This is a genomic window from Streptomyces sp. NPDC088810 (assembly GCF_044750305.1).
Lineage (GTDB): Bacteria > Actinomycetota > Actinomycetes > Streptomycetales > Streptomycetaceae > Streptomyces.
This window is the reverse complement of the sequence record NZ_JBIVJQ010000003.1, coordinates 248766-306436: the sequence shown is the minus strand read 5'-3', so window position 1 is coordinate 306436 and position 57671 is coordinate 248766. Positions and strand designations below refer to the sequence as shown.

The window sequence follows — 57671 nt, the reverse complement described above, 5'->3', positions numbered from 1 at the left end:
GTCGGAGAGCGCGTGCAGCACGGCCTCCAGGCGGATCTGCTCCCGGTCCGGGTGCGGCAGCGCGCGGCCGGTGGTGGCGGTGTCGGTCACGGCGGCTGCCCCCTCGTCACGGAATCCTCGTCTCCCACATTGTACGAGAGGCATCGTAGTTTGACATCTCTCGTAGTACGAGGAGTACCGTACGAAGCCACCAGCGGTCCGTGACGAATGGAGTCCGACGTGAGTGCGCTCTTCGAGCCCATCACCCTGCGCGAAGTGACCATCCCGAACCGGGTGTGGATGCCCCCGATGTGCCAGTACTCGGCCGAGCCGGAGGGCCCGCTCGCCGGCGCCCCGCACGACTGGCACTTCGCGCACTACGCGGCGCGGGCCGCCGGCGGCACCGGGCTGATCGTGGTGGAGGCCACCGCGGTCTCGCCCGAGGGCCGGATCTCCCCGTACGACCTCGGGCTGTGGAACGACACCCAGGTGGAGGCCTTCCGCCGGATCACCCGCTTCCTCACCGCGCAGGGCACCGTGCCGGCGGTCCAGCTCGCGCACGCCGGCCGCAAGGCGTCCACCGACCGGCCGTGGAAGGGCGGCGCCCCCGTCGGGCCGGAGGCGCACGGCTGGCAACCGCTCGCCCCGAGCGCGCTGTCGTTCGACGAGCGCCACCCGGTCCCCACCGAGCTGACCGTCGAGCAGATCGGCGAGATCGTCGGCCAGTTCGCCGCCGCCGCCTGCCGGGCGCGTGCCGCGGGCTTCGAGATCGTCGAGATCCACGGCGCCCACGGCTATCTGATCCACGAGTTCCTCTCCCCGCACTCCAACCACCGCACCGACGCCTACGGCGGCTCGTACGAGAACCGGGCCCGGTTCGCCCTCCAGGTCGTGGACGCCGTACGGGAGGTGTGGCCGGCGGACCAGCCGGTGTTCTTCCGCGTCTCGGCCACCGACTGGCTCGAGGACGGCGGCTGGACCCCGGAGGACACCGTCCGCCTCGCCCACGACCTGCACGCCCACGGCGTCGACCTGCTCGACGTCTCCACCGGCGGCAACGCCCCCGGCGTCACCATCCCGGCCGAGCCGGGCTACCAGGTGCCGTTCGCCGCCCGGGTGAAGGCCGAGACCCCGCTGCCCGTCGCCGCCGTGGGGCTGATCACCGAGACCGGGCAGGCCCGGAAGATCCTGGCGAACGGCGAGGCCGACGCGGTGCTCCTCGGCCGGGAGCTGCTGCGCAACCCGTCCTGGGCCCGGCACGCCGCCCGCGAACTGGGCGCGGAGATCCGGGTGCCGGACCAGTACCACCGCTCGGTCTGAGCCGGTCCGGCGCCGACGGGCACGGTGTCGGTCACGTCGGCAGGAGGCGGGTGACGGTTCGTTCCAGGCGGGGCAGGCTGCGCTGGCCCGCCAGGGCGAGCGCGATCGCGGCCACGACGCCGGCCCAGGCGACCGGGCCGAGCGGGGTGCAGCCGAACACCCTGCTGATGCCCGGGGTCTGGACCATGGCCACCAGGGCCAGCGCGGAGCCCAGCGAGGTGACCTGCACCAGACGGCTGTCCCGCCGGTCGAGCAGGGTCTGCACGAGCTGGGTGCCGACCACCCCGCACAGCGCCATGGTGCTGGAGCGGCGGGCGGTGCCCGGCGTGAAGCGGCCGATCAGCCAGGCCGTGAGCGCGCCCAGGCAGGTGGTCAGGGCCCGGTGCCGGATCTGCCGCAGCAGCGGGTCGCCCAGCACCCCGGCCGCCTCCTCCACGTGCCCCAGGTCCGCCTCGCCCTCCTTCTCCGTCACGGCCACCGCCATCGACGGGAACAGGTCGGTGAAGAGGTTCACCATGAGCATCTGCCGGGTGGACAGCGGTGCCCGCCCGGACAGCAGCGTGCCGAGGATGCCGAACCCGACCTCGCCCGCGTTGCCGCCGATCAGGATGGCGATCGCGTCGGCCACGCTGTGCCACAGCGCGCGGCCCTCACCGACCGCGTCGATCAGCACCGTCAGGTCGTCGTCGGTCAGCACGATGTCCGCGGCGTTGCGCGCGGCGGCCGAGCCCCGGGCGTTGATGCCGACGCCGATGTCGGCGGCCCGGATGGCCGCGGCGTCGTTGGCTCCGTCCCCGACCATGCCGACCACCCGGCCCGCGTCCCGCAGCGCCTCCACGACCTGGAGCTTCTGCTCGGGCGCCACCCGGGCCACCACGCCCGCGTCACGCAGCATCCGGGCCCGGGTCGCGCGGTCCGCCGCGGCCAGCTCGTCGCCGGTGACCACCACGGTGTCCTCGGGCCAGCCCAGGTCGGCGGCGATCGACCGCGCGGTCTGCGGGTGGTCGCCGGTGAGCATGACCGGCCGTACGCCCGCCCCGTTCAGCCCGTTCACCAGTGCCGTCGAGGTCTCGCGCGCTACGTCGGACAGTGCCAGCAGGCCGGTGAACTCCAGGCCGGCCAGCGGCCGTTCGAGGGCGTCCGTCTCCTGCTCGTCCGCGCCGAGCCGGCGTTCGGCCACCGCCAGCACCCGCAGGCCGTCCCCGGCCAGCGCGTGCGCGGACTCCGAGGCCCGGGCCGACAGCCCGGCGCAGGCGGGCAGCACGGTTTCCGGGGCGCCCTTGACCACCAGCACGGGCGGCCCGTCGCCGCTGCGGCCGACGGCGGCGGCGTACCCGCGCGCGGCCTCGAACGGCAGGTCGGCGAGCTGGGTCCAGTCCGGGTCGGGCGGCGCCGCAGCCAGCACGGCCTCGTCCGTTGCGTGCACCGGCCGGTCGGAGCCGCCGTTCAGCCGCGGGCAGGCCCGCGCGGCGGCCCGGACGGTCTGCTCGGAGCCGGTGTCGGCCACCGCGCGGACCGTGCCCTCGGCGTCGGAGGTGCGTACCAGCCGCAGCCGGTTCTCGGTGAGCGTGCCGGTCTTGTCGAAGCAGATGGTGTCCATGCGGCCCAGCGCCTCCAGCGTGCGCGGGGTGCGGACCAGGACACCGCCCCGGCTCAGCCGGCGGGCGGCCGCCAGCTGCGCCACCGTCGCCACCAGCGGCAGCCCCTCCGGGACGGCCGCCACGGCCACCGCCACCCCGCCGCTGACCGCCTCGCGGATCGGGGTGCCGCGCAGCAGCGCCAGGCCCGTCACCGCGGCGCCGCCCGCGAGGGTCAGCGGGAGCGCCTTGCGGGTGAGTTCCTGGAGCCGGGCCTGCACGCCGCCGGCCGGGGGCGTGCGGGCGGCGAGGTGGACGGCACGGGCGGCCTCGGTGCGGTCGCCGGTGTCGACCACGATGGCCCGGGCCTCGCCCGCCACCACGGTCGTGCCCTCGAAGAGCATGCAGCTGCGGTCGGCGACCGCGGCGTGCGGGGTGGGGTCCGTCTGCTTCTCCACCGGCAGCGACTCGCCGGTCAGGGCGGACTCGTCCACCTCCAGGCCCTCCTGCCACAGCAGCCGGGCGTCGGCGGGCACCACGTCGTCCGTCTTGAGCTGGATGACGTCGCCCGGCCGGAGCTGGCCCGCCTCCACGGTGGTGGTGCCGCCGGCCGGGGCCTCGGCCTCCGGCGGCACCAGGCGCGCCTTCTGCTGCTGTTCCGCGACCAGCCCGGACAGCGCGCGCTCGGCCCGCAGCCGCTGGACGCCGCCGACCAGGGCGTTCAGATCGAGGGCGCCCACGACGAGCAGCGCGTCCACGACGGAGCCGAGGATCGCCGACGCCGCCGAGCCGACCGCCAGGACCGGGGTGAGCGGGTCCTGGAGTTCCTCGCGGACGGCGCGGCCGAGCCGGTAGGACCAGCGGGCGGGTGCGGCGGCCGGGTGCCGGGTGACGGTCCGGGCCGCCTGGCGCATCCGGGCGGTCAGCGCGTTGCCGGTGTCGGGGGCGGGTTCGTGGGCCAGCCGGTCCCGGGCCTGGTCCGGGTCCAGCTCGTGCCAGTGCACCCGGGGGCGGGGGTGCGGGGCGCGGGCCGCCGCCACGCCGAGCGCGGCCCCGGCCCCGGACAGCAGGGCCGTTGCGGCGCCGATGTCGACGGGCGCGTGCCGGAGCCCCGGCAGGACGGACCTGCGGCCGCCTCCGCCGCTGGACTCGCCGATGGCGACGAGCAGTCCGGACAGCGCGGCACCGGAGCGGGCCAGCGTCTGGGCCCGGCGGCCGACCCTGCGGGCGGCCGGGATCGCGGTGAGCACCCGCCACAGGTCGGGCAGGCCGTGCAGGGCGAGGATGTCGGCGCCCCACACCACCGCGCCGTCCCGGTCGGTCAGCGCGACCGCGACGTCGGCGGCCCGCAGCGCGGCCAGGACGTCGTGCTCGTCGGCAGCACGCACCCGGGCGGCCACCAGTACGGCGCCCTCGTCGCCGCGCGCCTCGTACACCACGTCGTCCAGTGGCCGGCGTGCGTCGACGACCTGGTCGGCGAGACCGGTGAAGTCCTCCAGCGCCGGATCGTCCACGAGCACGACCCGGAGCCCGGCCCGGCGGGCCGCGTCCAGCACCGGCTCGGCCCAGGCGTCGGCCTCGCCGTCCTCGGTGCGCAGCGCGCTCGGGTGCAGGACGACCGTGCCGGCCATCTCCAGCTCGCGCAGCCGCTCCGGGTCGCGGACCAGGACGCCCGTGCGGGCCAGGGCGGCGCTGAGCACGGCGTGGAAGGCGGCGGGACCGTAGCGGGCCGCCTTCGGGGAGCCGGCCAGCACCGCCTCCGCCGCCTCGGCACCGTCGTGTTTGACCAGCAGGGTGGCCGCGGCGCCCAGGAGGCTGCCGGCGGAGGCGTGGCCCGCGTACTCCTGGGCCGGGGAGACGCGCAGCGGCGGGCGCGGCGGGCTGTCCGGGTCGGCGCCGAGGCTGACCCGGCCGGGCGCGCACAGCCGGTCGTGCAGCGTTTCGAAGGCGGCCGAGCGGGCCAGCGTCTCGGCCACCTGGCAGCCGCGCAGGGCTCCGTCGAGCACGAGGGAGGTGGGGGTCTGGCCGGCGCCGTGCACGGCAGCGTTCGCGCAGGCCAGCACGAGGTCCATGCGGGCGTCGCCGAGCCGGGAGCGCAGCCAGTCGCGGAAGCGCGGGTTCTCCCGCAGCAGGGTCACGACCGCGGTCAGCAGGCGGGGCGAGGGCGGCAGCCGCAGCCAGTACGCGGTCAGGGCGACGGCGATGCCGATGCCGTCGGCGGCGAGCGTGGCCGCCGCCGCGCGCACCCCGGCCGGGTCGGCCGGATGCGTGGTCTCCTCGACGTCGCCGGCCGCCAGGACCAGCCCGTGCCGTTCGGCGAGACCGGCCGCGTGCTCCAGGACCCGGTCGGCGGCCTCCTCACCGGTCGCGGTCACCACCAGGCGGGCGAGGCCCTGGTCCCAGTAGGCGACGAGCACCTCGGGGTGGTCCGCCAGCGCCTCGGCCATCCGGCGCGCCAGGTGCGCCGTACCGCCGGCGAGCCGCGCGTGGTCCGGTTCCAGGGGCCGCACCGCCAGGTGGGCGCGGGCGCCGGACCGCCAGTGGTCACCGGCGCCGGGCAGCGCGTTGCGGGCCACCCGCGCCACCCGCGCGGCGGCGTCCGCGCCGCGCACGCCGGCGCGCGCTGTTCCGGCGGCCGCACCGGCGGCCAGTCCGACCGCCGGTGCCGCCGCCCGCGCGAGCAGGCGTGGGGCCGCGGGAATCAGGCGGGCGGCGGCCGCCGGCGCCGTCAGGAGACCGAGCACCATGACCTCCCTCAGAGTGTGGTGCGGTCGGGCCGCGCGGTCGGCCCGAGGGGACCGTGGGACGTCCTGGCCGCCGACGCCTGGACGCCGTGGGCCGCGTCCGGCGGACCGGCTGTCCCGGTGTGCCCGGAACGGCCCGGGGCGGGGCTGCCCGGGGACGTCGTGGTCCCGGCGTCCGCCCGGCCGTGCCCGTGGCCCCCGCCGCCGGACCTGAGGGCGGCGGTGCCGAGGTCGTGGGCGGGTTCGGGCTGTTGCGCGCCCGCGTCCCCGGCCTCCGTCGGCCGGGGCTGGGTGAGCCAGGCCACCGCCGCGCCGGTGAGCGCCACGGGCCACTCGACCACGCCCGCGGCACCGAGCAGCCCGGCCCCCGCGTACACCGCCATGCGCCGGCCACGGGGCGAGACCGCGCCGACCTTGTCCAGTGTTTCCTCCGCGGCCCTGGTCACCGTTCCGGCGCCGGGCACCCTGCGCAGTACCGAGGCAGCGCCGCGCAGGGGCGCCGTGAGGGCCGACGACTTCTGCTCAGCCATGACTCTCCTCGGGTGAGATCGTCTTGCGTGCCCCCCCACTGAGTGCCCGTGACCGTGCTGGTCATCCCCTCTTTTCTCAACGAGCTCCGCTTCTTTCCAGGGAACGCCACGGATCCTGTCGGCGCTACCCCGCCCCGTGCGCAACCCTGCTGGAGACGTGGCTTCACGAGGTGTGCCGGAACAGCCCCTCGGGCACGGCCGCGGCGAGGACGCGGTACCCCTCGGGATTCAGGTGCAGCCAGTCCCCGGCGTGCAGCGCGGGCAGCAGCCGGCCGGGGGCGGGGTCCCGTACCGCCCGGTCGAAGTCGATCACCGCGTCGAAGTGGCCGGGGGTGCGGATCCAGGTGTTGACGCGTTGCCTGCCGGCCTCCCGCTCCTTCGCCGGGTCGTCGTACAGGGTGCTGCCGCCGAACGGGGTGAGGGTCGCGCCGTAGACCCGGATGCCCTGGGCGTGGGCGCGGACGACGATCTGCCGGTACCCGGCGATCAGGTCGTCGGTCACCGCGCGCTGCGCTCCGGGGGTGGCGTCGGCGGTGCCGATGTCGTTGACGCCCTCGAAGACGATCAGCCAGGCCACTGCGCTGCGGGAGAGGACGTCCCGGTCGAGGCGGGCGAGCACATTGGGGCCAAGCCCGTCGTTGAGGACGCGGTTGCCGCCGGCCGCCTGGTTGAGGACGGCGATGCCCGAGGTGGCCGGGCGGCTGTGCAGGCGGTCGTAGAACCGGTCGGGCCAGCGGTCGTTGCCGTTGGTGGTGGAGCCGCGTCCGTCGGTGAGCGAGTCGCCGACGACGGCCACCGCCCGGCTGCGGCCGGGCGCGAGCACCTCGACGTCGCTCAGCAGGTACCAGTGGTCGACGGCGGTCGCGCCGGGGAGGTCCGCGTCGCGCGTGTGGTCGCCGTGCACGAGGTACGACGTGGTGCGCGAGCCGGGGTGGGAGGTGAGCGCGAGCGAGGCCTGGCCGCGCGCGGTGTACGCCGTCACGGTCAGCTCGGATCCGGCGCGCAGCCCGAAGTCCAGCGGGTCGGAGACCATCTGCGCGCCGACCGGGACGGTCACGGCGTCCCGGCCCGCGAAGGTGACCCGGCGCAGGCTCCCCGGCTCGACCGCGCTGACGCCGGCCCTGCCGTCGCGGGGCAGGGCCACGGTGACGGCGGTGAGCGGCAGCGGGGTGTCGCCGTAGGCGTTGGAGAAGCGCAGCCGGATGCGGGGGCCGCCGGCGGTGACGCGCACGGTCTGCCGCAGGGTGGTGTCCACGAGCACCGATTTCTCACCGGTGTACGGCGCGGGCGGCAGGTTGGCGGGTTCGGTCAGCTGGGGCATGCCGGTCCAGGTGTTCACCCAGTGCCGGCCGGGGCCGGCCGCGGCGGTGGCGGGTGCCGTCCTGGTGACCAGCGCCGTGAGGGCGGAGGCCGTCACGACGAGGGCGAGGACGAGGACGCAGGTGCTGAGCAGGGTGGCGAACGGCGTTCTGCTGGACGGCTTCACGGAGTCCTTTCCGGGATGCGGGGCGGGGTCGGTGCGCAGGCGCGGCCGACGGGCGCGGGCCGGCGCCGGTGTGGCCGGCAGTCCGGCCCGGCAGGGTGCGCGCCGGACCCATCAGGGCGGTCCGGCGCGCATCCCGGGTCGTCAACCGGCCGTGCACGCACTGCCGTTGAGGCTGAACGCGGCCGGTGCCGCGCTGTTGCCGGTGTGCGTGGCCTGGTAGCCGATGGTGACGCTCGCGCCGGGCGCGATGGTGGCGTTGTACGCGACGTTGGTCGCCGTCACCGCGCCGGAGCTGCCGGTGTAGCCGGCGTTCCAGCCGTTGGTGAGGGTCTGCCCGGCCGGCAGGGTGAAGCCGAGTTTCCAGCCGTTCACCGCGGTCGTACCGGTGTTGGTGACGGTCACGGAGGCGGTCAGACCGGTGCTCCAGGTGCTGACTGCGGCCGTCACCTTGCAGGCGGCGGTGGGCGGTTGCGGTGGGGTGCCGCCGCCGTCGAGGCCGAAGAAGGCCAGCGCCCGGGAGGCCATGCCCCAGCTGTAGAGGTTGTGGCCGACGCCCTGCAGGCTGATCGCCTCGACGGGTGCCCGGTCACCGGTGGCGCCGTAGCGCGTGCGGGTCCAGCCGGAGACGGGCGTGTCCGTCGCGGCGGGAGTCTGGCCGACGCCGTGCACGTTGGTCCACTGCTTGACCTCCTCCCCGAAGTTCGGGTAGCGCAGGGTGTCGTCCTCGGTGCCGTGCCACAACTGCATCCGCGGGCGCGGACCGGTGTAGCCGGGGTAGGCGGCGCGCACCAGGTCGCCCCACTGCTGGGGGGTGCGGATGACGGTGCCGCCGGAGCAGGCGCTGTTCCACTCGGAGCCGTCGGTGGTGGCGAAGCAGCCGAAGGGGACACCGGAGAAGGCGGCGCCCGCGGCGAAGACGTCGGGGTAGTCGCCGAGCAGGACGTTGGTCATCATCGCGCCGGAGGAGATGCCGGTGACGAAGACCCGTCCGGTGTCGGCGGCGTAGGTGCGGGTGGCCCAGTCGACCATGGACCGGATGCCGACCGGGTCGCTGCCGCCGCCGCGGCGGAGCGCCTGCGGGGAGGAGACGTCGAAGCACTTGCTGGAGCGGGTCACCGACGGGTACACGACGACGAACCCGTGCTGGTCGGCGAGCGAGGACCATTCGGTGCCGGAGTACATCGCGGAGGCGGAGCCGCCGCACCAGTGCACGGCCACGACGACCGCCGGGTGTGCGGTGACGCCGGCCGGGACGTAGACGTACATCTGCAGGTTGCTGGGGTTGGCGCCGAAGCCGGTGACCTCCGTGAGGGTGGCCGTGGGGACGGCCTGCGTCCGGGCCGAGGCCGGGGGCGCGCCGAGTGCCAGTGCCGCGAGGAGCGGCAGCAGTCCACCCAGCAGGGCCACAAGTGCCTTGCGGAGGGCGGTTCTCGAGCGGTGCGGTGTGGGGGGCACGTCACCTGTCCCTTCTGATCGCGGCTCGTGCGGGGGCGTGCTGCGTGCGCATCGTGCGGGGAACCACCCGGCATCGTGGCATGGACACGCGACCCATGGAAGCGCTCCCACAGCACTTCTCCCGGCGCGAAAGAGCCTGCGCGACAGGTTGACTAGAAAGCGCTTGCATCCTACGGTCCGTTCATCAGCGTGACCGGTCGGCACGGAAACGGGCCATGTCGACCGCCGAACCCCCAAAGCTGCGTTCTTGGTGTCGTATGTGATTCATGTACATGACCTGCCCCCACACAGAACGGACGCACCCGCATGCACCTCCGAAGAGTTTCCGGCACGACCGCCACGGCCGTTGCGCTGGCGACCGCCGCTCTGGTCGCCCTGCCCCAGCCGGCCGGCGCGGCCGACCCGGCTCCGGTCGGCTTCGGCGCCGGAACGACCGGCGGCGGCAGCGCCCCGGCGGTGACCGTCTCCACCCTGGACGCCTTCAAAGCGGCCGTGACCGGCAGTTCGGCGAAGGTGGTGAAGGTGAGCGGCCTGATCAAGCTGAGCGGTCAGGTCGACGTCGGCTCCAACACCACCGTCCTGGGCGTCGGTTCGTCCTCCGGCTTCACCGGTGGCGGACTGCGCCTGAAGAAGGTCGGCAACGTCGTCCTGCGCAACCTCACCATCAGCAAGGCCGTCAAGACGGACGCCATCACCGTCCAGACCGCCACGCAGGTGTGGATCGACCACAATTCCCTGTCCTCCGACCGCGACCACGGCAAAGACCACTACGACGGCCTGGTCGACATCAGCCACGGCTCCGATCACGTCACGGTGTCCTGGAACGTCTTCAAGGACCACTACAAGGGCTCACTGGTCGGCCACAGCGACAAGAACGCGGCCGAGGACACCGGGCACCTGCGGGTGACGTACCACCACAACTGGTTCGACCACGTCAACTCGCGCATCCCGAGCCTGCGTTTCGGCACCGGGCACTTCTACGACAACTACGTCGTCGGCGCCGAGACCGCCGTGCACTCCCGCATGGGCGCGCGGATGCTCGTCGAGAACAACGTCTTCCGCGACACCCGGGTCGCCGTCACCACCATCCGGGACAGCGACGTCGACGGATACGCCGTCCTGCGCGGCAACGACCTCGGCGGAGCCGCCACCGAGGTCTCGCAGGCCGGCGGCTTCACCACCCCGCCGTACGGCTACACAGCCGAACCCGCCTCCGGTGTCGTCGCCTCGGTGACGTCGGGCGCAGGCGCCGGAAAGATCTGACCTCCACTCGGAAGAAGGCATTCGGGACATGACCTCATCGGCAACCTCGCGCGGTCTGCTGGGCGGCCTGGCCACCCTCGGACTCACGCTTGGCATGATCATGACATCGGCACCGGCGGACGCGGCCACCTGGCCGGCCCCGAACGGCAGCCAGCCGGTCTCCTCCACCATTTCCGTGTCCGGCACCAAGGACTACGGGATGAAGCGGCTCTACGGCAGCGGCGACCTCGGCAGCGACAGCCAGGACGAGGATCAGGGCCCCCTCCTGGAACTCGCCCCCGGCGCGGTCCTCAAGAACGTCATCATCGGCTCGCCCGCCGCGGACGGCATCCACTGCCTGGGCAGCTGCACGCTGCAGAACGTCTGGTGGGAGGACGTCGGCGAGGACGCGGCCACCTTCCTCGGCTCCTCGTCGTCCAACGTCTACACCGTCAGCGGCGGCGGGGCGAAGGAGGCCAGTGACAAGGTGTTCCAGTTCAACGGCGCCGGCACGCTGAACGTCTCCGGCTTCGCCGTGAAGAACTTCGGCACCTTCGCCCGCTCCTGCGGCAACTGCAAGACGCAGTACAAGCGGACGATCAACCTCAGCGGCATCGAGGCGACCTACAAGGGCAGCAAGCTCGTCGGCATCAACACCAACTACGGCGACAGCGCGACCCTGCGGAACATCACCATCGTCGGGGACACCAGCAAGAAGATCATTCCCTGCCAGAAGTACATCGGCAACAACACCGGCAAGGAACCGACCACCAACGGCTCCACACCGGACGGGACGTACTGCAAGTACTCCGGCTCGGACATCACCTACAGGTGAGCCGGGCGGGCCGGGCCGCGAGGGCGGCCCGGCCCCTGGTCACGCCCCGGCCGTCCGCCGGCGCCACCGCCCGGACAGGACGAGGTGGGCGACCACGCCGAACACCAGGCCCCAGAAGGCGGAGCCGATGCCGAACAGGGTGACGCCGGAGGCGGTGGCCAGGAACGTGATCAGCGCGGCCTCGCGGTCCTTCTCCTCCTTGACCGCGCCGGTGATGCCGCCGGCCAGCGCCCCGAACAGGGCGACGCCGGCGATGGCGGCGACCAGCTCCTTCGGCAGCCCGGCGAAGAAGGCCACCAGTGTGGAGCCGAAGGCACCGATCAGCAGGTAGAAGGCGCCGCACGAGACACCGGCCACGTAGCGCCGCCGCGGGTCGGGGTGCGACTCCGGGCCGGTGCAGATCGCCGCTGTGATCGCGGCCAGGTTGATCGCGTGCGACCCGAAGGGGGCGAGCGCGGTGGAGACCAGCCCGGTGGTGCCGATCAGCAGACGGTCCTGGGGCCGGTATCCGGAGGCGGTGAGCACCGCCATGCCGGGGGCGTTCTGCGAGGCCAGGGTGGCCAGGATCATCGGCACCGCGATGCCGACGAGCGAGGCGACGGAGAACGCCGGCGAGGTCAGCACCGGCCGCGCCAGCTCGATCGTGTCGACGTGGACGTGCAGCCGGGAGGTGGCCGCGCTGCCGACGACCCCCACGGCGAGCGCGATCAGCACCGCGTACCGCGGCAGCAGCCGCTTGGCCACGAGGTAGGCCACCAGCACGGATCCGGCGATCACCGGCGCCGTCTTCAGCGAGGTGAACACATGGGTGCCGAAGCTGAACAGGATGCCCGCCAGCATGGCCGAGACCACCGCCGCCGGCACCTGGCGTATCAGCCACCCGAACACCCCGGTGAGCCCGATCAGCGTGATGACGGCACCGGTGATGAGGAACGCGCCGATGGCCTCGGCGTAGGAGTACGCGCCGAGGCTGGTGACCAGGAGCGCCGCGCCCGGCGTCGACCAGGCGGTGATGACCGGCATCCGGGTGCGCAGGCTCAGCCCGATGCAGGTGAGGCCGCTGCCGATGGAGATGGCCCATACCCAGGAACTGGTCTGCGCGGTGTCGAGGTGTCCGGCCGAAGCCGCGGCGAGCACGATGACCAGCGGTCCCGAGTAGGACACGACGACGGCCACGAGGCCCGCGAGTACGGCGGACAGGGACGCGTCGCGCAGCAGCCGGGGCGGGGGCGCCGGCTCGGACTCTCCGGCCGGAGCCGGTTCTCCGGCCGGAGCCCGCTCTCTGGCCGGGTCGGGTTCTCCGGCCGGTTCCGGCCCCCCGGGCCGCTCCGGTGCGGAGCGGCCGGCGGCGGAGGGCGGCGCGGCGGTGTGCGCCGCGCCCGGCGTGGTGTCTGTCTCGGGGGACTCGGGGCTCAACGGTCTTCCTTCGCGGCCCGTTCCAGGGCCTGTTCCAGGTCGGCGACGAGATCGGCCGGGCTCTCCAGGCCGATCGAGAGGCGGACCATGTCCTTGGGTGCGGTGCTGTCCGGCCCCTCGAAGGTATAGCGGTGTTCGATGAGACTTTCCACGCCGCCCAACGAAGTGGCGCGGATGAAGAGTTGGCAGTTCTGGGCGACGCGCAGCGAGCGCTGCCAGTCACCGGCGACATGCAGCGAGAGCATGCCGCTGAAACCCCCGGTCATCTGGCGGGCCGCGATCGCGTGCCCGGGGTCGGTGGGCAGGCCCGGATAGGCGACCCGGCCCACCAGCGGGTGCTCGGCGAAGTGTTCGGCGAGGGCGAGGGCGGTGGCCGATATCTGCCGCATGCGCGGGAACAGCGTGCGGATGCCGCGCATCAGCAGGTACGTCTCCAGCGGGCCGAGCAGCGGGCCGGTCAGCCTGCGGTGCAGCAGGAGCCGCTCCCAGACGGTCTCCCGGGCCTCGGTGCGCTCCGGCGCCAGCACGAGGAAGCCGGCGACGACATCGGTGTGCCCGTTGAGGTACTTGGTGCCCGAGTGCATGATCAGGTCGGCGCCGAGCTCGAACGGGCGGCTGTGCACCGGAGTGGGCACCGTGTTGTCGACGCCGAGCAGCGCACCGGCGCGGTGGGCGATCTCGCCGACGGCCGCCACATCGGTGACCGTCCAGGTCGGGTTGGCCGGGCTCTCCACCCACACCAGGGCGGTGGGGGCGGCGGAGACGGCCGCGGCCACGGCGTCCAGGTCGTCCATGGGCACCTGGACGACCTCCAGGCCGCGCTGCGGCCCGAACTCCGTCAGCCACTTGGTCAGCCCGAAGTACATGGTCCTCGGCACGACGACCCGGGAACCGCCGGGCAGCACCTGGAAGACCGCGGTGGCCGCCGCCATGCCGGAGGAGAACACCAGGGCCCGGGAGCCGCCCTCCAGCCCCGCGACCACGTGCTCCACCTGCTCGTAGCCGGGGCTGCCCTGGTCCCGCAGGTACGCCAGGCCGCCGGGCAGCCGGTACTCGGCGTCCCGTGCGTAGGTCGCGGCGAGGCTGACGGGCGGCGGTACGGCTCCCGTCGCCGGGCCCCGCCAGCCGTCGCCCTGCGCGGCCCGGGTCTCCGGCCGGTACTCCGTCGTCCAGGGCGTGAACTTCTCGCTGTTGGTCATCGCATCCTCGTGATCACGGACGGAAGGGAGGTGCTCAGGGCGAGTTCCGCGTCCATCAGTGCGCGGGACGGCACGCCCGGAGAGGGGACGTAGTGGTTGTAGTAGCTCGAGCCCTCGGTGTGCGGGCCGAGGAAGAACAGCCGCGGCTGGGGCTTCCCGGCATGGTCGACGCCCCGGCCCTCGCGGGTGACGTCCAGGCCGTGCGCGGGGCCGCCGCGGGAGCCGAGGGTGCGGACGCGGCCGGCGCCGACGAGCCTGCCGAGGAGGGATCCGGGCACGCGGTCGGGGGCGGGCTCGCGGACGTGCGCGTGCACCACGTGGTCGACCTCGACGGACGCGGGCCGTCGCAGGGCGGTGGACTCGAGGATCCAGGGGCCCTGCCCCGCCGGGGCGACGACCTTGGGCCGCGGGCCGGGACCCAGCTGGACGACGCCGGCCTGCACGAGGGACAGCAGCTCGGCCGAACGGTCCAGCTGGGGGCCGATGACCAGCCGGTTGACGGTGGCGGTGAACTCGCCGAAGAACCCGGCGAGGGACGCGTCGTCGAGGCCGGGCGCGTCCACGACCGTGCGCAGGACGTCACGGTGGTCCCGCAGGACCTCCAGGGCCTCCTTCAGGGGGCTGACGCCGAGTCCGGCCCGGGCCTCGGCCAGGTCCGCCGCCACCTCGCCGGTGAACCAGCGGGCGTACGCGTCGTGGTCGTCCCACTGCCGCCCGGCCGGGGCCGGGGAGAGGATGCCGCCCAGCGGGCTCGGCCCCCGGCGGGCGCGGCACTCCGCCAGCAGCGCCTCGTACCCGGCCTGCCGGACGCGTTCGGCGAACTCGCGGCCCGCGGCCGCCGCGTCACCGCATTCGCGGGCCCGCAGCGTGCGGTGGTAGGCCAGTTCCATCTCCGCCTCGATCAGCGGCAGCACGTCCTCACGGAAGTGCAGACGGCCGTCGGCACGCCGTCGGCGCAGTCGTGCGACACCGTCGCTCGTCAGCGCGAGCGGTGCGAAGCGCACCCGGTCCGGGGCGAGGTGCGGCCGGCTGCGCGAGGGCAGGCCCGAGCGGTTGGCCAGGACGATCCCGGGTTCCCGTCCGCTCGGTACGTACCGCAGCCCCGACGCGTGCCGCTCGTGCCGGCCGCCGCGGCCCAGGGTCAGGCTCGCGACGACGTCCATGGCGGTCAGGCCCGTGCCGAGGACGGCCACGCGCTCGCCCGGCGCGACGCCGTCGAGAGCCTCGGGCAGCGGGTACGGGCGGCTGATCAGCCGGGGTTCGGCGGCCGGTGCGGCCGGCCGGTACAGGGAGTGGTGGCCGACGGTGACGAACACGGCGTCGGCGTCGAGCAGGGTGCCGTCGGCGAGTTCGACCACCTCGGTGCCGGCGGGGCCCGGCCGCACGTCGACCGCCTCGCAGCGGTGCCGGACGACCGTCAGGCAGTCGGGCGCCGCCGCGACGATCTCCTCGGCGGCCCAGGCGAGGTACTCGCTCAGCAGCCTGCGCGGCAGGAAGTCGTTGGGGCGGATCCGGTGTCCCCGGCCCGCGCGGACGGTGTAGCCGTCGTCCGCGAGGCGCAGGTCCCGCTCCTCGCACCACTCGGCGAGCGAGGGGCCGGACAGCGGTACGGGGCCCTCGACCATCCGCTCGTCCGCGAACGCCGTCAGCTGGGAGCAGACGGTGTTGAGCAGCAGGTGGTCGGGCTGGCCGGCCAGGTGGAACCCGGGGCCGGGCGGCTGCGGGTCCACCAGGTGCACGGTCACCGGCGCGGGCCGGGTGAGGCAGTGGGCGACCAGGCGTTCCAGGAGCCCGAGGCCCCGGGAGCCCATGCCGATGATCGCCACGGACGGTCGTATCGGGGTCACCACCGGCGTGTCTCCCCGAAGAAGTCGGGGATCTGGAGGGCCGTGCCGTCGCGGCGCGCCTGTTCCAGGACGAAGGCGCCGACCGCGAGGTCCAGCACGCCGAGGCCGAACGGCGAGAAGATCACCGGGCGTCCGGCGTCGAGCGTGACGTCGCCGTTCAGTACGCCGGCGAGCGTGCCGGTGACGAAGTCGCGGGAGCCGGTGGCCTGTTCGGCGAGGTGCGGCGAGGTGTCGGCCTTCAGGCAGTGGTCGACGTCGTCCAGGATGTTCTGGGCCCCCAGCACCACCTCGGGAGCCAGGTCGCGCAGCGAGATGTGCAGCACGAGCTGGCCGGGCGCGAACGGCGTGGTGACGTACGGCTTCAGCGCCGTGGTCGCGAACACGACGGTGTCGGCCGCGAGAGCCTCGGCGAGGTCCGTGGTGAAGGAGGCGGGCGCCTGCCGGGTGGAGCGCAGGTGCTCGACCAGGGCCCGGCCGGAGGGCTCGTGCAGGTCGTGGACGAGCCAGGAGTCGGGGACGCAGCCCGCGGCGTGCAGGTAGTCGCAGATGGTGCGGGCGATGACCCCGGCCCCCACGACCGCGACCTTCTTCCCGCGGTGTCCCTCGGGGCGCAGCGCGGTGGCGGCGACGGCGGCGGAGGCGGCGGTGCGGGCGGAGCTGATGGTGGCGGCTTCCAGGCAGGCCATGGGGTAGCCGGTGGCGTAGTCGTTGAGGACGAGCACCGCGGAGGCGCGGGGTGTGCCCGACTCCGTGTTCTTCGGGAAGCTCGCGATCCACTTGATGCCGGCGACCCCGGCCTCGGGGCCGAGGAAGGCGGGCAGTGCGATGATGCGGGAATCCGGCTTCTCCGGGAAGCGCAGGAAGTAGCTGTCGGGATTGACGGTCTCGCCGGCCTCGTGAATGCGATAGGTGCGGCTCACCAGGTCCAGGACTTCGCGACGGTGGTCGCGCAGGACGTCGCGCACGGTGCCGCCCGCGACTATTTCAAAATTGAACACTTTACGTTTCCCCCGTCTCGGGTGGTCGCCCGAGCTGTTTTTCCGTGACGGTCTTTCAGAGATGTCCGGGCCAGCGCTCGGCGACCCAGGAATCGTTGTAGACGGAGTCCAGATACCGGTCACCGAAGTCCGGTGAGATGGCCACGACGACACTGCCGTCCGGAATCTTCTTGGCCGTGCTCTGTACCGCGCTGAGTACCGTGCCCGTCGACCCGCCGAGCAGCAGTCCGCGTTCCCTGGCGAGGGTGCGGCACATGTCCACGGCTTCCGTCTCGGAGACCAGCACCACTTCGTCGACCATGGCCTCGGTGAGGATTTCCGGCCGCCTGCTGGTGCCGAGACCGGGAATATGCCGACGGGCCGCCGGTCCCCCGAAGGTCACCGATCCCACGCTGTCGACGGCGATGATCCGCGTCCCGGGGCTGTGCCGGCGGAAGAACTGCGCGCAGCCCATCAGCGTCCCCGTGGTGCCGGCGCCGACGAACACGTAGTCCACGTGGCCCAGTTCCTTGAAGATGGACCGCCCCGTCCGCTGCCGGTGGGCCCGCGGACCCGCCGGATTGGCGTACTGGTTGAGCCAGTACAGGTCGGGTTCCCGGCGCAGGCGCTCCTGGATGTGGTCGATGCGGGACTGCAGATAGCCGCCGTTGCCGTCCCGGACGGTCACCACCACGACCTCCGCGCCGAGGGCCTCCATCAGTTGGACCGTCTGCGGGTTGGCGTTCGGGTCGGTGACACAGGTGAGGGAATAGCCCTTGGCGGCGCAGACCATCGCCAGGGCGACTCCCAGGTTTCCCGAGGTCGATTCGATGAGCCGGGTCCGCGGAAAGCGGCACCCGGACGCCTCGGCTTCTTCGACCAGGGCCACCGCGGTCTTGAGCTTCACCGAGCCCGCGGGATTGAGGCCCTCGATCTTGAGGAAGACAGAACTTCCCGGAACCAGTTGATGGAGCTGGACGAACAGGTCGTCCAGCACAAGGTCGTACACTTCTTCCGCTATCACCAGAATCCAAACCTAGAACTGGGCACGCACGGCGCGGTCGACGCCGGAGCTGACAGTGCCCATCGGGCTTGCCGGTCGGTGCGGTGCGCAACAGTGAGCGCACGCTACGCAGAAGGGACTTCTTTCCCCCGTCCCCCGTGTATCGCTGTATCCCCCAGTCATTCGTCGCGATGACGCCACTCTGGCATGAAGCGCCCTATATGACAAGCAAATTCTTTCCAACGGTCATGGCCTTACACGGCGTTGACTTCAATGAAGGAGTCATTCCGCGTTTGATTACTCCGCTACGTGCGCGTCCAGCGACACGCCCAACTCCCGCCGATAACCGGCGTACGCGGTGCGCAGCCTCTCCCCCGGCCAGTCGGCGGGCAGCAGGGCGGACGGCAGGACGGGGTCGGTGAGCAGGTGGCGGACGGCCGCCGCGTAGGCGGTGAACCGGTCGGCCGGGCGGTCGGCCCGGGTGGCGCGGTCGAGCAGGGCGCGCGCGGTGGCCGCCCAGCCGGCCAGCGGCCAGAGCCGGGCGGCCAGGTCGCGCGGGGGCTCGTCGGGGCGCGTGGTGCACGTCAGGGCCAGCCGGTGCAGACCCGCGGGCAGGGCGCGGTCGAGGTTGGCCGGGCGCAGCCACACGCCCTCGCGGAGTTCGGCCAGCCGCAGGGCGGTCAGCCGGGTGCGCAGGTCGGCGCGTTCGGCGGGGCCGCGGCCGGTCGCCGTGATCACCACCATCTCCCAGTCGCCGTCCCACGCGCGCGTGCGGGGCCGCACGGCCTCGTCCTGGCGGCGCTGCCGGGCCAGCAGCCGGTCGCTCAGCCGGTAGACGCCGTCCGCGCGCCGGAGGTCACCGGCGGCCACCATCCGGCTCAGCGCGGCCCGCAGGGTGGAGCCGCCGACCCCGAACGGCTCCACGAGCCGGACCAGGTCTTTCACGGGCAGCTCAGGCGGGTGCACGCCGAGGAGCAGGCTGAGCACGACCGACCGGGCGGACAGCGGTCGCAGACCGGCCGCGTCGGGCTCCGCGGAGACGTTCATGCGCATGACCCCGCACTCTACGTGCGCCTTCTTGTTGCATCATTGCTACAGCCGCAGGAAGAGTGCAACATGCTTCTATGGTCTCGATTCCCGCGCAGTCGCAGCCGCCGTCACCGTCCCCGCGGCCGGACGCCACGCACGACGTCACCAACCAGCCGCCGCCCCTCGCCCCGTACGACGCCTCCGACGACCCGGTTCTGCTGGAGGGGCTGCGCCGGGAGGGCGCCGGGTGGGCCGAGGACGGCATCCGGCGGCTGGGGGCGCGCGCGGGCAGCGCGGAAGCGCAGGAGTGGGGCGAGCTGGCGAACCGGTACGAGCCGGTGCTGCGCACCCACGACCGCTACGGCCACCGCGTCGACGAGGTCGAGTTCCACCCCAGCTGGCACCACCTGATGCGGACGGCGGTCGCCGAGGGTCTGGCGGGCGCCCCCTGGGCCGACGACCGGCCGGGCGCGCACGTCGCCCGGACCGCGGGCGGCCTGGTGTGGGGGCACACCGAGGCGGGACACGGCTGCCCCACGTCGATGACGTACGCCGCCGTCCCCGCCCTGCGGGCCCAGCCGGATCTCGCCAAGGTGTACGAGCCGCTGCTCACCAGCCGGGAGTACGACCCGGAGCTGCGCGTCCCCACCGAGAAGCCCGGGCTGCTCGCCGGGATGGGCATGACGGAGAAGCAGGGCGGCTCCGACGTGCGGACGAACACCACCACGGCCACGCCCACCGGCGAGGCGGGCGTGTACACGCTGCGCGGGCACAAGTGGTTCACGTCGGCGCCCATGTGCGACGTCTTCCTGGTCCTCGCGCAGGCCCCGGGCGGGCTGTCGTGCTTCCTGGTGCCGCGGATCCTGCCGGACGGCAGCCGCAACACCTTCCGCATCCAGCGGCTCAAGGACAAGCTGGGCAACCGTTCCAACGCCTCCTCGGAGCCGGAGTTCGACCGGACCGTGGCCTGGCTGGTGGGCCCGGAGGGGCGGGGCGTGAAGACCATCATCGAGATGGTCAACTGCACCCGGCTGGACTGTGTGATGTCCTCGGCGACCCTGATGCGCAAGACGCTGGTCGAGGCGGGGCACCACGCCCGGCACCGCAGCGCGTTCGGCGCCCGGCTGATCGAGCAGCCGCTGATGCGCAACGTCCTGGCCGATCTCGCGCTGGAGTCGGAGGCGGCGACGACGCTCACGCTGCGGCTGGCCGGCGCGGCCGACCGGGCGGTGCGCGGGGACGCCGGGGAGCGGGCCTTCCGGCGCATCGCCACCGCCGTCGGCAAGTACTGGGTCACCAAGCGGGGCCCCGCGTTCACCGCGGAGGCCCTGGAGTGCCTGGGCGGCAACGGGTACGTGGAGGAGTCCGGCATGCCCCGGCACTACCGGGAGGCCCCGCTGCTGTCGATCTGGGAGGGCTCCGGGAACGTCAACGCGCTCGACGTGCTGCGTGCCCTCGGCCGCGAGACGGACACCGCCGAGGCCTTCTTCGCCGAACTCGCCCTCGCGCGCGGGGCGGACGCCCGGCTCGACACGGCCGTGGCGGCACTCAAGGACCAATTGGCCGAAACCGATCAGACGGGCGCCCGCCGGCTGGTCGAGCGGATGGCGCTCGCCCTCCAGGCCTCCCTGCTCGTCCGGCACGCTCCGCACCCGGTCGCGGACGCCTTCTGCGCCACCCGGCTGGGCGGCGACTGGGGCCACGCGTTCGGCACCCTGCCCGCCGGGACCGACCTGGACGCCGTCCTGGAGCGTGCCCTGCCCGGCCGGAACTGATCCCTCCACGCACGCGTGCGGGCGACCGCGTCCCGTGGCCGGTCAGCGCCGACGGATCGCACACAGTCAGCGGATGGTTCCGGACCGTTGTCGGTGCCGTGGTGCACACTCCCGATCAGGTGGCACTCGCCTGGGGAGGACAACGTGTTCACGGGGATCGACGAGGTCGACTGGGCCTCGCTGCGGCACGCGCACGGCAGCGCGGAGGACGTGCCCGGGTGGTTACGGGCCCTGGCGTCCGCGGACACCGCCGAGCGGGCGACCGCGCTCGACGGGATGTACAGCGCGGTGCACCACCAGGGGAGGGTGTACGACTCGACGCTCGCCTGCGTGCCCTTCCTGTTCGCGATGCTGGCCAGCGAGGAGGTGCCGGACCGGGGCTGCATCGTGGAACTGCTGGTGAGCATCGGCGCGGAGACCGCCGGCGACGCGCAGGGCCCGGGCGGACCGGAGGGGCTGACGGGGGACGGGCGGGCTCGGGCGGCGGTGTGCGCGGGCGCCGAGGCCTTCGCCGTGCTCGCCGGCGACCCGGACCCGGCGGTGCGCCGGGCTGCGGCCGGGGCCCTGGTGCGCTTCCTGGAGGAGCCCCCACGGGTCCTGGAGCTTTTGGGGCGGCGGCTGCGGGCCGAGCGGGACGACTGCGTCCTGCTGGCCCTCACGGAGGCCCTCGGCCTGTTCGCGCACCGGTACCCCGCGCACGCCGACGGCGCGCTGGACCTCCTGGCCGAACAGAGCGCGCCGCCGTACGCGCCGGGCCTGCGGCTCGCGGCGCTCGGCCAGCTCGCGCTCCGCGCGCCCGGCCGGCTTCCCGCCGACCTGGTGCCGGCGGCGGTCCGGCTGCTGCAGCAGCGGTCCGCGCAGCGCCTGAAGCACCAGGAGCACCCGGGCACGGACACCCTGGTGCGCCGGATACGACGGCTGCGGCCCTCCGACGAGGAGGGCGCCGTGCTGCTGCGCACCCTGCACAGCGCCCTCGGTGACCGGGTGGACGACCGGATCGCCCTGCTCACCGGGCAGTTGACCAGTCCGGACCCGGTGGACCGGTGCAATGCCGTGTGGATGTCGGCGGTACTGTTCCGCGGCTGGCGCGGCGCGTACGACGGCCCTGTACGACTGCTCGGCGCGCAACTGGGCAGCGAGCAGGACCGGTTGCGGGACGCGGCGGTCTCGGTCCTGGCCGAGCTGTTCGACCTGGCCGCACCGGCGGCGGACGACCTGCACGCACTGGTGACCGCGCGGCCCGACCTGTGGACGTACCGCTGGGAGCGCTGCCCGCCCGCGCTGGGCGGCCCGCTCAAGGCGCTGGCCAGGACCGGCGATCCGCGCGCGGTGCCACCCCTGGCCCAGCTGCTGGCCGGACCGGCGGCACCCGTCGGGCTGGGCTGTGAAGTCGCGCACCTGGGCCGGGCCGCCGCTGCGCTGGCCCCCGCGTTGCGCCACCGCCTGGGCCGCGTCCCGCTCGCCTCCCCCACCGCCGCCCGGCTCGCCACGCCGCTGCTGACGGCGATCAGAGCCATCGGGGACGAGGACGCCGTTCCGGAGCTGCTGCGGCTGCTCTCGGGCGCTCCCGACGGCCTGGGAGGCCGGGACGCGGTCGCCGGCCAGGTGATCGAGACACTGGCGGAGCTGGGCGCGGCCGCACCGGCGGCACCGCTCCTGCGCACGCTGCTCCGCACCCGGCACGCGGCCTTCGCGGCGGGCGCGCTGTGGTCGGCGGACGGGGACGCCGCCGCCGTACTCCCCGTCCTGCTGCGGGAACTGGCGCGACCGGATCCGGAGACCCGCCGCAGCGCCACGCGGCAGCTGGCCAGGCTGGGCCCGGCCGCGCGCGCCGCGCTGCCCGAGCTGCGCCGGCTCGCCGGTTCCGGGCCGGCGCGGGAACGTGTACCGGCCGCGTGCGCGCTGTGGCACATCGCCGGGGACCCCGACCCGGTCCTGCCCGTGTTCCGGACCGCCTGGACGGCGGACCCGCGCACCCGTGCCCCCATCGCCCGCTGCCTGACCACCATGGGCGCCGCCGCGGCGCCCCTGCACGACCTGATCACCGCCGAACCGGCCCGTCCCCGCCGCCACACGGCGGACGAGGGCGCGTACGGCGACCGCGGCATCCCGGACGACGAGGAACTGCTGCGGATGTGCCGGGGGCTGCGGGCAGGGGTGTAGGCGGGCCGACACCTCCCGCACCCCCACCGCTCCGGAAGCGGCCCAGGGTCAGACCATGCGCCCCCACTGGGGGCCGAGCCGGGACCACTCGGTGTCCCAGGCCTCCATGCGACGGCGTTCCAGTCGGCCCCGTACGGCCAGGCCGGCGACGAAGGGGACGGCCGCGGCGCTCACGCCGACCAGGAGGCCTATCAGGGTGGCCCGGAAGGCGGCTTCGGAGGCGGTGGTGGGGCGGGAGACGAGGTGCCCCTGCGGGTCGGTCCACACCGTGACCGGCGTGCCGGGCTTGCTGCCGGGCTCCACCCGGACCTGACCGTTGTGGGCGGAGCCGTCGGGCACCGTCCAGCGGACCTCGGCCCAGATCCGTTCACCGGTGGAGGAGGCATGGCTGCCGTGCCGGCGCGAGGACCCCGGCACCTGCGCCACGACCCGGGCCACAGCGGGCCGCCAGGCGGCCCGTTCCCGGGCGAGCCCGTCCTCCACCGAGCCGGCCGCCGCGAGACCGGCCAGCACCCCGGCCAGGACGGTCAGCAGACAGGCACCGAGCACCACCCAGGCCTCCACCACGTCGGCCCGGCGTTTGAGCGGGTTGCGCCGCCAGCGCCACAGCCACACCTTCGGACCACGGAACGCCTTCAAAGGCATCCTCCTCACGAGCGCACCGACCGGCCGGACCGCCCTCCCATACGGGAGAGATCGCTCCGTTGCTCACGACGAGCCGTCTCCCCGACGGTCGCACGAGACACCCCCCTCGCGCAGGCGCATGCCGGAACGGAACCGGCCGATCCTCGCCACGGCCCCGCGACACAGGCCCTGACCTGCGCGGAAGCCCGCTCGGGGGAGCGGTGTCAGTGGTGGGGTGCACACTGGCCGGTATCTGAACGACTACCCGGACAACGGCGTCCCGGAGGTGATCGGCATGACCGAGGTACTGCTGGCGGTGGGCACCCGCAAAGGCCTCTTCATCGCGCGGCGGCGGGGCGGCGGCCCCTGGGAGTTCGACGAGAGTCCGTACTTCAACGCGCAGGCCGTCTACTCGGTCGCGATCGACACCCGGGGCGCCCGGCCGCGGCTGCTGGCGGGCGGCGACAGCGCGCACTGGGGCCCGTCGGTGTTCCACTCCGACGACCTCGGCCGTACGTGGACCGAACCGTCCCGGCCCGCCGTGAAGTTCCCGAAGGACACCGGTGCCTCCCTGGAGCGGGTCTGGCAGCTGCACCCGTCCGCCGCCGAGCCGGACGTGGTGTACGCGGGCACGGAACCGGCCGCGCTGTACCGCTCGGCGGACCGCGGCGAGAGCTTCGAGCTGGTCCGGCCGCTGTGGGAGCACCCGACCCGCTCGCAGTGGGTGCCCGGCGGGGGCGGTGAGGGCCTGCACACGGTGCTCACCGACGCGCGCGATCCGCGGTCCGTGACGGTGGCCGTCTCCACGGCCGGGGTGTTCCGCACGGCCGACGGCGGGGCGAGCTGGGCGCCGTCCAACTCGGGTGTGTCCGCGGTGTTCCTGCCGGACCCGGACCCGGAGTTCGGCCAGTGTGTGCACAAGGTCGCCAGAGACGCGGCCGACCCGGACCGGCTGTACCTGCAGAACCACTGGGGCGTGTACCGCAGCGACGACGCGGGCGCGCACTGGACCGACATCGGCGAGGGCCTGCCGTCGACGTTCGGCTTCGCCGCGGCCACGCATCCGCGCCGGGGCGGCACGGCGTACGTCTTCCCGATCAACGCCGACGCGGACCGGGTTCCTGCCGGGCACCGCTGCCGGGTCTTCCGCACGGCGGACGCGGGCCGCACCTGGGAGCCGCTGTCCAAGGGGCTGCCCGAGGAGGACCACTACGGCACGGTCCTGCGGGACGCGCTGTGCACGGACGACGGCGACCCGGCCGGGGTGTACTTCGGCAACCGCAACGGCGAGGTGTTCGCCTCGGCCGACGACGGCGACAGCTGGCAGCAGCTGGCCGCGCACCTGCCGGACGTGCTGTGCGTGCGGGCGGCGGTGGTCGGCTGACCGCGCGCACGGGCAAGGGCCATTGGTTGATCGCCGACGGGTGCGCGGCAGTAGGGTGACGCCCGTGGCACCACGACCCTTGCATGAAATCGTCGAACCGGGCTGGGCGAAGGCCCTGGAACCCGTCGCCGGACGGATCGCCGAGATGGGCGACTTCCTGCGCGCGGAGATCGCCGCGGGACGCACGTACCTCCCGGCCGGGCCCAACGTCCTGCGGGCCTTCCAGCAACCCTTCGACGAGGTACGGGTCCTGATCGTGGGTCAGGACCCGTATCCCACCCCGGGGCACGCGGTGGGCCTGTCGTTCTCCGTGGCGCCCGAGGTGCGCCCGCTGCCGCCCAGCCTGATCAACATCTTCCGCGAGCTGACCAGCGACCTCGGGCTGCCCCAGCCGTCCACCGGGGATCTCACTCCGTGGACGCAGCAGGGGGTGCTGCTGCTCAACAGGGCGCTGACCACCGCGCCGCGGAGTCCGGGCGCGCATCGGGGCAAGGGCTGGGAGGAGGTCACCGAGCAGGCGATCCGGGCCCTGGCTGCTCGTGGCAAGCCGCTGGTCTCCATCCTCTGGGGCCGGGACGCCCGCAATCTGCGCCCGCTGCTGGGCCGTCTGCCGGCGGTGGAGTCCGCGCACCCCTCGCCCATGTCGGCCGACCGCGGTTTCTTCGGCTCGCGGCCCTTCAGCCGGGCCAACGACCTGCTGATCCAGCAGGGCGGGCAGCCGGTGGACTGGCGTCTGCCGTGACCGCCGCCGGGTATCTCGCCGTGGACTCCGGCGGTTCCGGCATCCGGGTCGCCGTCGGTGTCCCGGGGCGGGAGCCCTCGGCTCGGCGCGAGACCCGGGAGCCGGTCCGCACGGGTGCCCGGGGCATCGACCCCGCCCACCTGATGGACCAGCTCGTCCCGGTGGCCCGCGCCATGGCCGCCGAGGCGGGCGTGGGCGAGCTGGGCACGGCCGTCGTCGGCGCCGCCGGGTTCGCCACCCTGGGCGACGCCCTGCGCGCCGAACTGCCGGGCGCGCTCGCCCGGGAGCTGGGTGTGCGGGCGGTGGCGCTGGCCGCCGACGCCGTCACCGCGTACGTCGGCGCCCTCGGCCCGCGTCCGGGTGCCGTCCTCGCCGCGGGCACCGGACTGATCGCGGTGGGCACGGATCTGACGGGCTGGCGGCGGGCCGACGGCTGGGGGCATCTGCTGGGCGACTGCGGCAGCGGAGCCTGGATCGGGCGGGCCGGTCTGGAGGCGGCACTGCGCGCCCACGACGGCCGCGACGGCGGCTCGGCACCGCTGCTGGCCTGCGCCGAGGAGCAGTTCGGCCCGGTGCGCGGGCTGCCCGGCCTGCTGTACCCGCGTACCGACCGGGCCGCCGTACTGGCCTCCTTCGCGCCACGGGTGGCCGCGTGCGCCGCGCAGGATCCGGTCGCCGCGGACATCCTGCGTACGGCGGCCCGGCACATGGCCGACTCCGCCGCCGCCGTGTGCCCGGCGGACGGCGCACCCGAAGTGGCGCTCACCGGTGGCCTGTTCAAGATGGGCGACCCGCTCCTCGTACCGCTGCGCGAGGAGCTGGCGCGCAGGCTGCCGCACGCCCGGCAGGTGCCGGCCGAGGGCGATCCGCTGCACGGTTCGGTGCGTATCGCGACGGACTTGGCGGCGGGGCGGCTCAGCCTGCCGGGTGATCCGGCGATGCTGTGCGTCGCCCTGCGCCCCGGGTGACGGCGCGGGGCGACCGGTCCCCGGACCGGCGGTTCCGTCCCGGTCTCCGCCGATGCGTCCGGTACGTGCCCGGCGCATGTGCCATCCACGCGTAACTCATCAGACAAAACCGGACGGATACCGCTCACCTGCACCCTCCCCGAACGGCGGATGGCAGGAAGCCAGTAACATGCGGCGCCATGAGCTCCCCCACTGGACCCGCGTCCGGCCTGCCCGTACGAATGCCGCGACCCCGCCAGCCCGGACGGCACCGCCGCCCGGAACCGCTGGTGGCTCCCGAGGGCGCGCCCGCGCTCGTCCTCGCGGTGCCCGGTGTGCCCAGCACCACCACGCGCAGCCTCGCCGAGGAGGTCGTGAGCATCGCCCGCTCCGAGCTGCCCGGCCTCGACGCCCGGATCGGGTACCTGGACGGGGACGACACCGAGTTCCCCACGCTGCGTTCCGTGCTGGCACGGGCCGCCGCGGAGCGGGCCGCGCGTTACGAGCAGGCCGTCGCGGCCGGGGTCGAGGGAATCAAGGAGCCCGACGGGCCGGTCGCCGTCGTCGTCCCGCTGCTGGCCGGTCCGGACAGCGCGCTGCTGCGGCAGATCCGGCAGTCCGTGATGGACAGCCGGGTCGCCGCCGAGCTGACCGACGTCCTCGGCCCGCATCCGCTGCTCGCGGAGGCGCTGCACGTGCGGCTGTCCGAGGCGGGCCTGGCCCGCGCCGACCGCGCCCGGCTGTTCACCGTGGCCACGGCCGCGGACGGCATCATCCTGGCGTCGGTGGGCGGCGAGGAGGCCGTGCAGGCGGCCGGGATCACCGGCATGCTGCTCGCCGCGCGCCTGGCCGTGCCGGTGATGGCGGCGGCCCTGGACCAGGAGGGTTCCATCGCCTCCGTGGCCGAGCAGCTGCGTTCCTCGGGCTCGCACCAGCTGGCCCTGGCGCCGTACCTGGTCGGCCCGGAGATCGACCCGGCGCTGCTGGCCGCGGCGGCCGAGGAGGCGGGCTGCTCCACCTCCGAGGCGCTCGGCGCGTACCCGGCGATCGGCAAGCTCGCGCTGGCCAAGTACACGACGGCGCTGGGCATCGCCCCGCAGCAGCCCCAGGGCGCACCCGTCCGCTGACGCCCCGGCGTCCGGCCTTCGGCATCTGTACGCCACAGGGCCCGCTCCCGTCCCGGAGCGGGCCCTTCGCCTTGCCCGGGCCCGTACATCGGCCGGGCCCGATGGTGTTCAGCCGAAGACGATGCAGGAGGCCGCGGCGACGCGCACGGAGCCGTCGTAGCGCGGGATGCCCGTCGTCTCGTCCACGGCGAACCAGGTGACATCGCCGGAGCGCTCGTTGGCCGCATAGAGGAAGCCGCCGTGCCGGGCCAGCGCGCGCGGCCAGTGCCCGCCGCAGGGCACGGTTCCGATCAGCCGGAGCCCGTCCTCCTGGACGCTGAGGACCGACAGGACGTCCTCGCCGCGGGTCGCGGTCCACACGAAGCGGCCGTCGGGCGAGACGACGATCCCCGAGGGGTAGGCGTCGCCGGCGGGTGCGCCGGGCAGCACGGGGACCTCGATGAGCGGCTTCAGGGAGCCGCCGGCGCCGTCCCAGCGGCAGACGGTGATCGTGGGGGTCAGCTCGTTGACCACGTAGGCGTGCTCGCCGTCGGGGTGGAAGGCCAGGTGGCGCGGGCCGGAGCCGGGGCGCAGGGCGATCTCGCGGTGCACCGCGGGGGTGCCGTCCGCGAGGGTGCACACCCGCACCGAGTCCGTCCCCAGATCGACGCTGACCGCCCACCGGCCACTGGGGTCGGGCTGCACCTGGTGGGCGTGCGGGCCGCGCTGGCGCCGGTCGTGCGGTCCGGAGCCGGTGTGCTGGAGCCGTCCGGAGGGCGCGCCGGCGAGGGCGCCGTCCGGGCGCAGGGGGACGGCGGTGACGCTGCCGCAGCCGTAGTTGGCAGTGAGCACGTGCCCCGCGTACAGGCCGAGGTGGGTGGGGCTGCTGCCGTCCACCGGCACGGGCGCGCCGGCGGGTTCCAGCCGGTCGCCGGTGACACGGTAGGCGGCGACAGCGCCCTCGGCGGTCTCGCTGACCGCGTACAGCGTGCGTCCGTCCGGTGAGAGGGCCAGGTAGGAGGGGTCGGGCAGATCCTGCACGGCGGACACGAGGGTGAGGGCCCCGGTGTCCCGGGCGACCTCCGCGGTCACCAGTCCGGGACCGCCCGCCGCCGTGAACGATCCGATAAACGCCCGGCGCCTGCCCGCCCTGCCGTCCTGTGCCACCGCTGTCCCCTCTCGGTCGAGCCGTGAAGCCGCTGCGAGGCCGACGGTAGCAGTCGATCAGCATCGGTCTAGACCAAACGGGTGACGGTTCCATGCAGGGCTTGCCGCGTCACCGCGGCACATTGGCACCTACCAGCAGGCAGGCGACAACGCCCTCGGCGGGGCGGAGCGGCACGCGGGGACGGAGCGGTTCTTCGCAGAGCCTCCCGCGTCACCGCAACCGGTCAGACACCGACCACCGGCAGCCGGACGACTCCGCAGCGACCCGGCGACTTCGGCCAGGGCCCGCTCCAGGCCATACAGGTGGGCAACCCGCGTCACCGCGACCCGCAAGGCACCAACCAGCCGACAGCCGGACGGCGACCGCAGCGGCAGGCAGGCCGGAGCGCTCCCGGCGGGGCAGGGCGCAGCGACGGAGCGGTTCTTCGCGGAGCCTCCCGCGTCACCGCAACCGGTCAGACACCGACCACCGGCAGCCGGACGACTCCGCAGCGGCCCGGCGACTTCGACCAGGGCCCGCTCCAGGCCATACAGGTGGGCAACCCGCGTCACCGCGACCCGCAAGGCACCGACCAGCCGACAGCCGGACGGCGACCGCAACGGCAGGCCGACCGAGGCGCTCCCGGCGGGGCAGGGAGAGCGGTTCTTCGCGGAGCCTCCCCCGTCGCCGCGACCGGTCAGGCGCCGACCGGTCGCGACCCGGACGGAGTCCGCAGCGGCTCGGCGAGTTCGGCCAGGGCGCGCTCCAAACCGTGCAGGTGGGCGAGGGCGCCTTCGGCGGGGGGTTCGACGGGGTGGTGGAGGGCGTCGGTGCGGCCCGCGGTGAGGGCCTCGACGGCGGCCTCCACCCGCCAGCAGGCGGCGGCCAGGCGGGCGTCGTGGGAGGCCTCGGGGTCTGCGGCGACCGCGACCAGGCCCCGGATCTCGCGGGCGCAGTCGTCGAGCAGCGCCAGGACCCGGCGGGCCCGCGCCTTGCGCGCCGGCATCGGGTTGAGCGGGTGCACCAGCGGGGCCACCGACAGCCGGACCCGGCCGAGCAGCTGCTCCAGTTCGGCCACGCGCGGCGCGGGGTCGGCGGTGGCGGAGCCGGCCAGGCGGGCGGCGGCCTCGGCCGTGCAGGCGTGCACGCAGCGCAGGGCCCGCTGGATCCAGGCGTCGGTGGTCGCGTGGGTGGTGACCGGCAGCACGAACAGGACGGCGAGGGCGGCGCCGAGCGCTCCGACGCCGGTCTCGGCGAGCCGCAGCGCGAGCAGCCCGGGGCTGAGGACGCCGAGGAGGCCGTAGAGCAGTTCGGCGAGCAGCGTCACGCAGAGCATCATCCAGGTGTAGGAGACGGCGGCCGTGTAGAAGATGCCGAAGACGGCGGCCGCGACGAGGACGGCCGTCGGGACGGGCGCGCCGTGCACGGGGACGGCGACGAGGAAGCCCAGGCCGATGCCGATCACCGTGCCGAGGACCCGGCGGAAGCCGCGGACCAGCGTCTCGCCGCGCGAGGCGGTGTTGACGAAGATCCACCACGTGGCGCCGACGGCCCAGTACCAGCGCTGTCCCGACACCAGCTGTCCCACGACGAGCGCGAACCCGGCGCCGGCGGTGGCCTGGACGGCCTGCCGGGTGGTCACCCGGGCCAGCCCGGTCCCGGCGGGCGGGGCGGGCACGGCGGCCGGGGGCAGCCGCCGCTCGTAGCACCACACGCCGAACCGCACGACGGCCGCGGTGAGCACGGAGAGCAGTACGGCGGCGTACAGCTCGGGCAGCTGCCCAGGCGTGGCATGCAGGAACTGGGCCACGAAGAAGGTCATGAAGGCGAACACGCCGAGGCTGTGCCCGCGCGGGCCCCACCGGCGGGCGTACACGCCGGCGCCGACGACGGCCAGGAAGGTGAGGTCGCGGGCCACGGGCAGGTCGTGCAGCTCGGCCGCGGCGGCCAGCACCGGCAGGCCCACGGCGGGCAGCAGGGCGGTGGTGACCGCCTGCCCGCGCACGGTCGGGTCAGCGACGGTGAACAGGGCGAGCAGCGCGGCGAGGCCGCCGGTGACCGCACCGGCGAGGGAGTGTCCGGCGAGTCCGCAGACCACGACCGCGAGGCCGATGCCGAGGACGGCCCGCGCGGCGAAACGCAACCGCGCCCGTCCCGGGTCCGGAGCCGTGAACACCCTCTTCAGCACTGCTGCCCTCCCCTGGGAACACCACACAGAAAAGGCGCCGCGGGGATCCGCAGCGCCATCGACACGTCCATGAGAGCATCACCAGGGTCACTGGCTCAAGTCTGCCCCGGATCACTGATCCATTGGCCCAGTACCAGTCCGGCACGCGCACCCGCCGGAATGCCAACGGACCAGGTCGGGCGGTACAGGCGCCTCCAGGACTGCTGAGCCATTGGTACAGTCGTCCATCATGGCCGTGGACGAACTCGACACCCGCATCCTGCGGCTGCTCCTGGAGCAGCCGCGCACCAGCGTGCGCGAGTACGCCCGCATCCTCGGCGTCGCCCGCGGCACGCTCCAGGCCCGGCTGGACCGGATGGAACGGGACGGCGTGATCACCGGCACCGGCCCCTCCCTCTCCCCCGCCGCGCTGGGCCATCCGGTGCTGGCGTTCGTGCACATCGAGGTGACCCAGGGCCATCTGGACGACGTGGGGGACGCGCTGGCCGCCGTACCGGAGATCGTGGAGGCCTTCTCGATCACCGGGGGCGGGGATCTGCTCGCGCGGGTGGTGGGCCGGGACAACGCGCACCTGGAGGACGTGATCCAGAAGCTGATCAGCCTCCCGGGCGTGGTGCGCACGCGCACCGAGGTGGCGCTGCGCGAGCGCGTCCCGTACCGGCTGCTGCCCCTGGTGGAGTCGGTCGGCCGGGCGGCCCGCGCCTGACCCTTGGCATCCTGGACGCCATGAGCGATCTTGGCGCCCTCTCGGTCATCTTCGATCTCGACGGCACGCTGGTGGACAGCGAGCCCAACTACTACGAGGCGAGCCGGCGGACCCTGGCCGAGCACGGCGTCCCCGGCTTCAGCTGGGCGGACCACGAGAGCTACGTCGGTATCAGCACCCGGGAGACGGTGACGCTCTGGCGGGAACGCTACGGTCTGCGCGCCCCGGCGGCGGAGCTGCTGGCCGCGACGAACCGCCGCTATCTGGCCCTGGCCCGCAGGCACACGCCCGCGTACCCGCAGATGCGGGCGTTCGTGGAACTGCTGGCGGCCGCGGACGTGCCGATGGCGGTGGCCTCGGGCTCCTCCCCGGACGCCATCGAGGCGATCCTGGCGGGCACCGGCCTGGCCGCCCACCTGCGCACGGTGGTCTCGGCCGACGAGGTCCCGCACGGCAAGCCCGCTCCCGACGTCTTCCTGGAAGCGGCCCGCCGGCTCGGCGCGGACCCGGCCGACTGCGTGGTCCTGGAGGACGCGGCCCCCGGCGCGGCCGCCGCCCACGCGGCCGGCATGCGCTGCATCGCGGTCCCGTACCTCCCCGCCCAGGCGGACGCCCCCGAGTTCGCCACCGCGTCCCTGCTGCTGCGGGGCGGCCAGGCCGAGTTCACGGCGGAGTCGGCGTACGCGTGGCTGCGGGACACGGCCCGCTGAACAACTCCGTTACTCGCCAGTACCGTTGACGCTCCCCCACCCCTTCTCTATCTTCTGGGCGAATCACCGAACATGGTTCGACATATCGAACAACCGGCGCACCGGAAACGAGGAGCACATGGCCCCGCCCCTGTCGCGACGCACCCTCCTCCAGGCGGCCGCACTCACCGCCGCGGCGACCGGCCTGAGCGTCTTCGCCACCGGCGGGGCCGCGGCCGCCGCGGGCGGACCGGCCGGCCCGCTCCGGCCGTTCGCGCTGGGGGACGTGGCCCTCGGCGAAGGCGTCTTCGCCGACAAGCGCGCCCTGCTGCTCGACCACGCCCGCGGCTACGACGTGAACCGGCTGCTCCAGGTCTTCCGGGCCAACGCGGGGCAGGACTCGGGCGGCGCGGTCGCGCCCGGTGGCTGGGAGGGGCTGGACGGGGAGGCCAACGGGAACCTGCGCGGGCACTACACCGGGCACTTCCTCACCATGCTGGCGCAGGCCTACGCGAGCACCGGCGAGAAGGTGTTCGGCGACCGGCTCCGGACCATGATCGGTGCGCTCACCGAGGTGCGGGAGGCGCTGCGCCGGGACCCGGTCGTGCTGACCGCCGAGGGGCCCTTCGGGCCGGCCGTCGAGCAGGTGCGCGGCTCCTACCGGTACGTCGACCTGCCCGGCGGGGTGCTCGGCACCACCACCGCGGTGACGCTGTCCGCATGGGTGCGGCCGGAGCACGACGCGCCCTGGGCCCGGGTCCTGGACTTCGGAGCCGACACCACCCGGTATCTCTACCTCGCCGTGCGCAACGCCGCCGGAGTTCCGCGGTTCGCCGTCACCACCTCGGGAGCCGGCGGCGAGCAGGCGCTGAACGGGACGGCTGCCCTGCCGCTGGGCCGGTGGAGCCACCTGGCCGTGACGCTCGGCGGCGGCACCGGCACCCTTTACGTCGACGGCACCGCCGTGGCCCGCAACACCGCCATGACACTCACCCCGGCCGCCCTGGGCGCCCTCGCCGACCACTGGCTGGGCCGCTCGCACTACGCGGGCGACCCGGTGTTCGCGGGCGGCCTCGCGGAGTTCCAGATCTGGTCCCGGGTACTGAGCCCCGCGGAGATCGCCGGCCTCCAGCACGCCCGTGCGGCCGACACCTCCGCCGGCGCCGGCGACCTGGCGTCGTACCGGCTCGACGAGACGTCCGGCTCCCGCTTCGCCGACTCCTCCGGACGCGGCACGGCCGCCGTCCTGCGCCGCACCTGGGGCGGGCCCAGCCATCCCGGGTTCCTCGCGGCCTACCCGGAGACCCAGTTCATCCAGCTGGAGTCGATGACCGGCAGCGACTACACCAAGGTCTGGGCGCCGTACTACACCGCGCACAAGATCCTGCGCGGGCTGCTGGACGCCCACCTCGCCACCGGGGACGCGCGGGCGCTGGACCTCGCCTCGGGCATGGGCGACTGGATGTACGCACGGCTGTCCCGGCTGCCCGCGGCCACCCTGCAGCGCATGTGGGGGATCTTCTCCAGCGGCGAGTACGGCGGGATCGTCGAGGCGATCTGCGATCTGCACGACCGCAGCGGCAAGCCCGAGCATCTCGCGCTGGCCCGGCTCTTCGACCTGGACCGGCTGATCGACGCGTGCGCCGCGGACACCGACGTGCTCGACGGACTGCACGCCAACCAGCACATCCCGATCTTCACCGGCCTGGTCCGGCTGTACGACGCCACCGGCGAGCAGCGCTACCTGACCGCCGCGAAGAACTTCTGGCGGATGGTCGTACCGCACCGCATGTACGGCATCGGCGGCACCAGCACCGGCGAGTTCTGGAAGGCGCGGGACGTCGTCGCCGGGACGATCGGCGCGACGACCGCGGAGACCTGCTGCGCGTACAACATGCTCAAGCTGAGCCGGGCTCTGTTCCTGCACGAGCCGGACCCGGCCTACATGGACTACTACGAGCGTGCCCTGTACAACCAGGTGCTCGGCAGCAAGCAGGACCGGCCGGACGCGGAGAAGCCGCTGGTGACCTACTTCATCGGGCTGACGCCCGGCCATGTCCGGGACTACACGCCCAAGCAGGGCACGACCTGCTGCGAGGGCACCGGCATGGAGAGCGCCACGAAGTACCAGGACTCGGTGTACTTCGCCGCGGCCGACGGCGGCGCGCTGTACGTGAACCTCTACAGCCCCTCCACCCTCGGCTGGGCCGAGCGCGGCGTCACGGTCACCCAGCGCACCGCCTTCCCCGCGGAGCAGGGCAGCACGCTCACCGTCGGCGGGGGCCGCGCCTCCTTCGCGCTGCGGCTGCGGGTGCCCGGGTGGGCGACCGCGGGGTTCCGGGTGACGGTCAACGGGCGCGCGGTGGAGGGCACGCCGGTGCCCGGCACCTACTTCACCGTCTCGCGGACCTGGCGGGCCGGGGACACGGTCCGCGTGAGCATGCCGTTCCGGCTGCGGACCGAGCGGACCCCCGACGACCCGTCCCTGCAGGCGCTGTTCTACGGACCGGTCAACCTGGTCGGCCGCAGCTCCGCCAGCACGCACCTGGAGGTCGGCCTGTACGGCAACGCGGCGCTCTCCGGCGATCTGCTGCCGTCCCTGGCCCCGGTCCCCGGCTCCCCGCTGCACTACACCCTGCACGGCACGGAGTTCGCCCCCTTCCTGGAAGGCACCGAGGACCCCACCCACGCGTACGTCCGCCGTACCGAACCCCGGGTGGTCTTCGGCGGCCTCGACTCCGGGGTCGCCAATCCCGTCCGCCCCGACGGGACCACGCTGCTCGACGCGGTGTGGGCGGGGGCACCCTTCCGGAGCAAGGGGGCGCTGGTGACCCACGTGGGGAAGGTCGTCGACACCTGGGTGGCCGAAGGGCGACTGGCGCGTGCCGACGGCGACACCGTGGTGCACACGGCCCGGAAGGCGTCCTACGTGGCGTGACCGCGGGGGCGCCGAACCGGGGGCGGGCGCGGTGGTTCCCCGTGCGCGGCGGGCCGTGACTGCATAGCGTGACCCCATGACTACAGTCGCGGCACCATCCGCACCCGACGAGCGGCGGTGGAAGGCGCTCGGGGTCTGTCTGGCGGCGGGCTTCATCTCGCTCCTCGACACCTCGATCGTGAACGTGGCGCTGCCCTCGTTGGAGCGCGGGCTGGGCGCCTCGGAGGCGACCCAGTCCTGGGTGGTCTCCGGGTACGCCCTCACGTTCGGGCTCGCGCTGGTCCCGGCGGGCCGGCTGGGCGACATGCGCGGCCGGCGCCAGGCCTTCCTGATCGGACTCGCGCTGTTCACGGTGGCCTCGCTGGCGTGCGGGCTCGCGGCCAGTCCCTCCTGGCTGGTGCTGTTCCGGCTGATCCAGGGCACGGCGGCGGGCATGGTCGCGCCGCAGACCTCCGGGCTGATCCAGCAGATGTTCCAGGGCGCCGAGCGGGCCAAGGCGTTCGGCGTGCTCGGCACGGTCATCGGGGTGTCGACGGCGGCGGGCCCGCTGGCGGGCGGCCTGCTGATCGACGCCGTCGGCACCGACGACGGCTGGCGGTGGGTGTTCTTCGTCAACCTGCCGATCGGGGTGGCCGCCTTCGCCGCGGGGCTCCGGCTGCTGCCCCGCTACCCGGCGGCCGGCAAGCACGAGGAGTTCGACCTGTTCGGGGTGCTGCTCCTCGGCTCGGGCGTGCTCGCGCTCATGCTGCCCCTGGTGCAGGAGCAGCAGTGGACCGGCCGGGAGAAGTGGGCGCTGCTGCCGGTGGCCCTGGTGCTGCTGGGCGGGTTCTGGGCGTGGGAGAAACGGCAGGGGCTGCGCGGGCGCGCTCCGCTGGTGGACCTGGGGCTGTTCTCCCTGCGCTCCTTCACGCTCGGCTCGCTGATCAGCCTCACCTACTTCGCGGGCTTCACCACCGTCTTCTTCCTCTACGCCCTGTACCTGCAGAACGGCGTCGGATACAGCGCGCTCGCCTCCGGCCTCACGGTCCTGCCCTTCGCGGCGGCCTCGGCGGTCGGGGCCGCCGCCGGGGGCCGGCTGGTGGTGCGTTTCGGCCGCAAGCTGGTCGTCATCGGTCTCGGCGGGGTGGCCCTGGGGCTGCTCGGGGTGATGGTGGCGGTGGAGCTGGTGCCCGGGCGGAACCTGGGCTGGGCGTCGGCACTGCCGCTGCTCGTCGGAGGCATCGGCTCCGGTCTGACGGTGTCCCCGAACACCACCCTCACCCTGACCCGTGTCCCGGTGCACCGGGCGGGTGCGGCCGGGGGCGTGCTCCAGACGGGCCAGCGGGTCGGCTCGGCGGCCGGGATCGCGGTGGTGGGTTCGGTGTACTTCGCCCACCTCGCCAATCACGGCCGTACCGACACGGCGATGCAGCTGGGGCTGCTCTCCGCCGTGGGCATCATCGTGGTCGCCCTCGTGCTGGCGGTCGCCGATCTGCGGGAACGGCACGTGCGGCCCGAACCCACCGGGGAGCCGGTCGGGCGCGGTCCGGGAGAGGGCGGCGCCGGGGAGGCGGTACAGCCCGGCACCTGACAGGCCGGGTTCACGCCCTCCGGCGCGGCTTGCCCCGCTTGGCCGGCTTGCCGCCGCCGGTGCGGGTGCGTGCGGTGCGGGCCGCCGGCTTCCCGGACGACCTGGCCGGTGCCTTCGCCCCCTGCCGGCTGCCGCCCTGGTCGGAGCGCTTGCGCTCGGCGTCGGCCGGTTTCGCCGCCGTACGGCCCCTGGTGCTGTTGACCGTGCGTCCGCGGACGATGCCGATGAAGTCCTCCACCAGGTCGGTGGTGGCCTCCTCCGGCCAGGACAGGGCGACGCTCGACTGGGGCGCGTCGACGACCGGGCGGTAGGTGAGGTCCCGGCGGTGGTGCAGGCGGGCCAGGGACTGCGGGACGACCAGGAGGCCGACGTTCGCCGCCACCAGTTCGACGGCGTCCGCGGTGGTGGCGGGCCGCTCGAAGGCCGGTTCGCCCGGCGGGGCGTCCCAGTCGAAGACGTCGTCCAGGGGGTGGAAGAGCACTTCGTCGGCGAGATCGGCCAGCGACACCTCGTCCGCGGCCGTGATCAGGTGGTCCTTCGGGACGACGACCACCGTGGTCTCGGTGTACAGCGGGATCGCGCTGAAGAACGTACGGTCGACCGGCAGCCGGACGAGACCCGCGTCCGCCTCGCCCGCGCGCAGCACCTCGGGTGCCTCCGCGGCCGGGACCTGGACGAGGGTGAGCGGGATGTCGGGCAGGCGCTCGTTCCAGGTCTTCACCCACTTGGCGGGCGTCACCCCGGGAACGTACGCGAGCCGGAACGACGGTGCATCCTCCGAGCCTGTCATCAGGCCAGATTACCGGCCTGCGCCGGTGGCCCCGGTCACCGGCCGTGGTCGGGCCTCCCGCGCACGGCCGATACCCTTGACGTCATGAAGTCGCAGCAGAGCACCCAGACGATGAAGCCCGCGACCGCGGCGAAGAAGCTGGGTGTGTACCTCCCCGCCACGCCCGCCTCCTTCCAGGAGGGTGTGGTCACGCGCGCCGAGCTGAACGAGCTGCAGGCCAACCCGCCCGAGTGGCTGCGCGAGCTGCGGCGCACCGGTCCGCACCCGCGTCCGGTGGTGGCGGCCAAGCTGGGCGTCTCCATCGCGGGCCTCGCCCGGGGCGGGGTCACCGAGGCGCTGACCACGGAGCAGATCGAGGCGCTCAAGCAGGAGCAGCCCGCGTGGCTGGAGAAGGAGCGGGCCACCCAGGCCGAGGTCCGCAAGGAGGCCGCGCGCCTGAAGAAGCTCAAGCAGGAGCCGAAGGAGAGCGGCGCCGAGCGCGGCTGACCCTTCCCGCTCGTCCCGACGCCCTCCGGCTCCGCCCGGGGGGCGTCGTCGGTTGCCGGGCCGATCTTCCGGGCAGGAGGCGGGCATGCGGAGGGGCGACACCGGACGGGCCGCCGTTCCCCCGTGCCGGCGGCCCGTCGGACGCGATGCGTCCGGGCAGGCCGGTGTCGCCGGGTTGAAGTGTGCGCCGGACGGGGACCGCGAGGGTATGCGTACAAGTACGTATGCCGACGGGGGGGACGAGTACGCGAGGCAACCGGAGAGGAATCCGTGCGGCTGGAGAAGGCCTACGAGCGCATGACGGCCGTCGCCGTGGCGGCCCTGCACGAACGGGAACCCGGGCGGCTGTGGCCGCTGCTGGCCGGCACGCTGGCCGAGGTGTGCGGCGGTGAGACGGTCATCCACAAGCTGGACGACTGGAGCGAGCGCAGCGGCACGATCGGCACGGTGCCCGACGGGGCGGCCGCGGAGCTGGCCCGGCTCGGGGGCGCCGACCTCGGCCTGCTGCGCGCGGGCTATCCCTTCGCCGGTCACTACGGGCCCGGAACCGACCGGACGCCGGTCACCGCGCACCGGGCGGCGGGCCGTACGTGGCCGGACAGCCCGACGGCACGCCTGCTCCGCGAGGTCCTGGACGTCGACCATGTACTGGGCGTACCGCTCCCCGGGAGCGCGGCGCCGATCACCGGCTGCCTCGTGTACCGGTCCGGTGCGGACTTCACGGACGACGAGCTGGTCATGGCCGAGCGCGTCCAGCCGCTGCTGGCGGCGGTCGAGCGGCAACGGCAGCTGCTGGTGGAGTGGCGGGCGCTCGGCCCGTCCGGCGCGCCGCAGGAGCAGGCGGCGGACTGCGCGCTGACCCCGCGGGAGACCGCCGTCCTGGTGCTGCTCACCGACGCGCTCACCGCCGACGCGATCGGCCGCCGCCTGGGCATCTCGGTCCGCACGGTGCACAAGCACGTCGAGAACATCTACCGCAAGCTCGGCACCCGCGACCGCGTCGGCACGGTACTGCGCGCCCAGCGCCTCGGCCTGGTGCCGTCGCCCGGGCCGGCGCAGGCCGCCTGGGCCCGCCGGCCCTGACCCGGCACCGGCGTGCCGTGCACGTCGCCCGGGGGCTCAGCCCAGAAAGCTCAGCCGGACCCGGCGGTCGGGATTGTCCTTGTTGGTGTCCACCAGGCACACCGACTGCCAGGTGCCCAGTTCCAGGCGCCCGCCGATCACCGGGAGGGTCGCGTGCGGCGGGACGATGGCGGGCAGGACGTGGTCGCGGCCGTGGCCCGGGCTGCCGTGCCGGTGCTGCCAGCGGTCGTCGGCGGGGAGCAGTGTGTGCAGGGCCGCGAGCAGGTCGTCGTCGCTGCCGGCACCCGTCTCGATGACGGCGATTCCGGCGGTGGCGTGCGGGACGAAGATGTTGAGCAGACCGTCGCGGCCGGCCGCCGCCTCCCGCAGGAACTCCTCGCAGTCGGCGGTGAGATCGACGACGCGCTCCCGGGTACCGGTGGAGACGTGCAGCATGCGTGTGGTGAAGGCATCGGACATGCCCCCATCCTGACCCATTCGCCGGTTCCCACACCCCGCGGCGCCACCGATTTCCGAGACGGGCGGTCCACGGGGCGAGACACCGTTGACCACTGCGCTTCCATCTGGCTACGTTCAGCCGCATGTTGCGTTCAGCCCTGCTCACCACGCGCGGTCACATCGACCTGCTGCGGGTGGCCTCCGCCGCCTGTCGCCGCGGCTGCTGACGCCCTTCCCCCTATCTTTCCCCTTCTGTGTGCGGGCCCCTTCGGCCTGTCGCCGTGTCGTGCCCGGTCTTCTAGTTGAACCAGGCATGACATAGAGGCGCGGAACCCGCGTTCCCCACTCCCGGCCCTCCTCCCCGTGGAGCACCCATGAGCATCAGCCATGCCCCACCTCACTCCCCAGGACCGGATATTTCCGGTATATCCAAGCAAGGCTCAGGAACACCCTCACCAGGACACCCTTCCCCCGGCCTCCAGCCCGTCCTCCCCGCCTCCACCCGGCGCGCCCGGGTCCCCCGCTGGCTGCGCCGCACCACCGGCCCGCTCCTGCTGCTGGCCCTGTGGCAACTCCTGAGCGGCACCGGTGTGCTGTCGGCCGACGTGCTCGCCTCTCCCGGCCGGATCGCGCAGGTCGGCTGGGATCTGATCGCCGACGGTTCACTGCCGTCGGCCATGGGGACCTCGCTCCGGCGGGTCGCGTTCGGGCTGCTCTTCGGCACCGTGACCGGCACCGGACTCGCCCTGCTCTCCGGGCTGTTCCGGATCGGCGAGGACCTGGTGGACGCGCCGGTGCAGATGCTGCGGACGGTGCCCTTCGTCGGTCTCATCCCACTGTTCATCATCTGGTTCGGGATCGGCGAGACCCCGAAGATCGCCATCATCACGCTCGGCGTGACCTTCCCGCTCTACCTGAACGTCTACGCCGGCATCCGCGGGGTGGACACCCCGCTCATCGAGGCGGGCGAGTCGTTGGGCCTGTCCCGGTGGGGACTGGTACGGCACGTGGTGCTGCCGGGGGCGCTGCCCGGGGCGCTGACCGGGCTGCGCTACTCGCTCGGGATCTCCTGGCTGGCGCTGGTCTTCGCCGAGCAGGTCAACGCCGACTCCGGCATCGGGTTCCTGATGGTGCAGGCGCGGGACTTCCTGCGGACCGACGTGATCGTGGTCTGCCTGATCGTCTACGCCTTCCTCGGCCTGCTCGCCGACTTCATCGTCCGCTCCCTCGAAAGGCTGCTGCTGCAATGGCGACCGACGTTCACGGGCCGGTGACCGGTCACGCGGTCCACGTCGAGGGGCTGACCCGCTCCTTCGACGGCCGCGCGGTCATCGACGACCTCCGACTCGACATCGCGCCCGGCGAGTTCGTCGCCCTGCTGGGTCGCAGCGGCTGCGGCAAGTCGACCCTGCTGCGCATCCTCGCGGGCCTGGACCGGGACATCGAGGGCACGGCCCTGGTCCCGCGCCGCCGGGCCGTGGCCTTCCAGGCACCCCGGCTCATGCCCTGGAAGAAGGTGTGGCGCAATGTGCTCCTCGGCTTGCCGGGCAAGCCCGAACGCTCCCTCGCCGAGAAGGCTTTGGACGAGGTCGGCCTCGGTCACCGCGTCGACGCCTGGCCGAAGACCCTCTCCGGCGGCGAGGCCCAGCGCGCCTCCCTCGCCCGCGCGCTGGTGCGCGAGCCCGATCTGCTGCTGCTCGACGAGCCGTTCGGCGCCCTCGACGCCCTCACCCGGATCAAGGCCCAGCGCCTGGTCGGGGAGTTGTGGCAGCGCCGGGGCTGCGCGGTGCTGCTGGTCACGCACGACGTGGAGGAGGCGGTGCTGCTCGCCGACCGGGTCCTGGTGATGGACGGCGGCCGGATCGCCCATGAGCAGCGCATCGACCTGGACCGGCCGCGCGAGCTCACCGACCCACGGTTCGCCGCCCTCCGTGCCCGCCTGCTCGAACGGCTCGGCGTCGACACCGCCGCCGCAGCCGCCTGAACGCCCACCCCCGAACACGAACGGAACCGCCATGCGACGACGACTCCTCCCCGCCGCACTGCTCCTCCCCATCGCCCTTCTGCTCACCGCCTGCGGCGGGAACTCGTCCGCCAGCACCGGCACGGACGGCTCGGGCTCCGTCACCCTGGATGTCGGCGACCAGAAGGGCGGTTCGGAGGCCATCCTGCGCGCCGCCGGCGAGCTGAACAACCTGCACTACAAGATCAAGTGGTCGACCTTCGCCTCCGGGCCGCCGCTGCTGGAGGCCGTGAACGCCAAGGCCGTCGACATCGGCGGTGTCGGCAACACCCCGCCCGTCTTCGCGGCCGGCGCCGGTTCCAAGATCACCGTTGTGGCCGCCTGGCACGGCACCTCCAGGGGCGACGCCATCCTCGTGCCGAACGGCTCCGACCTGACCAGGCCCCAGCAGCTCAAGGGCAGGTCCGTCGCCGTCGCACAGGGCTCCTCCGCGCACTACCAGCTGGTCGCCTCGCTCAAGGCGGCCGGGCTGAGCCTGTCCGACATCAAGGTCAAGTACCTCCAGCCGGCCGACGCGCTCGCCGCGTTCACCTCCGGCAAGGTCGACGCGTGGGCGGTCTGGGACCCGTACACCTCGCAGATCCTCCAGGCCAGGCAGGGCCGGGTGCTCACCACCGGTGACGGCATCACCAACGGCTTCACCTTCCAGGTCGCCGCGCCGGCCGCGCTGGAAGACCCCAAGAAGGCCGCCGCCATCAAGGACTACCTGGCACGGCTGCGGCGGGCCACATCCTGGGTCTACGACCACCGGGAGGAGTGGGCCAAAGTGTGGTCGAAGGACACCGGTCTGCCCTACGAGGTGGCACTGGCCTCCGTGAAGCGGACGAACTCCACCCGGATCGCGGTGGCCGTCGACAAGCCGCTGGTCGCCTCCGAGCAGCAGATCGCGGACGCCTTCACCGAGTTGAAGCTCATCCCGAAGAAGGTGGACTTCGCCGGCTTCGTGGACCGGCGCTACAACGGCGACCTGCCTCCGTCGACGACTCCGGCCAAGGACTGAGCGGCCGGGAAGAGCCGCGCCCGGCCCACTGTTGGTTGAGGTGTGAACGAAGTACACGAGGTCGAGGTTGTCGTGATCGGCGCCGGCCAGGCCGGTCTGGCCGCCGCCTACCACCTGCGGCGGACCGGTTTCGAGCCGGGCCGCGATGCCGTGGTCCTCGACCACGCCCCCGGCCCGGGCGGCGCCTGGCAGTTCCGGTGGCCTTCGCTGACGTTCGGCAAGGTGCACGGGACGCACGCGCTGCCCGGCATGGAGCTGACCGACGCCGACCCCGCGCGGCCCTCGGCCGATGTTGTCCGGGAGTACTTCGACCGGTACGAGCGCACCTTCGACCTGCGGGTACGGCGGCCCGTGGCCGTGCGCGCGGTACGCGAGGGCACCGGGGGACGGCTGCTGGTGGAGACGTCGGACGGCACCTGGTCGACGCGGGCGCTGATCAACGCGACCGGCACCTGGGACCGGCCGTTCTGGCCGCGGTACCCCGGCCAGGAGACCTTCCGGGGGCGGCAGTTGCACACCGCGCAGTACACCGGCCCCGAGGAGTTCGCCGGGCAGCGGGTCGTGGTCGTGGGCGGAGGCGCCTCAGGCACCCAGCATCTGCTGGAGCTGGCCCCGTACGCCGCCGCGACCACCTGGGTCACCCGGCGGCCCCCGGTCTTCCGCGAGGGGCCGTTCGACCAGGAGGCGGGCCGTGCGGCCGTCGCGCTGGTGGAGGACCGGGTGCGTCAGGGGCTACCGCCGCGCAGTGTGGTCTCGGTCACCGGGCTGCCGCTGAACGACGCGATCCGGCAGGGTCTCGCGGACGGGGTGCTGGACCGGCAGCCGATGTTCGACCGGGTCACCCCGGACGGCGTGGAGTGGCGGGACGGCCGGCGGGTCACCGCCAACGTGATCCTGTGGGCGACCGGGTTCCGGGCCGCGCTCGACCACCTCGCCCCGCTGCGGCTGCGCGAGCCGGGCGGCGGTATCCGGGTGGAGGGCACCCGCGCGGTCGCCGATCCACGGATCCACCTGGTCGGCTACGGTCCCTCGGCCAGCACCATCGGCGCCAACCGGGCCGGGCGCGCGGCCGTCCGGGACGTCCGGCGGCTGCTGGCGCAGGAGTCGGTCGCCGCCTGAGACCCCGCCGGCTCAGCTGCCCGACGGCTCCGAGGCCGGGGAGCCCAGCGGGCTGCTGCTCGGGGGCTGGGCCGTCGCGGCGCCCTGGTGGACGGCGTTGAACTCGGCCACGTTCCGCAGGTGCTCGTCGTAGTCCGCGGTGAAGCGCGTGTCCCCGGGCTTGACGGTGACGAAGTAGAGCCAGTCGCCCGGCGTCGGGTTGAGCGCGGCGCGCATCGCGTCCTCGCCGGGGTTGTCGATGGGCGTCGGCGGCAGGCCCATGCGCTGGTAGGAGTTGTAGGGGCTCTCGACTTGGGTGTCGCTCTGGCTGGTCCGGACGGTGTCGCGGTTCAGCGCGTAGTGGATGGTCGAGTCCATCTGCAGCGGCATTCCGCTGTTCAGCCGGTTGAAGATGACCCTGGCGACCTTGCCCATGTCCGCCTTCGTCGAGGCCTCGGCCTGGACGATGCTGGCGATGGTGACGGCCTGGTAGACGTTCATCGCGTTGCGCTGGGCCCCGGCCGCGACGGGTGCGCCGTTGAACCTCTTGTCCGCCGTGTCGACCATGAGCTGCAGCAGGGACGCGGGGGTCGCCCCTTTCCGGACGGGATACGTCGCCGGGAAGAGATACCCCTCCGGGTTGCCCGCGGCCTCGTTCGGCAGTTTCAGGGGGGCCTTGTCGAGGGACTTGCGGGTGCTGCCAGGGGGCAGCCCGAGGGCCTTGTCGACCGCGTCGTAGACCTGGCCGGCGCGCCAGCCCTCCGGGATGACCAGCGTGGCGGACTTCTCCTGCTCGCCGTCGGCCGCCAGCGTCAGCAGCGGCACCGCCACGGCGGTGCCGGCCACGACGGCGCCGGCCACGAGGAGGGCGAGTCTGCCCCGGCGTGTCAGTCGGATCGTGCTCCGTGGCGGAGTGTTCGTCTGCATGCGGGCACGGTAATACGCATATCACCCCAAACCCGGCATTATGTTCAGTTTGTCGGTTGCAGTTGCGCGTCCCGGCGCACCAGGGCCGCGTACCGCCCGTCCCGCTCCAGGAGTTCCTCGTGCGTGCCGCGTTCGGCCACCCGTCCGGCGTCCAGCACCACGATCTGGTCGGCGCCGCGGACGGTGGACAGGCGATGGGCGATGGTGATGGTCGTGCGGTCGGCCGACAGCGCGTCGATCGCGTCCTGGACGGCGGCTTCGGTGCGGGTGTCGAGCGCACTGGTCGCCTCGTCCAGGATGAGGACCGGCGGATCGCGCAGGATGGTACGGGCTATCGCCAGGCGCTGCTTCTCGCCGCCGGAGAAGCGGTGGCCGCGTTCGCCCACGATCGTGTCGTAGCCGTCGGGCAGGGCGGCTATGTGGTCGTGGATCTGTGCCGCCTCGGCCGCCGCGCGCAGTTCCTCGTCGGTGGCGTCCGGCTTGGCGAAGCGCAGGTTCTCCGCGACCGAGGCGTGGAAGAGGTACGTCTCCTGCGAGACGACGCCGACCGCGCGGGCGAGGGTGTCGAAGTCGAGGTCGCGGACGTCCACGCCGTCCAGGGTGACGCGGCCGCCGGTGACGTCGTAGAGCCGGGGCACGAGATAGCCGAGCGTGGACTTGCCGGCGCCGGTCGGGCCGACGACGGCGAGGCTGCCGCCGGCCGGCACGGTGACGTCGATGCCGTCGAGGACGGGGCCTCCCTTGTCGTCGTACCGGAACTCCACGTCCTCGAAGCGGACTTCGCCCTTGATCCGGTCGAGGCGGACCGGCCGCTCCCGCTCGGTGATGTCGATCGGCAGGTCCAGGTACTCGAAGATGCGCTGGAAGAGCGCCAGCGAGGTCTGGATCTGGACACCGGTGGCGAGCAGGCTCACGGCCGGGCGGAACAGGCCCTGCTGGAGCGAGACGAAGGCGACGATGGTGCCGAGGGAGACTTGGGGGCCGCCGAAGGTGAGGGCAAGTCCGGCCGTCCAGTAGATGACGGCGGGCATAGCGGCCATGACGATCGTGATCACGGCCATGCGCCAGCGCCCGGCCATGCTGGATCTGACCTCGAGGTCGACCAGACGCTCGGACTCCTCGGCGAAGGACGCGGTCAGCGAGTCGGAGCGGCCCATGGTGCGGCCGAGCAGGATGCCGCTGACCGAGAGCGACTCGGTGACCGTGGCCGCCATGGCGGCCATCTGTTTCTGCCGCTGGGTGGTGATCTTCTTGCGTTCGTTGCCGACGCGACGGCTGATCCACACGAACACCGGCAGCAGGAGCAGGGAGACGATCGTCAGCCGCCAGTCCAGGGCGATCATCGCGACGACGGTGGCGACCACGCTGGTGGCGTTGGACACCAGGGAGGTGGCGGTGGAGGTGACGGTGGCCTGCATGCCGCCGATGTCGTTGGCGATGCGGGACTGCACCTCACCAGTGCGGGTGCGGGTGAAGAAGGCGAGCGACATGCGCTGGAGGCGGCCGTAGACCGCGGTGCGCAGGTCGTGCATGACCCGCTGGCCGACGGTGGTCGAGATCAGCGTCTGCAGCACACCGAAGACGCTGGACAGGACGGCGCTGAGGATCATGCCGAGCGCGAGCAGGCTCAGCAGGCCGGTGCGGCCCTGCGGGATCGCGACGTCGAGCGTCTCCTTCAGCAGGAACGGCGTGGCCACCGAGACCAGCGACGAGGCGCCGACGAGCATGCCGACGACGGCGAGCCGCCCGCGGTAGGGACGGAAGAGCCGCAGGATGCGGCGCACCTGCCGGGGCTGTTCGCCGGCGTCGGCAGGTGGGGTCCAGGAGGGTTCACGGTCGGGGTGCATGGGCTCCTACGGGAGTGACGGGCGCCGGTCAGGAGTCGGCCGACGATGACGGAACGGATCGTAGCTCATTGTTACCTATACTCACAATGAACGGCATCCTGATATTGTTCCCGCATGACCACCCCCGATCCGGACGGCCTGCTCGCCGAGCAGTTGCTACGGCTCACCCGCCGGGTGCACCGCATCCAGAAACGCCATCTGGAGCAGCGCCACCTGGGCGTCACCCCCGCCCAGTCCCGGTTGCTGCGCACCCTCGCGCACTACGCCTCGCCCCCGCGCATGGCCGACCTGGCCGAGCGTCTGGAGGTCGTGCCCCGCGCGGTGACGACGCTGGTCGACGGGCTGGAGGCGAGCGGCAAGGTACGGCGGGTGCCGGATCCGGCGAACCGGCGCGTGACCCGGATCGAGCTGACGGACGAGGGGCGCGCGGCCCTGCGGGTACTGCGCGGCGCCCGCCGCTCGGCGGCCGAGGAGATACTGGCGCCGCTGACGGAGAAGGAGCGCCAGGTGCTCGGCGTCCTGCTGGACACGCTGATCGACGGGGACGCCGCCCAGCGCTGCTGAACGGCCGTGGCCCCCGCTCCGGAGACGGAGCGGGGGCTTCGAACACGCCCGCGCCAAGCGGTGAATCCGCCCGGGGGGCTGCGCCACCCCGGTCTCAGCAGCGGCTGCGATCCTCCGTCAGCACCCCCTGGACCGTGGCCAGTGAACGGTCGTAGCAGCCGTCCGGGCCGAGGAGGCGGTAGCGCTCGGCGGACGTGCCGACCGCGTGCCGCTGGTCGCGCGGGACGTTGACCGTGTACGTCGCGTCGCCGCCGTAGGTGTCGTCCAGCCGCGACCACGCGGTGCGCCGGCCGCCCTCGCGGACCACCGCGGAGGCCCGGTCGCCGAGGGTCAGCACGGTGCGCAGCCGATCGTCCGGACCGAGGGTGGTGGCGCCGTTCATGGTGTACGTCCGGTGGGTGCGCGTCGTCCGCGCGGGGCCGTGGCCGGCGGTCCTGACCCTCTCGTCGTCGGTCCAGGTCGCGTCGAGTCCGTCCGTGTTCTCGCCCTCGGTCCAGCGGTGGACGGAGGTGTTGGCGAGCGTACGGGTGACGGTGGTGGTCACCCGCCCGTGCGAGGTGTCCAGGTACCCGGAGGCGGTGAGCCGGTGCCCGGCCTCGGTGCGCACCCGGTTCTCCGTACCGGGCGTGAGGACGGAGGAGTTGACGAGGTCGGTGGCCTTGTCCTCGGTGAGCGCCCCGGGGACGTGGGCGCGGTGCGCGTCCTGCCAGACCAGCACGTTCACGGGGGTGCTCCAGCCCGGCCGATCCGCGGGCACGCCCACGACCGACACCTCGACGCGGTGCGGGCGGCCGTCGTTGAGGAGGCCGGCGAAGGGCGTGAGGTCGTACTCGAGGGGCCGGACGTCGAAGGCGCGCGGGGCGGGGACGACGTACCAGAGGAAGGGGTTGGACCAGCCGCCCGTCCACACGTTCGGGAAGGGCGCCGCGATGCCGGCGAGCCGGCCGTCGACGGTGATCTGCACCTCGCGGTAGGGGCCGCGGTCGGCCTTGCACGAGTACGACGCCGGGTCGGCGACGGTCAGGTACCAGAACTCCTCGCACCCGCCGCCCGAACCGGTCGCGTACACCTCGGCCACGATCCGTTCGCTGTTGCGCGGGGTGGTGAGGGTCGTACCGGAGGGCGTGTCGGCGAGGGTGAGGACGCGGTCGGGGGCGGGGGTCGCGGGGCGGCCGGCGTAGAAGGTGAGGGTGACGTGTACGTCGATGACACCGGTGTAGGTGTCGTCGACCACGTTGCCGATCAGCATCTCGACGTCCCGGGAGCCGCGGAAGGTGTCGCTGTAGCGGGTGACGTCCTTCTCGACGTGCCACCCGATGCCGTCGGGCGAGGGCTCCGGCGTGGAGGTGCGCAGGATCTCGACCCCGCCGACGTGCAGATAGCCCAGCCGGTCGTACTGACGGCCCTTCACCTTGCCGTCGAGGCGCAGGACGACCTTGCTCCAGCGGTCGCCGCAGCCCTTCGGGGGCGCGTAGGTGCCCCGGTACGGCGTGAAGTCGCGGAATTGCACGTCGGCGAGGGTGACCTGACAGGACGTGGTGTGCGGCCGGTCGACCGGCGGGGCCGCGGTCACCGGATCGTGCCAGTCGGTGCCGAACTCGGCCGGCACCTCGGCGGCTCGGGCCACCGGTGTGCCCGTGCCGAAGAACGCGCTCACCAGGAGGGTCGCTCCGGTAAGCATGGACATGACCATCCGTCTTCTCATGGCCGGTGTTCTACGGGGCGACGGGCCGCCCCGCAATGACGCCTCGGCAGATCGGCGCGATGCGAACGGCCGCCGCGCGGGCCTCGACGAGCATCCAATGAAGGGACATTTAGTGATATAAGCGGATCTTGCTGGCATAGTGCGCTCATGGACATCGCAAAGGGGTCACTCTCCCGCCGCACGGCCCTCGTCCTCACCGTCGTCGGAGCGTGCGCGGTCACCGGTGCCGCCGTCCTCGCCGGCACCCTTCCGCACGGAGCCGAGGGCTCGCCCGCACCCGGTCCGGCCGCCTCGTCAGGACCGGCCCCGGCCCCCGGCGCCCCGGGCATCGGCGACCCGCTCATGCCGCTCGCCGGCAACGGCGGCTACACCGTCCGCCGTTACACGCTCGACTTCGACTGGCGGGCACCCCGGACGCCCTTCGAGGCCGGTGCCACCATCAGCGCCACCGCCACCCAGGCCCTGTCCCGCTTCGACCTCGACTTCGCGGGCAACACGCTGCACCGCGTCACCGTCGACGGCGCCCCGGCCACCGCCCGCCGCGACGGCGACGAACTCGTCGTCACGCCCGTACGGCCCATCCCCCGCGGCCGTACGTTCACGGTCCGCGTCGCCTACACCGCCGACCCGACCCAGGGACGGCACCGCGACGACGCGATCCAGGACTACGGCTGGGTCCCCACCCCCGACGGCACCCTCGTCTGCGCGCAGCCCGACGGAGCCCGGATGATCTTCCCGGCCGACGACCACCCGAGCCTGCGGGCACCGGTCACCTTCCACATCACCACCCCCGCGGGGCTGAGCGCGGTGGCCAACGGCCGGCTCGTCGGCACGGCCCGCCGCCCGGACGGCCGCACCCGGTGGACGTACGACTCCGAGCAGCCGATCGCGGCACAGCTCGTCCAGCTGGCGATCGGGAGGTTCACGTTCGTCGACAGCAGCGGCCCTCGCGGGCTGCCCGTCCGGGACGTGGTGCCCGACGGACTGGTCACGGACACCGAGGCGTACCGCTCGCTCACCCCGGAGCACCTGGCCTGGCTGGAACGGCGGCTCGGCCCCTACCCGTTCCGCCGCTACGGCGTGCTGGTCGGGGACACCGACCTGCCGGTGGCGCTGGAGACCCAGTCGCTCTCCGTCGTACCGCGGGACGACCTGCTGGGCGACCGGGTCGACGCCGAGCGCAATCTCGTCCACGAGCTGACACACCATTGGACGGGTGACAGCGTCGCCATCCGGCGTTGGTCCGACCTGTGGCTGAGCGAGGGTCACGCCCGCTTCTACGAACGGCTGTACTCCGGCGAGCACGGCGGTGTGAGCCTGGAGTCCGTGATGCGGGCGGCGTACGAGCAGCACGACCAGTGGCGGCACGACGAGGGAGCACCCGCCGAACCCACCGAGGACACCCTGTTCAAGGTGATGCGATACGACGGCTCGGCGCTCGTGCTGTTCGCGCTGCGGGAGAAGGTCGGCGAGGAGACCTTCGACCGGATCGAGCGCGCCTGGGTGAGCGAGTACCGGGGCCGTGCGGCCGGCACCCGGGACTTCGTCTCGCTCGCGTCCCGGGTGGCGGGCGAGGACCTCGAATCGTTCCTGACTCCATGGCTTTACGGCACGCACACCCCGCCCATGCCGGGCCACCCCGACTGGCAGGTCGACCCGGTCGAGGACTGAGCCGCGCGCGGACTCGCGTGGTTGCCCCAGGCAGCGGAGCCGCTGCCGCCGACCGGGTGGCCTGTGCCGGGCCGCTGGTCCACCCCGGTGACGCTCGCCACGACACGGCGCGCGGGGCACGGAAACGTACGAGGGGTGGCACCACGGGCAACTCCTTTGTCCTGGTTGCGAGCGAGCGTGGTTGGGAGAGCCTCTGCGATGAGAAGAAATGTTTCTGCACATGTCCCCGCGGCCATCCGGAGATGCCGTCTGACGGCTTGTGTGATCGCGGGGGCGGCTCTGCTGCCGCCGCTGCTGATCCTCCCGACCTCCGGCGCCGACGAGGCGGCGGACCGGCGTCTGCAGGACGCCTTCACGGACGCCGCGCGCGAGTTCCAGGTGCCGCGCAGTGTGCTCATGAGCGTGTCCTACATGCAGTCGCGCTGGGACTCCCATCCGGGCACGCCCAGCGTCACGGGCGGCTTCGGGCCGATGCACCTGGTGGACGCCGAACGCGTCCGGCCGTCGGAACCGGCGCCCCGCCCCGAAGCGCCGGTCGGCGAGAAGGCCCAGCCGCGCACGGGCGCGGCGGGGTCGTCCCCGGGCTCGGCGGGATCGTCCGAGGGCTCGGCAGGGTCGTCCACGGGCTCGGCGGGATCGTCCCCGGGCGCCGCGGCCGGCCATGCCGTGGAGCCGGCGGACCTGCAGCACGCGGCACGCCTCATCCAGGCCCCGGCCGGACGGCTGCGCACGGATGCCGCCGCCAACGTACGCGGCGGGGCGGCGCTGCTGGCGGCCACGCAACGGCAGCTCGGCAAGCCCCTGAGCGCCAACCCGGCGGACTGGTGGGAGTCGGTGGCGCGCTTCCCGGGCACCCGTGACGTGGCGTCAGCCACGGCCTACGCCGACGACGTCTTCGCCCTCATCCGCCGGGGCGCGCACCGCACCACCGCCGAGGGGCAGGACGTCACCCTGCCCGCCACCCCCGGCCTGCAGCCGCACCCGCGCACCCCCCGCGGGCAGGGCCCGCAGCGGCCGAAGCAGGTCGAGTGCCCTGCCGAACTGGCCTGTGACTGGCTCGGCGCGCCGTACGAGGAGATCGGCGACAGCTACGGCAACCACGACCTGGGCGACCGGCCCAGGGACCAGCCGATCGAGTACATCGTCATCCACGACACCGAGGCGGAGCTGCCGAGCATGTTCCAGACGGTGCAGGACCCGACGGAGTCCTCGTGGCACTACTCGATCCGCTCCAGCGACGGTCACGTCACCCAGCACATCAGGACCAAGGACGAAGCCTGGCACTCGGGCAGCCAGTTCGTGAACGCCCGCTCCATCGGCATCGAGCACGAGGGATTCCTCACCCAGCCGGGAACCTGGTACACGGAGCGGATGTACCGGGCCTCGGCGCGCCTGGTGCGGTACCTGGCGAACAAGTACGCCATCCCGCTCGACCGGCAGCACATCTTCGGCCACGACAACGTGCCCGCCCCGACCGCCGACACCATCCCCGACATGCACGACGACCCCGGCCCCTTCTGGGACTGGCGGCACTACTTCGACCTCCTCGGCGCACCGCTGCGCGCCACGGCGGGACCCGACAGCGACATGGTGACCATCCTGCCGGACTACGGCAAGCACAAACCGCCGTTCACAGGGTGCGCCGGCAGCGGTTCACCGTGTCGGCCGCACGGCTCCAGCGCCGTCCGGCTGTACACCGCGCCGGACGAGAAGGCCCCGCTGATCCAGGACCCGGGCCGCAAGCCCGACGGCGCGGATTCCACGGTGGACGTCAACGACCTGGGATCGCGCGTCTCGGCCGGTCAGACCTTCGCCGTCGCCGACCGCAGCGGCGACTGGACGGCGATCTGGTTCCAGGGACAGAAGGCCTGGTTCAAGAACCCCAGGAAGCAGCCGACCGCCGTCGGTGCGGCCGGGCGCATGGTCACGCCGAAGGAGGGCCTGGACGAGATCCCGGTGTACGGGCGTGCCCTCCCGGAGGAGGAGGCCTACCCGGACGACATGGACGAGCCGACCGCGTCCCCGCTGCCGTACGGCTTCCTGGCGGGCCAGCGGTACGTGACACAGGGCGGCGTCGGCAGTTCCTACACCGCCAAGTCGTTCAGCGACACGCCCAACCCGGTGGTGTGGGGCCGCGAGAGGTACTACGAGATCCAGTTCGGCCACCGGCTCGCCTATGTCCGGGCGAGCGACGTGGACGTGGTGGGCTCTGCCGCGGCCGGATCGCCGGGACACCAGGCGGATCCGGCCGAGCGGTAGCGTCGTCGAAGCCGGGAACCGGCCGTCGGACGGACAAGGTGCCGTGTCCCCTCGCTAGGCGGCCAGCGTCGCCCTGTCCCCCATCACCACCACGGGGTGGCCGGCCGGGTCCAGCGTGCGCAGCAGGACCTCCATGGCCTTCCTGGAGACACTGACGCAGGCCGAGGTGCCGCTGCGGTGGTCCATGTGCAGCCAGATACCGCCGCCCTTGTCCGTGCCCCAGGGGCGGGTGGCGTCGCGCGGCGGGGTGCCCCTGACGCGGTTGTAGTCGATGGCGATGACGTAGTCGAAGTCGTGCTGGTGCGCCTCGTCCCACTCGGCCGGGGGCGCATAGGCGCCCTCGTCCTGGTCGTAGGGCAGCCTGGTACCCGGATCGGCGAGCACACCGCCCGCGTCGGTGAGGGTGAACACGCCGACCGGGCTGCGCTGGTCGCCCTCGTGGTGGTGCGTGGTCCAGCCGCCGCGTCCGTTGTGCGCGGGCCAACTGCCCGCCGTGCGCCACTGGGCACCCTGCCGCGTGTACAGCACGACCCGGGAGACCGCCGAGTCCCGGTGCTCGCCGTACACGGCCAAGACCTGGCGGGAGCCGGCGGGGATCCGCCGGTACAGCCGGTCGCCGACGCCCGGTATGCGGGTCGGGTCGGGGGTGGCGGCCGTCGGGGCGTTCCTGCCGCGGGCGCCCTGCGCGCCGTGCGTGGGGTCCGGGGTGGCGCAGGCGGAGAGCGTCGCGAGGAGGGTGCCGAGGGCCGCCGCCGCGACCGTCATGCGCCGCACGGTGTCGATGTGCACCCCTCCATGCTGTCATCGCGGCCCCGCTGATGGTGCGTCCTTTCGGGCAGTCACCGTGCCGGGTGACGGGGCTGCCCGGGGCTTGACGGGCGAGCCCTCGGTGGCCGTGGCCGGAAGTGGGCGGATTTCGCGGGCCGTCGAGGAAAACCGTTTGAAATTCACCACTCTGCGACGCGAACCTTTCACGGCTTGTTGCCGGTCACCGCGGTCTTCCGCTGTTGTGCTCCCCTGCCCTCCCCTGACACGAGCCACTGGGACGTCATGCAGATTCAAGACCTTCCGTATCCCGATCCGGGCGTGCCGGACACGCGTTCGGGTCCCCGATTCCTGTGGTGGCTGTGGCGCAACCAGCTGGGCGGGCAGCTGAAGTCGCTCGCCTGGGGCCTGCTGCACTTCGTCTCCGTCTCCGCCCTGCCCTTCTGCGTCGGTCTCGCCGTGCAGGCGGCCATCGACCGCTCCGGCACCAGGCTCGCCCTGACGGGTGGTCTGATGCTGCTCTGCGGTCTGGGCATCGCGCTCGGCGACACCTTTCTGCACCGGGCCGCCGTCACCAACTGGATCATCGCCGCCGCCCGTGTCCAGCAGCTGCTGGCGCGCAAGGCCGCCCAGCTGGGCTCGGCCCTCACCCGGCGGGTGGCCGCCGGTGAGGTGGTGGCCGTCTCCACCGGGGACGTGGAGAAGATCGGCTGGTTCGTCGAGGCCGTCTCCCGATTCTCCGCCGCCGCACTGACGGTCGTGGTCGTCTGCGTCGGCCTGCTCGTGTACCAGCCCGCGCTCGGCGTGGTCGTCGCCGTGGGCCTGCCCGTCGTGGCCCTAGCGGTACTGCCGCTGCTGCCCCGGGCGACGCGCCGTGCGGACGTCCAGCGCGAGAAGGCGGGCCGGGCCACCGAGCTGGCCTCGGACACCGTCGCAGGACTGCGGGTGCTGCGCGGCATCGGCGGCGAGGAGCTGTTCCTGGACCGCTACCGCCGGGCCTCCCAGGAGGTACGGCACGCCGCCGTGTGCAGTGCCCGCATGTGGTCGCTGATCTCCGCCGTCCAGGTGCTGCTGCCCGGGCTGCTGCTGATCGCCGTCGTCTGGCACGGCATCGACCTGGCCCGCCAGGGACGGATCACGGTCGGCGAACTGGTCACCGTCTACAGCGCGGTCATGATCCTCAATTACCCGCTGCGGCACTTCGAGGAGATCGCCATGGCGTACTCCTTCTCCCGCCCCTCGGCCCGACGCGCCGCGCGGGTGCTGGCCCTGGAGCGGTCCACGGCCACCGGCGGCACCCGCGAGGCCGAGGTGCCGGGCGGCGACCTGTACGACCCCGCGACCGGTCTGCTCGCTCCCGCCGGCCGGTTCACCGCCGTGGTGTGCGGCGACCCGGACGCGGCGGGCCGGCTGGCCGAGCGGCTGGGCGGCCACCCTGCGGAGCCGAACCGGTCGGCGCTGCTCGGCGGAGTGCCCCTGGACGAACTCCCCCTCGACAGCGCCCGGACCGCCGTGCTCGTCCAGGACAAGGAGCCGGTGCTGCTCTCCGGCACCCTGCGCGACCTGCTCGACGTGCCGGCCTCCGGCGCCGTGCCGGCCGCGGACGCGCTGGCGGCGGCGCAGTGCGAGGACGTGCTGGACGCGCTCGTGCAGGGTTCGCTGGACGCGGCCGATCCGATGGACGCCCGTATCACCGAGCGCGGGCGCTCCCTGTCCGGCGGCCAGCGCCAGCGGCTCGCCCTGGCCAGGTCGCTGATCACCGACCCGGAGGTGCTGGTGCTGGACGAGCCGACCTCCGCGGTCGACTCCCACACCGAGGCGCGGATCGCGGACGGACTGCGCCGGCTGCGGTCGGGGCGGACGACCGTGGTGTTCACCTCCTCCCCGCTGCTGCTCGACCGCGCGGACCGGGTGGCCCTGGTGCACGAGGGCGAGGTCGTGGCGGTCGGTGTCCACCGCGAACTGGTCGACAGCGAGCCGCGGTACCGGGCCGTGGTGACCCGGGAGACCGACGAGGAACTGTCCGCGGCCGACCAGGGCATCCTGCTGGACGCGCTCCAGGAACTGAAAGAGATCGAGGAGAGCGCATGATCGGGGTAGCGCCACCGGCGTACGACCCGGCGGTCCCGACGACCGCCACCACCCTGCCCGTCGGCGCCGCCGCGACCGTGCGCGCCTACGTCACCGAGCTGTTCCGCCGGCACCGGCGGGCCTTCCTGCTGCTCATCGCCGTCAACACGGTGGCCGTGATCGCCTCCATGGTGGGCCCGTACCTGCTCGGCGGCCTGGTCGAGCGGGTGACGGACAAGGCCGCGGAGCTGCACCTGGGCCTGACCGCCGGGCTGTTCGTGCTCGCGCTGGTCGTGCAGGCCGGGTTCGTCCGGCAGGTACGGCTGCGGGGCGCGATGCTCGGCGAGCGGATGCTGGCCGACCTGCGCGAGGACTTCCTCGTCCGGTCCGTCGGGCTGCCGCCGGGCGTGCTGGAGCGGGCGGGCACCGGCGACCTGCTCTCCCGCATCACCACCGACATCGACCGCCTGGCCAACGCCATGCGCGAGGCCGTGCCGCAGCTGGCCATCGGCGTCGTGTGGGCCCTGCTGCTGCTCGGCGGGCTGGTCGTGACCGCCCCGCCGCTGGCCGCGGCCGTGCTGCTCGCCGTGCCGGTCCTGGTGATCGGCTGCCGCTGGTACTTCAAGCGGGCGCCGTCCGGTTACCGCTCGGAGGCGGCCGGGTACGCCGCCGTCGCCGCCGCGCTCGCCGAGACCGTGGACGCGGGCCACACCATCGAGGCGCACCGCCTCGGCGCCCGCCGCGTGGCCCTGTCCGAGCGGAGGATCTCGCAGTGGGTCGCGTGGGAGCGCTACACCCTCTGGCTCCGCTCCGTGCTCTTCCCGGTGATCAATACCGTCCACCTCCTCGTGCTCGGCTCGGTCCTGATGGTCGGCGGTGTGTTCGTCCTGCACGGCTGGATCGGAGTGGGCCAGCTGACCACCGGCGCGCTCATCGCGCAGATGCTGGTCGATCCGGTGAACCTGATCCTGCGCTGGTACGACGAGGTGCAGGTCGCCCAGGTGTCGCTGGCCCGTCTGGTCGGTGTCCGGGACATCGAGCCGGACGCCGGGGACGCCTCGGTGGCCCCGGCGGGACGGGTCGTGCACGCCGACCGGGTGCACTTCGGCTACCGCGAGGGCGTCGACGTGCTGCGCAAGGTCTCCCTGGAGGTAGCACCGGGCACCCGGCTCGCCCTGGTCGGCCCGTCCGGCGCGGGCAAGTCCACCCTGGGCCGGCTGCTCGCCGGGATCTACGCGCCCCGGGACGGCCGGGTCACCCTGGGCGGGGCCGAGCTGTCCCGGATGCCCGCGGAACGCGTCCGCTCGCACGTCGCCCTCGTCAACCAGGAGCACCACGTCTTCGTGGGCTCCCTGCGCGACAACCTCCTCCTGGCCCGCACCGGCGCCACGGACGCCGAGCTCTGGGCGGCCCTCGGCGCGGTCGACGCGGACGAGTGGGCGCGGGCACTGGACGACGGCCTGGACACCGAGGTGGGCTCCGGCGGCCTGGCGCTCACCCCGGCGCAGGCGCAGCAGATCGCGCTGGCCCGGCTGGTGCTGGCCGACCCGCACACGCTGGTCCTGGACGAGGCGACCTCGCTGCTCGACCCGCGCGCGGCCCGTCACCTGGAACGCTCCCTGGCCCGGGTCCTCGACGGCCGCACCGTCGTCGCCATCGCCCACCGTCTGCACACCGCCCATGACGCCGACGTGATCGCCGTCGTGGAGAACGGCCGCATCAGCGAGCTGGGCAGCCACGACGACCTGGTCGCAGCCGAGGGCGCGTACGCGGCGCTGTGGCGGTCTTGGCATGGGTGAGGGTGGCTTGGCGGGGGTCGGCTGGGTGTGTGGGTCGGCGAAGGGGCGGTCGGGGCGGCCCCGCTCGCCGGGGGGCGGGGGTGCAGCCCGCGGCGGTGAGCGGCCGAGTCGGCCTCGCTCGCTGGGAGTGCGGGGTGCAGCCTGCGTCGGCGACGTCGCCTCGGTCGACCGGGGTGCGGCCCACCCGCATCGGCGAGGGCGCGCCCCGGCTCCCCGCGGGCGTGGGGTGTCCGCGGCGGCAGGGCTCGTCGACCCGGGCCACCGGGGTGCAGGGTGCCGGCAGCAGCGAGGGGGCGACCCCGGCCCGCCGGGAGACGCGGCCTGCCTGCGTAGACCGGACCCGTCGACCCGGGCCACCGGGGTGCAGGGTGCCGGCAGCAGCGAGGGGGCGACCCCGGCCCGCCGGGAGACGCGGCCTGCCTGCGTAGGCCGAACCCGTCGACCCGGGCCACCGGGGTGCAGGGTGCCGGCAGCAGCGAGGGGGCGACCCCGGCCCGCCGGGAGACGCGGCCTGCCTGCGTAGGCCGA

General features: G+C 73.7%; 45 protein-coding genes (1 of these 45 only partly in view). 25 read left to right on the top strand and 20 right to left on the bottom strand.

The features are described from left to right. On the bottom strand, positions 1-144 hold the 5' portion of the coding sequence (locus ACIP4Y_RS12200) for an ArsR/SmtB family transcription factor (RefSeq protein WP_401391336.1). Its footprint begins 267 nt before the window's first position; only the first 144 of its 411 coding nucleotides appear in the window; it begins with the start codon at positions 142-144; the stop codon falls past the left edge of the window. Positions 145-219: 75 nt separating this feature from the next. Between ACIP4Y_RS12200 and ACIP4Y_RS12195 the strand changes: the two genes are divergently transcribed. Next, positions 220-1299 (top strand): NADH:flavin oxidoreductase/NADH oxidase, encoded by a 1080-nt coding sequence (locus tag ACIP4Y_RS12195; protein ID WP_401391333.1) that lies wholly within the window; start codon positions 220-222, stop codon positions 1297-1299. Positions 1300-1330: 31 nt separating this feature from the next. On the opposite strand, the gene ACIP4Y_RS12190 is transcribed toward ACIP4Y_RS12195, so the two are convergent. The 4 genes from ACIP4Y_RS12190 to ACIP4Y_RS12175 all read right to left on the bottom strand — a co-directional run bounded on the left by ACIP4Y_RS12190 (position 1331) and on the right by ACIP4Y_RS12175 (position 9091). Next, a complete protein-coding gene (locus tag ACIP4Y_RS12190) occupies positions 1331-5623 on the bottom strand; it encodes an HAD-IC family P-type ATPase (protein WP_401391330.1) in 4293 nt (1430 codons plus the stop codon). An 8-nt stretch (positions 5624-5631) separates the two neighbouring features. Further along, entirely contained in the window at positions 5632-6150 is a 519-nt protein-coding gene (locus tag ACIP4Y_RS12185; protein ID WP_401391328.1) for a hypothetical protein, read from the bottom strand. Positions 6151-6313: 163 nt separating this feature from the next. Further along, positions 6314-7636 (bottom strand): SGNH/GDSL hydrolase family protein, encoded by a 1323-nt coding sequence (locus tag ACIP4Y_RS12180; RefSeq protein ID WP_401391325.1) that lies wholly within the window; start codon positions 7634-7636, stop codon positions 6314-6316. Between the two features lie 141 nt (positions 7637-7777). Further along, on the bottom strand, positions 7778-9091 hold the full coding sequence (locus ACIP4Y_RS12175) for a PHB depolymerase family esterase (RefSeq protein ID WP_401391322.1): 1314 nt from the start codon (positions 9089-9091) through the stop codon (positions 7778-7780). A gap of 306 nt (positions 9092-9397) precedes the next feature. Between ACIP4Y_RS12175 and ACIP4Y_RS12170 the strand changes: the two genes are divergently transcribed. After that, positions 9398-10354 carry a polysaccharide lyase family 1 protein gene (locus ACIP4Y_RS12170; RefSeq protein WP_401391319.1) on the top strand — a complete coding sequence of 319 codons (957 nt, stop codon included), beginning with the start codon at positions 9398-9400 and terminating at the stop codon, positions 10352-10354. Positions 10355-10382: 28 nt separating this feature from the next. Then, complete coding sequence (locus ACIP4Y_RS12165; RefSeq protein ID WP_401391316.1) at positions 10383-11168, top strand: pectate lyase; 786 nt, start codon at positions 10383-10385, stop codon at positions 11166-11168. Positions 11169-11207: 39 nt separating this feature from the next. Here ACIP4Y_RS12165 and ACIP4Y_RS12160 read toward each other — a convergent pair whose 3' ends face one another. The 6 genes from ACIP4Y_RS12160 to ACIP4Y_RS12135 all read right to left on the bottom strand — a co-directional run bounded on the left by ACIP4Y_RS12160 (position 11208) and on the right by ACIP4Y_RS12135 (position 18663). Continuing rightward, on the bottom strand, positions 11208-12386 hold the full coding sequence (locus ACIP4Y_RS12160) for a benzoate/H(+) symporter BenE family transporter (RefSeq protein WP_358643062.1): 1179 nt from the start codon (positions 12384-12386) through the stop codon (positions 11208-11210). Between the two features lie 194 nt (positions 12387-12580). Then, positions 12581-13783 carry a PLP-dependent aspartate aminotransferase family protein gene (locus ACIP4Y_RS12155; RefSeq protein WP_358642977.1) on the bottom strand — a complete coding sequence of 401 codons (1203 nt, stop codon included), beginning with the start codon at positions 13781-13783 and terminating at the stop codon, positions 12581-12583. Then, complete coding sequence (locus tag ACIP4Y_RS12150) at positions 13780-15630, bottom strand: FAD/NAD(P)-binding protein (protein WP_401391313.1); 1851 nt, start codon at positions 15628-15630, stop codon at positions 13780-13782. Before ACIP4Y_RS12150 ends, ACIP4Y_RS12155 begins: the two co-directional genes overlap by 4 nt. Further along, positions 15627-16628, bottom strand: coding sequence for a 2,3-diaminopropionate biosynthesis protein SbnB (gene sbnB / locus ACIP4Y_RS12145; protein ID WP_401391310.1), 1002 nt, complete (start codon positions 16626-16628; stop codon positions 15627-15629). The genes ACIP4Y_RS12150 and sbnB overlap by 4 nt, the downstream gene beginning before the upstream one ends. Positions 16629-16683: 55 nt before the next feature. Continuing rightward, positions 16684-17616: a 2,3-diaminopropionate biosynthesis protein SbnA gene (gene sbnA, locus ACIP4Y_RS12140; RefSeq protein ID WP_401391307.1), complete on the bottom strand. Its 933-nt coding sequence runs from the start codon at positions 17614-17616 to the stop codon at positions 16684-16686. 291 nt (positions 17617-17907) lie between these two features. Further along, positions 17908-18663 (bottom strand): PaaX family transcriptional regulator C-terminal domain-containing protein, encoded by a 756-nt coding sequence (locus ACIP4Y_RS12135; protein ID WP_401391304.1) that lies wholly within the window; start codon positions 18661-18663, stop codon positions 17908-17910. A 71-nt stretch (positions 18664-18734) separates the two neighbouring features. On the opposite strand from ACIP4Y_RS12135, the gene ACIP4Y_RS12130 reads away from it, so the two are divergent. After that, on the top strand, positions 18735-20414 hold the full coding sequence (locus ACIP4Y_RS12130; RefSeq protein WP_401391301.1) for a DNA alkylation response protein: 1680 nt from the start codon (positions 18735-18737) through the stop codon (positions 20412-20414). 144 nt (positions 20415-20558) lie between these two features. After that, positions 20559-22577, top strand: coding sequence for a HEAT repeat domain-containing protein (locus ACIP4Y_RS12125; protein WP_401391298.1), 2019 nt, complete (start codon positions 20559-20561; stop codon positions 22575-22577). A 48-nt stretch (positions 22578-22625) separates the two neighbouring features. On the opposite strand, the gene ACIP4Y_RS12120 is transcribed toward ACIP4Y_RS12125, so the two are convergent. Beyond that, a complete protein-coding gene (locus tag ACIP4Y_RS12120; RefSeq protein WP_401391295.1) occupies positions 22626-23222 on the bottom strand; it encodes a hypothetical protein in 597 nt (198 codons plus the stop codon). Positions 23223-23496: 274 nt separating this feature from the next. On the opposite strand from ACIP4Y_RS12120, the gene ACIP4Y_RS12115 reads away from it, so the two are divergent. From ACIP4Y_RS12115 to ACIP4Y_RS12100, 4 genes are all read left to right on the top strand, one after another. Further along, entirely contained in the window at positions 23497-24585 is a 1089-nt protein-coding gene (locus tag ACIP4Y_RS12115; RefSeq protein ID WP_401392498.1) for a WD40/YVTN/BNR-like repeat-containing protein, read from the top strand. Positions 24586-24649: 64 nt separating this feature from the next. Further along, complete coding sequence (locus ACIP4Y_RS12110) at positions 24650-25327, top strand: uracil-DNA glycosylase (RefSeq protein ID WP_401391292.1); 678 nt, start codon at positions 24650-24652, stop codon at positions 25325-25327. Beyond that, positions 25324-26295: an N-acetylglucosamine kinase gene (locus ACIP4Y_RS12105; protein ID WP_401391290.1), complete on the top strand. Its 972-nt coding sequence runs from the start codon at positions 25324-25326 to the stop codon at positions 26293-26295. Before ACIP4Y_RS12110 ends, ACIP4Y_RS12105 begins: the two co-directional genes overlap by 4 nt. A gap of 179 nt (positions 26296-26474) precedes the next feature. Then, positions 26475-27401 (top strand): hypothetical protein, encoded by a 927-nt coding sequence (locus ACIP4Y_RS12100; protein WP_358642958.1) that lies wholly within the window; start codon positions 26475-26477, stop codon positions 27399-27401. A gap of 108 nt (positions 27402-27509) precedes the next feature. Here the strand turns inward: ACIP4Y_RS12100 and ACIP4Y_RS12095 are convergent, their stop codons facing one another. Both ACIP4Y_RS12095 and ACIP4Y_RS12090 read right to left on the bottom strand, forming a co-directional pair. Further along, on the bottom strand, positions 27510-28547 hold the full coding sequence (locus ACIP4Y_RS12095; RefSeq protein ID WP_401391289.1) for a lactonase family protein: 1038 nt from the start codon (positions 28545-28547) through the stop codon (positions 27510-27512). 677 nt (positions 28548-29224) lie between these two features. Next, a complete protein-coding gene (locus tag ACIP4Y_RS12090) occupies positions 29225-30715 on the bottom strand; it encodes an FUSC family protein (RefSeq protein ID WP_401391286.1) in 1491 nt (496 codons plus the stop codon). A gap of 229 nt (positions 30716-30944) precedes the next feature. On the opposite strand from ACIP4Y_RS12090, the gene ACIP4Y_RS12085 reads away from it, so the two are divergent. From ACIP4Y_RS12085 to ACIP4Y_RS12070, 4 genes are all read left to right on the top strand, one after another. After that, positions 30945-31421, top strand: a complete 477-nt coding sequence (locus ACIP4Y_RS12085) for an Lrp/AsnC family transcriptional regulator (RefSeq protein WP_189300821.1) — start codon at positions 30945-30947, stop codon at positions 31419-31421. A gap of 20 nt (positions 31422-31441) precedes the next feature. Next, complete coding sequence (locus ACIP4Y_RS12080) at positions 31442-32131, top strand: HAD family hydrolase (protein ID WP_401391283.1); 690 nt, start codon at positions 31442-31444, stop codon at positions 32129-32131. A 118-nt stretch (positions 32132-32249) separates the two neighbouring features. Beyond that, positions 32250-35048, top strand: coding sequence for a beta-L-arabinofuranosidase domain-containing protein (locus ACIP4Y_RS12075; RefSeq protein WP_401391280.1), 2799 nt, complete (start codon positions 32250-32252; stop codon positions 35046-35048). 76 nt (positions 35049-35124) lie between these two features. Beyond that, positions 35125-36618 (top strand): MFS transporter, encoded by a 1494-nt coding sequence (locus tag ACIP4Y_RS12070; RefSeq protein ID WP_401391277.1) that lies wholly within the window; start codon positions 35125-35127, stop codon positions 36616-36618. Positions 36619-36628: 10 nt separating this feature from the next. Here the strand turns inward: ACIP4Y_RS12070 and ACIP4Y_RS12065 are convergent, their stop codons facing one another. Then, positions 36629-37408, bottom strand: coding sequence for a LysR family substrate-binding domain-containing protein (locus tag ACIP4Y_RS12065; RefSeq protein ID WP_401391274.1), 780 nt, complete (start codon positions 37406-37408; stop codon positions 36629-36631). 84 nt (positions 37409-37492) lie between these two features. Here ACIP4Y_RS12065 and ACIP4Y_RS12060 point away from each other — a divergent pair, with 84 nt between their 5' ends. Further along, complete coding sequence (locus tag ACIP4Y_RS12060) at positions 37493-37894, top strand: DUF5997 family protein (protein WP_401391272.1); 402 nt, start codon at positions 37493-37495, stop codon at positions 37892-37894. A 270-nt stretch (positions 37895-38164) separates the two neighbouring features. Next, entirely contained in the window at positions 38165-38977 is an 813-nt protein-coding gene (locus tag ACIP4Y_RS12055; RefSeq protein ID WP_401391270.1) for a response regulator transcription factor, read from the top strand. 36 nt (positions 38978-39013) lie between these two features. On the opposite strand, the gene ACIP4Y_RS12050 is transcribed toward ACIP4Y_RS12055, so the two are convergent. Continuing rightward, the gene (locus ACIP4Y_RS12050; protein ID WP_030775337.1) at positions 39014-39436 is read right to left on the bottom strand and encodes a secondary thiamine-phosphate synthase enzyme YjbQ; all 423 of its coding nucleotides are present in this window, start codon (positions 39434-39436) and stop codon (positions 39014-39016) included. A gap of 122 nt (positions 39437-39558) precedes the next feature. Between ACIP4Y_RS12050 and ACIP4Y_RS12045 the strand changes: the two genes are divergently transcribed. From ACIP4Y_RS12045 to ACIP4Y_RS12025, 5 genes are all read left to right on the top strand, one after another. Then, entirely contained in the window at positions 39559-39642 is an 84-nt protein-coding gene (locus ACIP4Y_RS12045) for a putative leader peptide (RefSeq protein ID WP_349817350.1), read from the top strand. Between the two features lie 147 nt (positions 39643-39789). Then, positions 39790-40689: an ABC transporter permease gene (locus ACIP4Y_RS12040; RefSeq protein WP_401391265.1), complete on the top strand. Its 900-nt coding sequence runs from the start codon at positions 39790-39792 to the stop codon at positions 40687-40689. Further along, positions 40662-41399 (top strand): ABC transporter ATP-binding protein, encoded by a 738-nt coding sequence (locus ACIP4Y_RS12035; protein WP_401391263.1) that lies wholly within the window; start codon positions 40662-40664, stop codon positions 41397-41399. Before ACIP4Y_RS12040 ends, ACIP4Y_RS12035 begins: the two co-directional genes overlap by 28 nt. 31 nt (positions 41400-41430) lie before the next feature. Beyond that, a complete protein-coding gene (locus ACIP4Y_RS12030; RefSeq protein WP_401391260.1) occupies positions 41431-42438 on the top strand; it encodes an ABC transporter substrate-binding protein in 1008 nt (335 codons plus the stop codon). 42 nt (positions 42439-42480) lie between these two features. Further along, complete coding sequence (locus ACIP4Y_RS12025) at positions 42481-43557, top strand: NAD(P)-binding domain-containing protein (RefSeq protein WP_401391257.1); 1077 nt, start codon at positions 42481-42483, stop codon at positions 43555-43557. Between the two features lie 12 nt (positions 43558-43569). On the opposite strand, the gene mltG is transcribed toward ACIP4Y_RS12025, so the two are convergent. Then, positions 43570-44463 carry an endolytic transglycosylase MltG gene (gene mltG / locus ACIP4Y_RS12020; protein ID WP_401391254.1) on the bottom strand — a complete coding sequence of 298 codons (894 nt, stop codon included), beginning with the start codon at positions 44461-44463 and terminating at the stop codon, positions 43570-43572. Between the two features lie 44 nt (positions 44464-44507). Next, positions 44508-46310, bottom strand: a complete 1803-nt coding sequence (locus ACIP4Y_RS12015; RefSeq protein ID WP_401391251.1) for an ABC transporter ATP-binding protein — start codon at positions 46308-46310, stop codon at positions 44508-44510. Positions 46311-46424: 114 nt separating this feature from the next. On the opposite strand from ACIP4Y_RS12015, the gene ACIP4Y_RS12010 reads away from it, so the two are divergent. Beyond that, complete coding sequence (locus ACIP4Y_RS12010; protein ID WP_358642928.1) at positions 46425-46874, top strand: MarR family transcriptional regulator; 450 nt, start codon at positions 46425-46427, stop codon at positions 46872-46874. 94 nt (positions 46875-46968) lie between these two features. Here the strand turns inward: ACIP4Y_RS12010 and ACIP4Y_RS12005 are convergent, their stop codons facing one another. Continuing rightward, complete coding sequence (locus ACIP4Y_RS12005) at positions 46969-48579, bottom strand: peptide-N4-asparagine amidase (RefSeq protein ID WP_401391247.1); 1611 nt, start codon at positions 48577-48579, stop codon at positions 46969-46971. Positions 48580-48726: 147 nt separating this feature from the next. Here ACIP4Y_RS12005 and ACIP4Y_RS12000 point away from each other — a divergent pair, with 147 nt between their 5' ends. Together ACIP4Y_RS12000 and ACIP4Y_RS11995 are read left to right on the top strand one after the other, a co-directional pair. Then, complete coding sequence (locus ACIP4Y_RS12000; protein WP_401391244.1) at positions 48727-50250, top strand: M1 family metallopeptidase; 1524 nt, start codon at positions 48727-48729, stop codon at positions 50248-50250. 261 nt (positions 50251-50511) lie between these two features. Further along, a complete protein-coding gene (locus ACIP4Y_RS11995) occupies positions 50512-52509 on the top strand; it encodes an N-acetylmuramoyl-L-alanine amidase (protein WP_401391241.1) in 1998 nt (665 codons plus the stop codon). A gap of 54 nt (positions 52510-52563) precedes the next feature. On the opposite strand, the gene ACIP4Y_RS11990 is transcribed toward ACIP4Y_RS11995, so the two are convergent. Continuing rightward, the gene (locus tag ACIP4Y_RS11990) at positions 52564-53274 is read right to left on the bottom strand and encodes a L,D-transpeptidase family protein (protein WP_401392495.1); all 711 of its coding nucleotides are present in this window, start codon (positions 53272-53274) and stop codon (positions 52564-52566) included. Between the two features lie 285 nt (positions 53275-53559). Here ACIP4Y_RS11990 and ACIP4Y_RS11985 point away from each other — a divergent pair, with 285 nt between their 5' ends. After that, the gene (locus tag ACIP4Y_RS11985) at positions 53560-55365 is read left to right on the top strand and encodes an ABC transporter transmembrane domain-containing protein (RefSeq protein ID WP_401391238.1); all 1806 of its coding nucleotides are present in this window, start codon (positions 53560-53562) and stop codon (positions 55363-55365) included. After that, entirely contained in the window at positions 55362-57143 is a 1782-nt protein-coding gene (locus ACIP4Y_RS11980) for an ABC transporter ATP-binding protein (RefSeq protein WP_401391236.1), read from the top strand. The genes ACIP4Y_RS11985 and ACIP4Y_RS11980 overlap by 4 nt, the downstream gene beginning before the upstream one ends. The last annotated feature ends 528 nt before the right edge of the window (positions 57144-57671 follow it).

What these genes read in the sequence shown, in the direction of transcription:
- ACIP4Y_RS12190 (WP_401391330.1), bottom strand. Translation starts at nt 5,623, where the DNA reads ATGGTGCTCGGTCTCCTGACGGCGCCGGCGGCCGCCGCCCGCCTGATT.
- ACIP4Y_RS12185 (WP_401391328.1), bottom strand. Translation starts at nt 6,150, where the DNA reads ATGGCTGAGCAGAAGTCGTCGGCCCTCACGGCGCCCCTGCGCGGCGCT.
- ACIP4Y_RS12170 (WP_401391319.1), top strand. Translation starts at nt 9,398, where the DNA reads ATGCACCTCCGAAGAGTTTCCGGCACGACCGCCACGGCCGTTGCGCTG.
- ACIP4Y_RS12165 (WP_401391316.1), top strand. Translation starts at nt 10,383, where the DNA reads ATGACCTCATCGGCAACCTCGCGCGGTCTGCTGGGCGGCCTGGCCACC.
- ACIP4Y_RS12155 (WP_358642977.1), bottom strand. Translation starts at nt 13,783, where the DNA reads ATGACCAACAGCGAGAAGTTCACGCCCTGGACGACGGAGTACCGGCCG.
- ACIP4Y_RS12135 (WP_401391304.1), bottom strand. Translation starts at nt 18,663, where the DNA reads ATGCGCATGAACGTCTCCGCGGAGCCCGACGCGGCCGGTCTGCGACCG.
- ACIP4Y_RS12130 (WP_401391301.1), top strand. Translation starts at nt 18,735, where the DNA reads ATGGTCTCGATTCCCGCGCAGTCGCAGCCGCCGTCACCGTCCCCGCGG.
- ACIP4Y_RS12120 (WP_401391295.1), bottom strand. Translation starts at nt 23,222, where the DNA reads ATGCCTTTGAAGGCGTTCCGTGGTCCGAAGGTGTGGCTGTGGCGCTGG.
- ACIP4Y_RS12115 (WP_401392498.1), top strand. Translation starts at nt 23,497, where the DNA reads ATGACCGAGGTACTGCTGGCGGTGGGCACCCGCAAAGGCCTCTTCATC.
- ACIP4Y_RS12100 (WP_358642958.1), top strand. Translation starts at nt 26,475, where the DNA reads ATGAGCTCCCCCACTGGACCCGCGTCCGGCCTGCCCGTACGAATGCCG.
- ACIP4Y_RS12085 (WP_189300821.1), top strand. Translation starts at nt 30,945, where the DNA reads ATGGCCGTGGACGAACTCGACACCCGCATCCTGCGGCTGCTCCTGGAG.
- ACIP4Y_RS12080 (WP_401391283.1), top strand. Translation starts at nt 31,442, where the DNA reads ATGAGCGATCTTGGCGCCCTCTCGGTCATCTTCGATCTCGACGGCACG.
- ACIP4Y_RS12075 (WP_401391280.1), top strand. Translation starts at nt 32,250, where the DNA reads ATGGCCCCGCCCCTGTCGCGACGCACCCTCCTCCAGGCGGCCGCACTC.
- ACIP4Y_RS12070 (WP_401391277.1), top strand. Translation starts at nt 35,125, where the DNA reads ATGACTACAGTCGCGGCACCATCCGCACCCGACGAGCGGCGGTGGAAG.
- ACIP4Y_RS12065 (WP_401391274.1), bottom strand. Translation starts at nt 37,408, where the DNA reads ATGACAGGCTCGGAGGATGCACCGTCGTTCCGGCTCGCGTACGTTCCC.
- ACIP4Y_RS12060 (WP_401391272.1), top strand. Translation starts at nt 37,493, where the DNA reads ATGAAGTCGCAGCAGAGCACCCAGACGATGAAGCCCGCGACCGCGGCG.
- ACIP4Y_RS12050 (WP_030775337.1), bottom strand. Translation starts at nt 39,436, where the DNA reads ATGTCCGATGCCTTCACCACACGCATGCTGCACGTCTCCACCGGTACC.
- ACIP4Y_RS12045 (WP_349817350.1), top strand. Translation starts at nt 39,559, where the DNA reads ATGTTGCGTTCAGCCCTGCTCACCACGCGCGGTCACATCGACCTGCTG.
- ACIP4Y_RS12040 (WP_401391265.1), top strand. Translation starts at nt 39,790, where the DNA reads ATGAGCATCAGCCATGCCCCACCTCACTCCCCAGGACCGGATATTTCC.
- ACIP4Y_RS12035 (WP_401391263.1), top strand. Translation starts at nt 40,662, where the DNA reads ATGGCGACCGACGTTCACGGGCCGGTGACCGGTCACGCGGTCCACGTC.
- ACIP4Y_RS12030 (WP_401391260.1), top strand. Translation starts at nt 41,431, where the DNA reads ATGCGACGACGACTCCTCCCCGCCGCACTGCTCCTCCCCATCGCCCTT.
- mltG (WP_401391254.1), bottom strand. Translation starts at nt 44,463, where the DNA reads ATGCAGACGAACACTCCGCCACGGAGCACGATCCGACTGACACGCCGG.
- ACIP4Y_RS12015 (WP_401391251.1), bottom strand. Translation starts at nt 46,310, where the DNA reads ATGCACCCCGACCGTGAACCCTCCTGGACCCCACCTGCCGACGCCGGC.
- ACIP4Y_RS12010 (WP_358642928.1), top strand. Translation starts at nt 46,425, where the DNA reads ATGACCACCCCCGATCCGGACGGCCTGCTCGCCGAGCAGTTGCTACGG.
- ACIP4Y_RS12005 (WP_401391247.1), bottom strand. Translation starts at nt 48,579, where the DNA reads ATGAGAAGACGGATGGTCATGTCCATGCTTACCGGAGCGACCCTCCTG.
- ACIP4Y_RS12000 (WP_401391244.1), top strand. Translation starts at nt 48,727, where the DNA reads ATGGACATCGCAAAGGGGTCACTCTCCCGCCGCACGGCCCTCGTCCTC.
- ACIP4Y_RS11990 (WP_401392495.1), bottom strand. Translation starts at nt 53,274, where the DNA reads ATGACGGTCGCGGCGGCGGCCCTCGGCACCCTCCTCGCGACGCTCTCC.
- ACIP4Y_RS11985 (WP_401391238.1), top strand. Translation starts at nt 53,560, where the DNA reads ATGCAGATTCAAGACCTTCCGTATCCCGATCCGGGCGTGCCGGACACG.
- ACIP4Y_RS11980 (WP_401391236.1), top strand. Translation starts at nt 55,362, where the DNA reads ATGATCGGGGTAGCGCCACCGGCGTACGACCCGGCGGTCCCGACGACC.